The sequence below is a fragment of the Streptomyces sp. NPDC057694 genome (assembly GCF_042799415.1).
Lineage (GTDB): Bacteria > Actinomycetota > Actinomycetes > Streptomycetales > Streptomycetaceae > Streptomyces.
Window position 1 is genome coordinate 1 of the sequence record NZ_JBHVIX010000037.1, and the last position, 56,249, is coordinate 56,249.

51 protein-coding genes (1 of these 51 running past the window's edge) are annotated in these 56,249 nt (G+C 72.1%); 26 read left to right on the top strand and 25 right to left on the bottom strand.

What is annotated here, in order from left to right:
• Nucleotides 1-378: 378 nt before the first annotated feature.
• Complete coding sequence (locus ACFVDP_RS40880) at nt 379-1,017, bottom strand: DNA-3-methyladenine glycosylase (RefSeq protein WP_383501928.1); 639 nt, start codon at nt 1,015-1,017, stop codon at nt 379-381.
• A 131-nt stretch (nt 1,018-1,148) separates the two neighbouring features.
• Here ACFVDP_RS40880 and ACFVDP_RS40885 point away from each other — a divergent pair, with 131 nt between their 5' ends.
• The 3 genes from ACFVDP_RS40885 to ACFVDP_RS40895 all read left to right on the top strand — a co-directional run bounded on the left by ACFVDP_RS40885 (nt 1,149) and on the right by ACFVDP_RS40895 (nt 3,219).
• Nucleotides 1,149-1,931, top strand: a complete 783-nt coding sequence (locus ACFVDP_RS40885) for a sporulation protein (protein ID WP_383501931.1) — start codon at nt 1,149-1,151, stop codon at nt 1,929-1,931.
• Between the two features lie 83 nt (nt 1,932-2,014).
• Entirely contained in the window at nt 2,015-2,557 is a 543-nt protein-coding gene (locus ACFVDP_RS40890; protein ID WP_383501935.1) for a YbhB/YbcL family Raf kinase inhibitor-like protein, read from the top strand.
• 155 nt (nt 2,558-2,712) lie between these two features.
• Complete coding sequence (locus ACFVDP_RS40895; protein ID WP_383501938.1) at nt 2,713-3,219, top strand: HNH endonuclease; 507 nt, start codon at nt 2,713-2,715, stop codon at nt 3,217-3,219.
• 119 nt (nt 3,220-3,338) lie between these two features.
• Here ACFVDP_RS40895 and ACFVDP_RS40900 read toward each other — a convergent pair whose 3' ends face one another.
• The 3 genes from ACFVDP_RS40900 to ACFVDP_RS40910 all read right to left on the bottom strand — a co-directional run bounded on the left by ACFVDP_RS40900 (nt 3,339) and on the right by ACFVDP_RS40910 (nt 5,717).
• Entirely contained in the window at nt 3,339-4,277 is a 939-nt protein-coding gene (locus ACFVDP_RS40900; protein WP_383501941.1) for an SPFH domain-containing protein, read from the bottom strand.
• A 137-nt stretch (nt 4,278-4,414) separates the two neighbouring features.
• Nucleotides 4,415-4,849: an NfeD family protein gene (locus ACFVDP_RS40905; protein ID WP_383501944.1), complete on the bottom strand. Its 435-nt coding sequence runs from the start codon at nt 4,847-4,849 to the stop codon at nt 4,415-4,417.
• Between the two features lie 70 nt (nt 4,850-4,919).
• Nucleotides 4,920-5,717 carry an ABC transporter ATP-binding protein gene (locus ACFVDP_RS40910; RefSeq protein ID WP_383501947.1) on the bottom strand — a complete coding sequence of 266 codons (798 nt, stop codon included), beginning with the start codon at nt 5,715-5,717 and terminating at the stop codon, nt 4,920-4,922.
• A 175-nt stretch (nt 5,718-5,892) separates the two neighbouring features.
• On the opposite strand from ACFVDP_RS40910, the gene ACFVDP_RS40915 reads away from it, so the two are divergent.
• Nucleotides 5,893-6,675 carry a hypothetical protein gene (locus tag ACFVDP_RS40915; RefSeq protein WP_383501950.1) on the top strand — a complete coding sequence of 261 codons (783 nt, stop codon included), beginning with the start codon at nt 5,893-5,895 and terminating at the stop codon, nt 6,673-6,675.
• Nucleotides 6,676-6,758: 83 nt separating this feature from the next.
• Here the strand turns inward: ACFVDP_RS40915 and ACFVDP_RS40920 are convergent, their stop codons facing one another.
• Together ACFVDP_RS40920 and ACFVDP_RS40925 are read right to left on the bottom strand one after the other, a co-directional pair.
• Nucleotides 6,759-8,315, bottom strand: coding sequence for a hypothetical protein (locus tag ACFVDP_RS40920; RefSeq protein ID WP_383501953.1), 1,557 nt, complete (start codon nt 8,313-8,315; stop codon nt 6,759-6,761).
• Between the two features lie 163 nt (nt 8,316-8,478).
• Nucleotides 8,479-9,864, bottom strand: a complete 1,386-nt coding sequence (locus ACFVDP_RS40925; RefSeq protein WP_383501956.1) for a transcriptional regulator — start codon at nt 9,862-9,864, stop codon at nt 8,479-8,481.
• A 303-nt stretch (nt 9,865-10,167) separates the two neighbouring features.
• Between ACFVDP_RS40925 and ACFVDP_RS40930 the strand changes: the two genes are divergently transcribed.
• The 3 genes from ACFVDP_RS40930 to ACFVDP_RS40940 are packed head-to-tail and all read left to right on the top strand — an operon-like array spanning nt 10,168 to nt 13,295.
• The gene (locus tag ACFVDP_RS40930; protein WP_383501959.1) at nt 10,168-10,872 is read left to right on the top strand and encodes a bifunctional DNA primase/polymerase; all 705 of its coding nucleotides are present in this window, start codon (nt 10,168-10,170) and stop codon (nt 10,870-10,872) included.
• A 48-nt stretch (nt 10,873-10,920) separates the two neighbouring features.
• Complete coding sequence (locus ACFVDP_RS40935) at nt 10,921-11,709, top strand: ABC transporter ATP-binding protein (RefSeq protein ID WP_383501962.1); 789 nt, start codon at nt 10,921-10,923, stop codon at nt 11,707-11,709.
• Nucleotides 11,706-13,295 (top strand): transporter, encoded by a 1,590-nt coding sequence (locus ACFVDP_RS40940; RefSeq protein WP_383501965.1) that lies wholly within the window; start codon nt 11,706-11,708, stop codon nt 13,293-13,295. Before ACFVDP_RS40935 ends, ACFVDP_RS40940 begins: the two co-directional genes overlap by 4 nt.
• Nucleotides 13,296-13,631: 336 nt before the next feature.
• Here the strand turns inward: ACFVDP_RS40940 and ACFVDP_RS40945 are convergent, their stop codons facing one another.
• Nucleotides 13,632-14,153, bottom strand: coding sequence for a DinB family protein (locus ACFVDP_RS40945; RefSeq protein WP_383502106.1), 522 nt, complete (start codon nt 14,151-14,153; stop codon nt 13,632-13,634).
• 152 nt (nt 14,154-14,305) lie between these two features.
• Between ACFVDP_RS40945 and ACFVDP_RS40950 the strand changes: the two genes are divergently transcribed.
• A complete protein-coding gene (locus ACFVDP_RS40950) occupies nt 14,306-15,664 on the top strand; it encodes a PAS domain-containing protein (RefSeq protein WP_383501968.1) in 1,359 nt (452 codons plus the stop codon).
• Nucleotides 15,665-16,020: 356 nt separating this feature from the next.
• Here ACFVDP_RS40950 and ACFVDP_RS40955 read toward each other — a convergent pair whose 3' ends face one another.
• Nucleotides 16,021-16,788, bottom strand: coding sequence for an SIS domain-containing protein (locus ACFVDP_RS40955; protein ID WP_383501971.1), 768 nt, complete (start codon nt 16,786-16,788; stop codon nt 16,021-16,023).
• A 238-nt stretch (nt 16,789-17,026) separates the two neighbouring features.
• On the opposite strand from ACFVDP_RS40955, the gene ACFVDP_RS40960 reads away from it, so the two are divergent.
• Entirely contained in the window at nt 17,027-17,719 is a 693-nt protein-coding gene (locus ACFVDP_RS40960; RefSeq protein ID WP_383501974.1) for a metal-dependent transcriptional regulator, read from the top strand.
• 591 nt (nt 17,720-18,310) lie between these two features.
• The gene (locus ACFVDP_RS40965; RefSeq protein ID WP_383501977.1) at nt 18,311-19,174 is read left to right on the top strand and encodes an alpha/beta fold hydrolase; all 864 of its coding nucleotides are present in this window, start codon (nt 18,311-18,313) and stop codon (nt 19,172-19,174) included.
• Nucleotides 19,175-19,723: 549 nt separating this feature from the next.
• Here the strand turns inward: ACFVDP_RS40965 and pdxH are convergent.
• Complete coding sequence (pdxH, locus tag ACFVDP_RS40970) at nt 19,724-20,422, bottom strand: pyridoxamine 5'-phosphate oxidase (RefSeq protein WP_383501980.1); 699 nt, start codon at nt 20,420-20,422, stop codon at nt 19,724-19,726.
• A gap of 144 nt (nt 20,423-20,566) precedes the next feature.
• On the opposite strand from pdxH, the gene ACFVDP_RS40975 reads away from it, so the two are divergent.
• The gene (locus ACFVDP_RS40975; protein ID WP_383501983.1) at nt 20,567-21,679 is read left to right on the top strand and encodes a citrate synthase 2; all 1,113 of its coding nucleotides are present in this window, start codon (nt 20,567-20,569) and stop codon (nt 21,677-21,679) included.
• Nucleotides 21,680-22,140: 461 nt separating this feature from the next.
• Here ACFVDP_RS40975 and ACFVDP_RS40980 read toward each other — a convergent pair whose 3' ends face one another.
• From ACFVDP_RS40980 to ACFVDP_RS41015, 8 genes are all read right to left on the bottom strand, one after another.
• Nucleotides 22,141-22,737: a TetR/AcrR family transcriptional regulator gene (locus tag ACFVDP_RS40980; protein WP_383501986.1), complete on the bottom strand. Its 597-nt coding sequence runs from the start codon at nt 22,735-22,737 to the stop codon at nt 22,141-22,143.
• Complete coding sequence (locus tag ACFVDP_RS40985) at nt 22,725-23,468, bottom strand: enoyl-CoA hydratase family protein (RefSeq protein WP_383501989.1); 744 nt, start codon at nt 23,466-23,468, stop codon at nt 22,725-22,727. Before ACFVDP_RS40985 ends, ACFVDP_RS40980 begins: the two co-directional genes overlap by 13 nt.
• Nucleotides 23,469-23,498: 30 nt before the next feature.
• Nucleotides 23,499-24,665, bottom strand: coding sequence for an acyl-CoA dehydrogenase family protein (locus ACFVDP_RS40990; protein WP_383501992.1), 1,167 nt, complete (start codon nt 24,663-24,665; stop codon nt 23,499-23,501).
• A complete protein-coding gene (locus ACFVDP_RS40995) occupies nt 24,662-26,617 on the bottom strand; it encodes an acetyl/propionyl/methylcrotonyl-CoA carboxylase subunit alpha (protein WP_383501994.1) in 1,956 nt (651 codons plus the stop codon). The genes ACFVDP_RS40990 and ACFVDP_RS40995 overlap by 4 nt, the downstream gene beginning before the upstream one ends.
• An 8-nt stretch (nt 26,618-26,625) precedes the next feature.
• Complete coding sequence (locus ACFVDP_RS41000) at nt 26,626-28,233, bottom strand: acyl-CoA carboxylase subunit beta (protein ID WP_383501997.1); 1,608 nt, start codon at nt 28,231-28,233, stop codon at nt 26,626-26,628.
• Complete coding sequence (locus ACFVDP_RS41005) at nt 28,230-29,939, bottom strand: acyclic terpene utilization AtuA family protein (RefSeq protein ID WP_383502000.1); 1,710 nt, start codon at nt 29,937-29,939, stop codon at nt 28,230-28,232. Before ACFVDP_RS41005 ends, ACFVDP_RS41000 begins: the two co-directional genes overlap by 4 nt.
• A complete protein-coding gene (locus tag ACFVDP_RS41010; RefSeq protein ID WP_383502003.1) occupies nt 29,936-30,733 on the bottom strand; it encodes a TIGR03084 family metal-binding protein in 798 nt (265 codons plus the stop codon). The genes ACFVDP_RS41005 and ACFVDP_RS41010 overlap by 4 nt, the downstream gene beginning before the upstream one ends.
• 217 nt (nt 30,734-30,950) lie before the next feature.
• Complete coding sequence (locus ACFVDP_RS41015) at nt 30,951-31,325, bottom strand: winged helix-turn-helix transcriptional regulator (RefSeq protein ID WP_383502109.1); 375 nt, start codon at nt 31,323-31,325, stop codon at nt 30,951-30,953.
• 188 nt (nt 31,326-31,513) lie between these two features.
• Here ACFVDP_RS41015 and ACFVDP_RS41020 point away from each other — a divergent pair, with 188 nt between their 5' ends.
• Nucleotides 31,514-32,368, top strand: a complete 855-nt coding sequence (locus ACFVDP_RS41020) for an NAD(P)H-binding protein (protein ID WP_383502005.1) — start codon at nt 31,514-31,516, stop codon at nt 32,366-32,368.
• Between the two features lie 74 nt (nt 32,369-32,442).
• Here ACFVDP_RS41020 and ACFVDP_RS41025 read toward each other — a convergent pair whose 3' ends face one another.
• Nucleotides 32,443-33,135 carry a VOC family protein gene (locus ACFVDP_RS41025; protein WP_383502008.1) on the bottom strand — a complete coding sequence of 231 codons (693 nt, stop codon included), beginning with the start codon at nt 33,133-33,135 and terminating at the stop codon, nt 32,443-32,445.
• A gap of 40 nt (nt 33,136-33,175) precedes the next feature.
• Nucleotides 33,176-34,159, bottom strand: coding sequence for a DMT family transporter (locus ACFVDP_RS41030; RefSeq protein WP_383502010.1), 984 nt, complete (start codon nt 34,157-34,159; stop codon nt 33,176-33,178).
• Between the two features lie 129 nt (nt 34,160-34,288).
• Between ACFVDP_RS41030 and ACFVDP_RS41035 the strand changes: the two genes are divergently transcribed.
• Nucleotides 34,289-35,170: a LysR family transcriptional regulator gene (locus tag ACFVDP_RS41035; protein ID WP_383502013.1), complete on the top strand. Its 882-nt coding sequence runs from the start codon at nt 34,289-34,291 to the stop codon at nt 35,168-35,170.
• A 496-nt stretch (nt 35,171-35,666) separates the two neighbouring features.
• Here the strand turns inward: ACFVDP_RS41035 and ACFVDP_RS41040 are convergent, their stop codons facing one another.
• Nucleotides 35,667-38,483 (bottom strand): FAD-binding and (Fe-S)-binding domain-containing protein, encoded by a 2,817-nt coding sequence (locus ACFVDP_RS41040; RefSeq protein ID WP_383502016.1) that lies wholly within the window; start codon nt 38,481-38,483, stop codon nt 35,667-35,669.
• A gap of 210 nt (nt 38,484-38,693) precedes the next feature.
• Here ACFVDP_RS41040 and ACFVDP_RS41045 point away from each other — a divergent pair, with 210 nt between their 5' ends.
• The 7 genes from ACFVDP_RS41045 to serC all read left to right on the top strand — a co-directional run bounded on the left by ACFVDP_RS41045 (nt 38,694) and on the right by serC (nt 45,430).
• Nucleotides 38,694-40,238, top strand: coding sequence for an ATP-binding protein (locus tag ACFVDP_RS41045; protein WP_383502019.1), 1,545 nt, complete (start codon nt 38,694-38,696; stop codon nt 40,236-40,238).
• Nucleotides 40,235-40,672: a roadblock/LC7 domain-containing protein gene (locus ACFVDP_RS41050; protein ID WP_383502022.1), complete on the top strand. Its 438-nt coding sequence runs from the start codon at nt 40,235-40,237 to the stop codon at nt 40,670-40,672. The genes ACFVDP_RS41045 and ACFVDP_RS41050 overlap by 4 nt, the downstream gene beginning before the upstream one ends.
• Nucleotides 40,669-41,028, top strand: a complete 360-nt coding sequence (locus tag ACFVDP_RS41055; protein WP_383502025.1) for a DUF742 domain-containing protein — start codon at nt 40,669-40,671, stop codon at nt 41,026-41,028. Before ACFVDP_RS41050 ends, ACFVDP_RS41055 begins: the two co-directional genes overlap by 4 nt.
• Nucleotides 41,009-41,659 (top strand): ATP/GTP-binding protein, encoded by a 651-nt coding sequence (locus tag ACFVDP_RS41060; RefSeq protein WP_383502028.1) that lies wholly within the window; start codon nt 41,009-41,011, stop codon nt 41,657-41,659. Before ACFVDP_RS41055 ends, ACFVDP_RS41060 begins: the two co-directional genes overlap by 20 nt.
• Nucleotides 41,656-42,909, top strand: a complete 1,254-nt coding sequence (locus ACFVDP_RS41065; RefSeq protein WP_383502031.1) for a cytochrome P450 — start codon at nt 41,656-41,658, stop codon at nt 42,907-42,909. Before ACFVDP_RS41060 ends, ACFVDP_RS41065 begins: the two co-directional genes overlap by 4 nt.
• Before the next feature lie 52 nt (nt 42,910-42,961).
• Complete coding sequence (locus tag ACFVDP_RS41070; RefSeq protein WP_383502034.1) at nt 42,962-44,203, top strand: cytochrome P450; 1,242 nt, start codon at nt 42,962-42,964, stop codon at nt 44,201-44,203.
• Nucleotides 44,204-44,311: 108 nt separating this feature from the next.
• Nucleotides 44,312-45,430: a phosphoserine transaminase gene (gene serC, locus ACFVDP_RS41075; RefSeq protein WP_383502037.1), complete on the top strand. Its 1,119-nt coding sequence runs from the start codon at nt 44,312-44,314 to the stop codon at nt 45,428-45,430.
• A gap of 310 nt (nt 45,431-45,740) precedes the next feature.
• On the opposite strand, the gene ACFVDP_RS41080 is transcribed toward serC, so the two are convergent.
• Entirely contained in the window at nt 45,741-46,745 is a 1,005-nt protein-coding gene (locus tag ACFVDP_RS41080; protein WP_383502040.1) for a WD40 repeat domain-containing protein, read from the bottom strand.
• Between the two features lie 68 nt (nt 46,746-46,813).
• Between ACFVDP_RS41080 and ACFVDP_RS41085 the strand changes: the two genes are divergently transcribed.
• Entirely contained in the window at nt 46,814-47,494 is a 681-nt protein-coding gene (locus tag ACFVDP_RS41085) for an SGNH/GDSL hydrolase family protein (protein WP_383502043.1), read from the top strand.
• A gap of 6 nt (nt 47,495-47,500) precedes the next feature.
• On the opposite strand, the gene ACFVDP_RS41090 is transcribed toward ACFVDP_RS41085, so the two are convergent.
• Nucleotides 47,501-48,397: an MBL fold metallo-hydrolase gene (locus ACFVDP_RS41090; RefSeq protein ID WP_383502046.1), complete on the bottom strand. Its 897-nt coding sequence runs from the start codon at nt 48,395-48,397 to the stop codon at nt 47,501-47,503.
• A 106-nt stretch (nt 48,398-48,503) separates the two neighbouring features.
• Between ACFVDP_RS41090 and ACFVDP_RS41095 the strand changes: the two genes are divergently transcribed.
• Both ACFVDP_RS41095 and ACFVDP_RS41100 read left to right on the top strand, forming a co-directional pair.
• Complete coding sequence (locus tag ACFVDP_RS41095) at nt 48,504-49,472, top strand: AraC family transcriptional regulator (protein WP_383502049.1); 969 nt, start codon at nt 48,504-48,506, stop codon at nt 49,470-49,472.
• A complete protein-coding gene (locus ACFVDP_RS41100; protein ID WP_383502052.1) occupies nt 49,469-50,458 on the top strand; it encodes an aldo/keto reductase in 990 nt (329 codons plus the stop codon). The genes ACFVDP_RS41095 and ACFVDP_RS41100 overlap by 4 nt, the downstream gene beginning before the upstream one ends.
• A gap of 569 nt (nt 50,459-51,027) precedes the next feature.
• Here the strand turns inward: ACFVDP_RS41100 and ACFVDP_RS41105 are convergent.
• Together ACFVDP_RS41105 and ACFVDP_RS41110 are read right to left on the bottom strand one after the other, a co-directional pair.
• A complete protein-coding gene (locus ACFVDP_RS41105) occupies nt 51,028-52,374 on the bottom strand; it encodes an MFS transporter (RefSeq protein ID WP_383502055.1) in 1,347 nt (448 codons plus the stop codon).
• 87 nt (nt 52,375-52,461) lie between these two features.
• Nucleotides 52,462-52,896, bottom strand: coding sequence for a MarR family winged helix-turn-helix transcriptional regulator (locus ACFVDP_RS41110; RefSeq protein WP_383502058.1), 435 nt, complete (start codon nt 52,894-52,896; stop codon nt 52,462-52,464).
• A gap of 167 nt (nt 52,897-53,063) precedes the next feature.
• Here ACFVDP_RS41110 and ACFVDP_RS41115 point away from each other — a divergent pair, with 167 nt between their 5' ends.
• Nucleotides 53,064-53,246, top strand: coding sequence for a ribbon-helix-helix protein, CopG family (locus ACFVDP_RS41115; RefSeq protein ID WP_078506238.1), 183 nt, complete (start codon nt 53,064-53,066; stop codon nt 53,244-53,246).
• Between the two features lie 29 nt (nt 53,247-53,275).
• Here the strand turns inward: ACFVDP_RS41115 and ACFVDP_RS41120 are convergent, their stop codons facing one another.
• Nucleotides 53,276-54,721, bottom strand: coding sequence for an NCS2 family permease (locus ACFVDP_RS41120; protein ID WP_383502061.1), 1,446 nt, complete (start codon nt 54,719-54,721; stop codon nt 53,276-53,278).
• A gap of 236 nt (nt 54,722-54,957) precedes the next feature.
• Here ACFVDP_RS41120 and ACFVDP_RS41125 point away from each other — a divergent pair, with 236 nt between their 5' ends.
• Complete coding sequence (locus ACFVDP_RS41125) at nt 54,958-55,215, top strand: DUF2530 domain-containing protein (RefSeq protein ID WP_383502063.1); 258 nt, start codon at nt 54,958-54,960, stop codon at nt 55,213-55,215.
• A 300-nt stretch (nt 55,216-55,515) separates the two neighbouring features.
• Nucleotides 55,516-56,249 carry the start of an HAD-IC family P-type ATPase gene (locus tag ACFVDP_RS41130; RefSeq protein ID WP_383502066.1) on the top strand. It continues 1,684 nt past the right edge of the window, so 734 of the gene's 2,418 nt are visible here — the first part of the coding sequence; the start codon lies at nt 55,516-55,518; the stop codon falls past the right edge of the window.

The following is a 56,249-nucleotide window of genomic DNA, read 5'->3' on the forward strand; positions in this document are numbered from 1 at the left end:
TGATTTTTGGCACGCTGTTGAGTTCTCAAGGAACGGACGCTTCCTTTGTACTCACCCTCTCGGGCTTTCCTCCGGGCGCTTCCCTTCGGTATTTCTTGTTTCCAACCTTACCAGATCCGTTTTCCGTTCCGTTTCCGGTCCGAATTTGTTTCCAGTGGCCGTTGGAGGGCCTTTGCCTTTCGGCGTGTTCACTACGTTAGCGGATTTCCTCGGTGACTCATAATCGAGATCCGCGGGCTCGAATTTCGGTATGCAGGCACGCCGAAAAGACCCCGCCGAGGGAAGTCGTAGTAGTGGTTTGGCCGCTCTCGGACGCTGGCTGAACGCTGCATCCGGGTCAAGCGGCTCGGGCTACGTTACGGATCCCGCAAGGGCGCGTCAAGTTCGTCGGCGCGGGGTATGCGGGCGATAAGGGCTCACCGTCGGGTCGTTGGGGATCCAGAAGCGCCACGGGTGGACTCCGCCGGGGCCCGAGACTCCGGTGCGCGGGCCGTTCGACACCTGGTCGGCGGGGGTGGCGGTGCCGTGCAGCATCCTCAGGGGCGAGTGGGAGCCGGCGCAGGCGTCGGTGCCGTCGAGGGAACGGTCCACGCCCAGGGCTGTGGCCAGGCGGGCCGGGCCCTTGGCCAGCTCCTTGTCGTTGCGGGCCGAGAGTCGTCGCTTGCGGGCGAACTCGGCGCCCCGCGTGATCTCGCCGGCGCGGAGCAGGACGGCGCTCGCTCTGCCTTCCTCTCCGCATACGAGGTTCATGCAGTGCCACATGCCGTAGGTGAAGTAGACGTACACATGGCCGGGCTGACCGAACATCACGCTGTTGCGGGCCGTGCGGCCTCTGTAGGCGTGGGAGCCCGGGTCGTTCGCGCCGTCGTACGCCTCGACCTCCGTGATGCGGAGTTCGATCGGGCCGTCGGAGGTACGGCGTACCAGGATGCGTCCCAGGAGATCGGGAGCGACGTCCAGGACAGGGCGATCGAAGAACTCACGGGGCAGGGGCGTACGGTCAGGGGCCGCGATCATGCCGCCCGAGGGTAATCGAGCGGGCGGCGTAGGGGCCTGCGGAACCGGACGCGGTTGTACCGCGTTCGTAGTCAGCAGTATTAAGCAGTGTCGTCGTCTAGCGCGCGTTCGCGTACGGAGGGAAGCGGGACATGGGGTTCAAGCGACTGTTGGCGAGTCTTGGTGCGGGCGGGGCGTCTGTGGAGACCGAGCTCATCGAGCCCAATGTCGTACCCGGCGGTGTGGTTCAGGGTGAGGTGCGGATCCAGGGCGGGTCCGTGGACCAGGAGATCGAGGGTCTCGCCGTCGGGCTGCAGGCGCGGGTCGAGGTCGAGAGTGCGGACCAGGAGACCAAGCAGAACATCGAGTTCACCAAGACGCGGCTCGGCGGCGCCTTCAGCCTCCAGGCCAACGCGGTGCACGCGGTGCCGTTCGGGCTCGAGATTCCGTGGGAGACGCCGGTCACCACCATCGACGGACAGCAGCTGCGCGGCATGAACATCGGGGTGACCACCGAACTGGCGATCGCGCGGGCCATCGACTCGGGTGACCTGGACCCGATCAACGTGCACCCGCTGCCGTCGCAGCAGGCCATCCTCGACGCCTTCATCGGGCTCGGGTTCCGCTTCAAGAGTGCGGACATGGAGCGCGGGCACATCCGGGGCACGCGGCAGAAGCTGCCGTTCTACCAGGAAATCGAGTTCTACCCGCCGCAGCAGTACCGGGGGCTCAACCAGGTCGAGCTGAGCTTCGTCGCCGACGACCGGGAGATGGACGTCATCCTGGAGATGGACAAGAAGCCGGGGCTGTTCAGCGAGGGCAGCGACACCTTCCGGTCGTTCGTCGTCGGGCACCACGACTTCCAGGGCACCGACTGGTCGGCGTACCTCCACCAGTGGCTCTCCGAGGTCGGCAGCAAGCGGAACTGGTTCTAGGGTTTGGGGACGGGCCCGGATTCCGGCTTCCGGAATCCGGGCCCGTCCGACTCTGCAGGCTTGTCCAACATGGAGGTGTCGTTGTGACCGAGCAGCCCGGGCGTGCTCCGCTGCCTCACGACTTTCATCCGCAGGTTCCGTCGTTCAGCGTGGTGAGCGAGGACTTCGAAGCGGGTGGAGTGCTCGACGATGCTCAGGTCCAGGCGGCCGGGAACACCTCGCCGCAGCTGCGGTGGGAGGGTTTCCCCGCCGGGACCAAGAGCTTCGCCGTGTCGTGCTTCGACCCGGACGCGCCGACCGGCAGCGGGTTCTGGCACTGGTCCGTCTTCGACATCCCGGTCTCGGTGACCGAGCTGCCGACCGGTGCGGGCACCGGCAAGTTCGAGGGACTTCCCGAGGGCAGCGTGCAGGTGCGCAACGACTACGGGACCAAGGACTTCGGCGGTGCGGCGCCGCCGGCCGGGGACGCCGCCCACCGATACGTGTTCACGGTGTACGCCGTGGACCAGGAGAAGCTGGGGCCCGACTCCGACGCCTCGCCCGCCGTCGTCGGGTTCAACCTGCGGTTCCACACGCTCGCGCGTGCCCAGGTGATCGCCGAGTACGCGGCTCCCGCGGAAGGTTAGCGAGAGTCGGCGTTCACGGAACGTTTGCCCGCCTCTGGTCTTGGAATTGATCAGAGGCGGGCATTTTTTTATTGCGTTGTCCATCTCGGCGTGCACGGCCAGAGTTGACGCACGGACGCCGAGGGGTGATCCGGTGCGCACGGGAGGTGGGCAGGATGCGGGACACACTGGTGCTGAACGCGAGCTTCGAGCCGCTCTCGACGGTGTCGCTCAACCGAGCGGTGGTTCTGGTACTGACGGACAAGGCCGTCGTCGAGCAGGCCCATCCCGAACTGCGCATGCGGGGTGCCGCGATCGAGATACCCGTACCGCGGGTGATCAGACTGTGCCGGTACGTGCGGGTGCCGTTCCGAAGACGCGCGCCATGGTCCAGGCGGGGCGTGCTCGTGCGGGACCAGCACCGGTGCGCGTACTGCGGCAGGCGGGCGACGACCGTGGACCACGTGGTGCCGCGCTCGCGGGGTGGCGCGGACTCGTGGCTCAATACGGTCGCTTCCTGCGCCGAGGACAATCACCGGAAAGCGGACCGGACGCCCGAGCAGGCCGGAATGCCGCTGCTTCGGGAGCCTTTCGAGCCGACACCGGCCGACGCGATGTTGCTGTCGCTGGGGGCGGGTGTCGAGGCTCTGCCGGACTGGTTGGGGCAGGGCGCTGCCGCGTAGGCACTCCGTGCAGGGGGGCGGGTCCATCGGCCTTGAGGCCGGTGGGCCCGCCCCTTTTTGTGTCGCTGCGGGTCCGCGGTGGCTGAGCGCGCAGTTCCCCGCGCCGCTGACGTAGCGTTTTAGTCGATCGGAGGCTGTTCCCTGCGCTCCTTGCCTACGGCAGGGGCAGGGCTCGGGCCGCCCATCGGGCCGAAGTTGCCGATCGCGCCCGACAGGCCCTTGAGGGCGTCGCCGATCTCGCTGGGGACGATCCAGAGCTTGTTGGCGTCGCCCTCGGCGATCTTCGGGAGCATCTGGAGGTACTGGTACGAGAGCAGCTTCTGGTCCGGGTCTCCGGCGTGGATGGCCTCGAAGACCGTACGGACCGCCTGGGCCTCACCCTCGGCGCGCAGGGCCGCGGCCTTCGCCTCACCCTCGGCGCGCAGGATCGCCGACTGCTTCTCACCCTCGGCCGTGAGGATCTGGGACTGCCGGATGCCTTCGGCGGTGAGGATCGCGGCGCGCTTGTCACGGTCGGCGCGCATCTGCTTCTCCATCGAGTCCTGGATGGAGGTCGGCGGCTCGATGGCCTTGAGCTCGACGCGGTTGACGCGGATGCCCCACTTGCCGGTCGCCTCGTCGAGGACGCCGCGCAGGGCCGCGTTGATCTCCTCGCGGGAGGTGAGGGTCCGCTCCAGGTCCATGCCACCGATGATGTTGCGGAGCGTGGTGACCGTGAGCTGTTCGATGGCCTGGATGTAGCTGGCCACTTCGTAGGTCGCGGCCCGGGCGTCCGTCACCTGGTAGTAGATGACCGTGTCGATGTTGACCACCAGGTTGTCCTGGGTGATCACCGGCTGGGGCGGGAACGGCACGACCTGCTCGCGCAGGTCGATGCGGTTGCGGATGGAGTCGATGAAGGGGACGACGATGTTCAGGCCCGCGTTCAGCGTGCGGGTGTAGCGGCCGAAGCGCTCCACGATGGCCGCGCTGGCCTGCGGAATGACTTGGATGGTCTTGATCAGGGCGATGAAGACCAACACCACCAGAATGATCAGGACGATGATGATCGCTGACATCGCGTCTCCTGTGCCCTTCGTGCCGACTTCGTCCGGCGGCGTCCCGTCGGAAGATCTTGGGATCTTGCTCGTCGAGTCTGTCAGAACAGCCCTGGTGTCGTGGCTGGTTCCGGCCACATCGCGGTGTGCCCATGGGTTCACATGACGATCGCCGTGGCCCCTTCGATCTCGACGACGTCGACCTGGCGGCCGGGTTCGAACTCGGCGTCGCTGTCGAGCGCGCGGGCGGACCAGATCTCACCGGCGAGCTTGATGCGTCCGCCGTCGCCGCCGTCGACGCGCTCGACGACGACGGCCTGTTTGCCCTTCAAGGCGTCCACGCCACTGGCGAGTTCGGGTTGCTGGGCGCGGTGACGTGCGGCGACGGGACGTACGACGGCGATGAGCGCGCACGAGACGACGGCGAAGACCACGACCTGAAGAACGGCACCGCCGCCCAGGCCCGCCGTGACGGCGCCGGCGACGGCGCCCACGGACAGCATGCCGAATTCGGGCATGGCGGTAATTACAAGCGGGATTCCGAGTGCGGCCGCTGCGATCAGCCACCACACCCATGCGTCGATGTCTGCCACATGGTCATGGTAGATCCGCTGATGGCCGTGCGGACAGGGGACGTCCGGCCCGCACGGCGCAGGGGTGCGGTCAGCCGAGGGGAAGGCCGGTGGCGGTCCAGCGGTCGTTCTTCTGCTCGACGACCAGCGGGAGGCCGAAGCACTTGGAGAGATTGCGGGAGGTGAGCTCCAGCTCCAGCGGACCGGCGGCGAGGACCTTGCCCTGACGGATCATGAGGACGTGGGTGAAGCCGGGGGCGATCTCCTCGACATGGTGCGTGACCATGATCATCGAGGGGGCGATCGGGTCGCGCGCGAGACGGCCCAGGCGGCGCACCAGGTCCTCGCGGCCGCCGAGGTCGAGGCCCGCGGCGGGCTCGTCCAGGAGCAGCAGCTCGGGGTCGGTCATCAGGGCGCGGGCGATCAGGGTGCGCTTGCGCTCGCCCTCGGAGAGGGTACCGAACTTGCGGTCCAGGTAGTCGCTCATGCCGAGGCGGTCGAGGAAGGCGCGGGCGCGCTGCTCGTCGACGTCCTCGTACTCCTCCTGCCAGCCGGCGGTCATGCCGTACGCGGCCGTCAGCACGGTCTGCAGGACCGTCTGGCGCTTGGGGAGCTTCTCGGCGAGGCCCATGCCGGCGACGCCGATGCGCGGGCGCAGCTCGAAGACGTCCGTGCCGGGCTTGCCGAGGGTCTCACCGAGGACGGTGGCGGTGCCCTTGCTGGGGTAGAGGTAGCTCGACGCGACGTTCAGGAGCGTGGTCTTGCCCGCGCCGTTCGGCCCGAGGATGACCCAGCGCTCCCCCTCCTTCACCGACCAGGAGACCTGGTCCACCAGAGCCCGGCCCTCGCGGACCACGGATACGTCCTCCAGCTCCAGTACATCGCTCATGAGCGCGTTGTCTCCCATTGCAGTCTCGGCTGTCTCGTGCGTCCGTGGACGGTTCGGCTGATTCGCCACTGGACGCAGCCCCCAGATAAACCTACGCCACTGGTGCGACAGTCCTTTCCCGCGGCTGCGGTTTTCGCGTCATGGAGGGCTTCCCGGGGCTTCTAAGGTGGTGCGCATGTTGTCGGAACCACGATCTGGGCGCCTCGCGTCCTGGGGAAATGCCCTGTTGGGCGGATTTGTCGCACCTGATGACGCGGCGCTCGCCATTGTGGGCGAGGACGCCGTGCACCGGGTGGAGGGGATTCCCGGGGAGGCCGGTCCCGTCGGGCTGACGCTCGCCCTGGGCCGGTTGCGGGCACTGGGGGCGACCGGGCTGCGGGTCGCACTGCCCGCGCCGGGTCATCCGCTGGGGCTGAGCGGGCCGCCCGAGTTCAACGCGCGGGCGCTGGAGGCCGAGGAGGCCGTCGTCTGTCAGGGGGCCGCGCTGGGGCTCGTACCGGAGGTGTACGAGGCCGGGCCCGACGGTGATGTGCATGTCGAGGTGATGTGGCACTGCCTGCCCGTGCGGGAGGCTCCGCCGGCCGATGTGCCGTCCCTGGGCGAGGCCGAGCGGGAGCTGGCGGAGGCTCTTCGGGAGGCGACCGAGGTGCTCACGCGGCTTGACGTGGCCGGGTCGGGTCCGGTGGCCGAGGCCGCCGTGGACGCGTACCGGGCCCGGGCCGAGCAGGGGCGGGAGGTGCTCGCTCCGGGGTATCCGCCGCGGGCCGTGCGCGTGCTGGAGCTGGCTCAGCGGGTGGGGCTGCTGGTCTCGGTGGCGCACGGGACCGGGCACGGCGGGGCCGTGAGCGCCTCGGAGATGGGGGCGCGGGCGGTGGCGCTGCGGCCGGTCGAGCGGACGGCTCGGCGGGCTCAGGTGGCCGCGTACAACGCGTTCGTGGAGGAGCGGGAGCGGGGCTGAGCGGCCCGGGCTCACCGGAAGCGGGCGAGGGGGCCCCCGCACCCCCCCCCCACCGGCCCCCCCCCCCCCCGCCCCTCTCGGCGTCACAGCTGGACGGCCGACCGCTCGGTCAGCCCGTACTTGGACGCGATCCCGTTCCACAGCTTCGAAGCCGCGGCCTTCTGCGTGGAGGCCGTGCCGCTGGACGCGTCCCCGGCCCGGCGCTGCGGCGTCGCCTTGGCGCGGCCCTTGTGGCAGAGCTTCTTGTTGCCCGCGATCTGGTCGGCCCACGCCGCGTAGTGGCTGTCCGCCGACGCGGACGCCTTCCAGGCCTGGGTCAGCGCGGCGGTCAGCGCGGCGTTGTCGGGCAGCTTGTCCACGGACAGGGTGCCGAGTTTGGTCACCAGGTCGTTGCGCTGCTGCGCGGCGCCCCGCAGGTCCTTCGCGGCGGTGGGCAGTTCCTTGCAGGAGCCGATGTTGGCGACGGACCGGATGACGGCGGCCCGGCTGTTGTTGGACTCGGCGAGCAGCTTGTCGAGGGCGACGGCCTGCTCCTTGGCCGGGTCGGCGGCCGCCGAAGCGGAGCCGCTGGGCGCGGACGAGGAGTCCGAGACCGTCGTGGTCGTGTCGGACTTCTTGTCGTCGTCGCCGCCGCTGAGCATGGCGCCCGCGCCGATCCCGAGGACGAGGATGCCGACGCCGACCGCGGCGATCAGCGGAACCTTCGACCCCGTGCCGGTGCGGGTCTTGCCGCGCGAGGCCGGCGGGGGCGTGTAGCCCTGCGACTCCACCAGCGGCGAGTACCCGCCCTGCTGCTGCGCCTGCGGAGCCTGCGGCGCCTGCTGGGCGTGCGGGTCGAACCGCGGCATCTGCTGGGTGGAGGCGGCGACGCCCTCGGGCTCCGTACGGAACAGCGCGTCGAACTCGGCCGGCGGCTGCCGGTCGCCGGGCGCGCCGGGGCGGACGCCGTAGGGCGCGGCCTGCGGGTCGCCGGGCACCGGCGGGATGTACTGGGTCGCCTCGCTGTCGGCGCCGGGCATGGCACCCGGCATCGGCTGCTGCGGGTAGTTCTGCGCGGGCATCTGCTGCTGAGGCATCTGCTGCTGCGGGGCGTGGCCGAGGAACTGCGTGGCGTCGGCGGGCGCCTCGGGCGGCAGCGGGGACGCGGCGGCCTGCGGCGGTATGTACTGCGTCGCGTCGGCGGCACCCTGCGGCGGTATGTACTGCGTGGCGTCACCGGCGCCCTGCGGCGCTATGTACTGCGTGGCGTCATTGTCGTACCCGCCGTGCTGCGTGACCGGCGGCATCGGCCCGGCCGGGCTGTACTGCTGCGGCAGCGCCTGCGCGTGGGTCTGTGGCGGCAGTGCGCCGGCGGGCGGCTGCGGCGGCGCGACCGGCTGCTGCGCGGCGGGCTGCCCCCACTCGTACGTCGGCATCGGCTGGGCCGCCTGGGCCTGCTGGGACTCGGGGCCCCACGGCTGCCCCCAGGGGCTGGCGCCGGTGGGCCCACCGGGCCCGCCGGGCGCGCTCTGGTCGCCGTACGTGCCCGGCAACAGGGGCTCACCGCCGTCGGCAGGCAGCACGACACCTTCGCGTGCCTGCCGGGCCTGCGGAAGGTGCGGACTCTCGTCCTGCCCGCTCTGTCCGCTCTGCTGCGTCACCGGGACTCCTACTACGGATGGGGGACCATAACTGATTGCGGAATCGTCGGCTCACGCTACCGGGTCCTCGCACGCCCGTGCTACGCACCTCAAATCCCGGGAGCCTCCCCCGTGACCGGAGTAACAAAACCAGCCGTGCCGGCGCTGTTAAAGCACCGGCCCCCTACGCGGCGGCCTGGAGCTCCACGCGCGCCCCGAACTCCCGCACCACGGCCTCCTCACGGAACGGTTCGAGCCGTTCTTTGAAGTCGTCCAGATACTCGGCACCGCGGTTCGAGCGCAGGGTGCCGAGCAGTTCCACGGCCCGAAGTCCCGTGTGGCAGGCCTGTTCCACCTCGCGCTGCTGCACCTGGGCCGTCGCGAGCAGCACGAGTCCGATGGCGCGGCGCCTGGCCCGCGACTGCGGATGACCGTCCAGCGACTCCTGCGCGCACCGCGCCGCGTCCCGCGCCTGCCCCAGATCCCGGTGGCAGTGGGCGAGTTCGTCGGCGAGGTAGGCAGGATCGAAGTGGGCGATCCAGGCCGGGTCGTCGCCGGAGCGGGCGTCGGCCTGGTCCATCGCGGCCAGCGCCCTGCCGCCCGCGTTCTGCGCCGACCGCGCGTCCCCGAGCAGCGCGTGGCCGCGCGCTTCGGCGGCGTGGAACATCGCCTCCGCGCGCGGCGTCACGCGTCCGCGCGTCCCCTCCTGAGCCGCGCGGGCGAGCTGGGCGATCTCGCGCGGGTTGCCGAGCTGCGCCGCCAAGTGGCTCATGGACGCGGCCAGTACGTACCCGCCGTAACCGCGGTCCCCCGCCGCCTGGGCAAGCCTGAGTGCCTGGATGTAGTAGCGCTGGGCGAGCCCCGGCTGGCCGGTGTCGACGGCCATGTACCCGGCCAGCTCCGTCAACCGGGCGACGGCCGCGAACAGTTCACGCCCCACGACCTCCCGGTACGAGCCCGCGAGCAGCCCGCTGACCACACTGTTCAAGTAGTGCACCACCACAGGGCGCACATGCCCGCTGCCGTACTGGTGGTCGAGGTCGGTCAGCGCCTGTGTCATCGCCTTCACCGCCGCCACGTCGGACGGGCCGACCCGCGGCCCGGCCGTCCGCGCCACCTGCGAGTCCGGCACCGAGATGAGCCAGTCGCGGCTCGGCTCGACCAGCGCCGAGGAGGCGACGGACGATCCCGAAAGAAAGTCCCGGCGGCCCACGTCGCTGCGCCACAGCTCGCACACCTGCTCAATGGCGCCGAGCACGGTCGGCGAGAACTGGAGCCCGACGCCGGACGCCAGGTTCTTGCCGTTGGCCATCCCGATCTCGTCGATCGTGACGGTCCGGCCGAGTTTGCGCCCCAGCGCCTCCGCGATGATGCCCGGCGCCCGCCCGCGCGGCTGCTGCCCGCGCAGCCAGCGGGCCACGGATGTCTTGTCGTAGCGCAGATCGAGTCCGTGCTCGGCTCCGCACATGTTGACCCGGCGCGCGAGGCCCGCGTTGGAGCATCCCGCCTCCTGGATGAGTGCCTGCAGCCGTTCGTTGGGCTGTCGCGCTACGAGTGGCCGTGCGGCCATGGCGTACCCCCTGCTGTCCCCAGGATCCTGGTCACTAGGTCGTCAGATCGTCACTGGCATCGGTGGATCAATGCCCGGCGGACAAACGGAAGATGCATCACAAACGGGTACGGAATGCATAACCCTCTCAGGCGTTCTCCCCCTCGCCCTTCGCTTACTGGTCCCTGGCTACCCGGCCCCCGCTGCCGTTGCCCATGCGCGCCCCCACCCATGCACCCATGCGCCCCACGTGCGGGGACGATGCTCCCTCCTCCTCCTTACGTGCGCCCGTAACCCGAGGGAAGGGCGGGAGTTGAGAACGACGTGGAAGAGACCATCGCAGGCACCTCGGACGTCACCTCACCCGTCAGCCCCGGCAGCGCAGTGGGCGCCTCCGGCCAGATCCCCCAGCAGCGCGGCGAATCCCTGCTCGACACGGCCGTGCGGTATGCGGAGGAGCGGCACTGGGACGTGTTCCCCGGCACCTGGCTGGAGTTCGACGACGGCGTCCAGCGCTGCTCGTGCGACGACCCCCGGTGCGCGCGCCCCGGCGCGCACCCCTCGCGCCCCGACTGGGCGACCCAGGCGACCGGCAGCGCCACCGTCGCCCGCCGCCTGTGGTCGAAGCACCCGAAGGCCTCGATCCTCCTTCCCACGGGCCGTACGTTCGACGCGATCGACGTCCCCGAGACCGCCGGGTTCCTCGCCCTGGCCCGCATGGAGCGCATGGAACTCACCCTCGGCCCGGTCACCTGCACCCCCGACCGCCGTATGCAGTTCTTCGTCCTGCCCGGCGCCACCCTGAAGGTCCCGGACCTCGTACGGAAGCTGGGCTGGCCGCCCGCCTCCCTCGACCTGGTCGCCCTCGGCGAGGGCGCCTTCGTCGCCGCTCCCCCGACCCGCTTCGGCAGCCAGGGCGCCGCACAGTGGGCCTGCCGCCCGACCGCGGCCAACCGCTGGCTCCCCGACGCCGAGGAACTGATCTCTCCCCTGGCGTACGCGTGCGGGCGCGAGAGCGGGCGCAACTAGCGCGCGGCGCCTGCCGGGGCCGGGACCCGTCACACGTAGGGTGCGCTCATGACCGAGGCAGCGGCGGCCGTACGCGTACATGACCTCTGGAAGTCCTTCGGGCAGCAGACAGCAGTGGCCGGGATCGAACTCTCGCTCCCGGCAGGCCGGTTCATCGGCCTGGTCGGGCCGAACGGCGCGGGCAAGACCACGACCCTGTCCATGGCCACCGGACTTCTGCGCCCCGACCGGGGCACCGTCCAGGTCGCGGGCCACGACGTCTGGGCCGATCCCGCGGCGGTGAAGGCCCGGATCGGCGTCCTCCCGGAGGGCCTGCGGCTCTTCGAGCGGCTCTCCGGGCGCGAACTGCTCGGCTACACCGGGCGTTTGCGGGGGCTGCCCGGGGCGGAGGTCGACAAGCGGGCCGGCCAGTTGCTCGACGTACTCGATCTGGCCTCCTCGCAGCACAAACTCGTCGTCGACTACTCCACCGGGATGCGCAAGAAAATCGGTCTCGCGGCAGCCCTCCTCCACAATCCCGAAGTCCTCTTCCTGGACGAACCGTTCGAGGGCGTGGACCCGGTGTCCGCCCAGACGATCCGCGGCGTCCTCGAACGGTTCACCCGGTCCGGGGCCACCGTCGTCTTCTCCTCGCACGTCATGGAGCTGGTCGAGTCGCTGTGCGACTGGGTCGCGGTGATGGCGGCCGGCCGCATCCGGGCGCAGGGACCGCTGGCCGACGTACGCGGAACGGCCGGATCCCTCCAGGAGGCGTTCCTGGAGCTGGTCGGAGCGCAGGGCCGGGCCGACAGCGGCACACTGGACTGGCTCGGCAACCAGCCCGGGACCCCGGCATGACCGGCGCCGCGCCCCTCACCGGGACCCTGGTCCGGCTGAAGCTCGCCCTGCTGCGCAACGGACTGCGCCAGTCCGGCGGGCGGCGGGCCGCCTATCTCGGCTCGGCCGCCGCCGTGCTGCTGCTCACCGCGCTGGTGCTGCTCGGCCTGATCCTGCTGCACGGGCACGCGCACGCGGCGACCGTCGGCGTCCTGCTCACCATCCTGCTCGCCCTCGGCTGGGCCGTGCTGCCGCTGTTCTTCCCCAGCGGCGACGAGACCCTCGACCCGACCCGCCTCGTGATGCTGCCGCTGCGCACGGACCCGCTCGTGCGCGGGCTCCTCGTCGCCTCGCTCGTCGGCATCGGGCCGCTGTTCACGCTCTGCGTGCTGGGCGGCGCCGGATACGCGGCCGCGCGCGGACCGGCGAGCGCGGTGGCCGCCGTGGTCGGCGTCCCCCTCGCCCTCCTCACCTGCGTCGCGCTGGCCCGCACCGTGGCCGCCGCCAACACCCGGCTGCTCACCAGCCGCAAGGGCCGCGACCTCGCCGTGCTCAGCGGGCTCGTCATCGCGATCGGCGCGCAGCTCGTCAACTTCGGCGTCCGCAAGCTCGGTTCCGAGGGCGGCGTCGGCGCGCTGGACCCGACCGGGCAGGTGCTGCGCTGGGTGCCGCCCGCGTCGGCGATCGGCGCGGTCGACTCGGCGGGCCGGGGCTCCTACGGCACGGCGCTCGCCCAACTCGCGCTCTGCGGGGCCGCGCTGGCCGGACTGCTGCTGCTCTGGCGCAGGGCCCTGGACCGGCTGATGACGGCGCCCGACGGGTCCACCCTCCAGGCCGCCGAACCCACCCGCCGCCCGCGCCGCACCGGCCCGCGGCTGCTGCCCGGCGGCCGCACCGGCACCGTCATGGAGCGCAGCCTGCGCTATGTCTGGCGCGACCCGAAGACGAAGGCCGCCTGGGTGACGTCCCTCGCCATCGGCCTGATCGTGCCGGTCTTCAACGCGCTCCAGGGCACCGGCTCCGTCTACTTCGCGTGCTTCGCCGCCGGCATGCTCGGCATCCAGATGTACAACCAGTTCGGCCAGGACACCTCGGCGTTCTGGATGGTGGCGATGACCATCGCGTCCGCCCGGGACGCCTACGCGGAGCTGCGCGCCCGCACGCTGGCGCTGCTGCTGATCACGCTCCCGTACGCGGCTGTCGTCACGGTGCTCACCACGGCGCTGCTCGGCGCCTGGCACGCCCTGCCGGAGACGCTCGGGCTGTCCTTCGCCCTGCTCGGCGCGATGCTCGCCACGGGGGCCTGGACGTCGGCGCGCTTCCCGTACTCGATCCCGCAGGAGGGCTACAAGAACGTCGCCCCCGGCCAGGCGGGACTGGCGTGGATCGCCATCTTCGGCGGGATGGTCGCGGCGGCGCTGCTGTGCGCCCCCGTGATCGCGCTCACGATCGCCCTGCACGCGACGGGCGCGGACGAATGGGCCTGGACGCTGCTGCCGGCCGGCGCGGCGTACGGCGCCGCGCTCACCTATCTGGGACTGCGCCTCGCGGCCCCGCGCACGGCGGACCGGCTGCCGGAGATCCTGGCGGCGGTGAGCAAGGGCTGAGCGCTGCGTCCCTGGGCACGGGCCCGGAACGCAGACAACCCGCGAGCTGTGGTTCCCCCGTCGAGGACGGGGGAAGCCGGCCGGACGTACCGGCAGCTCGCGGGTCGGGTGACTGCTTGGGAATAGGGCCGGCTGCACGCACACTTCACGTGCGGGTCCGGCGCCGAATTCGAGATGCGACGTCGGGCCGCTAGCCCGCAGTCACCTCACGCGTCCGGTATTCATACATCTGCCGAACCACCTCCCTTCCTGTGTACCCACCACTTTAGGAAGGTCGCCGGGAGGGCTCAACCGAATTTCCGAGACGTCGGCGGAGCCCGCGCCGGAGCCGGGCGGTCAGGCTCCGGTCACCCCGTCCACCGCCTCCCGGAGCAGATCCGCGTGACCGTTGTGGCGGGCGTACTCCTCGATCATGTGGGTCAGGATCCAGCGCAGGGAGACCGTCCTCTCGCCCACGTACGCGGCTTCCTGCTCGGTGAGGGTGCCCGTCGTGTCGAGGTCGGCGTCGGCGGTGAGGGCGCGGGCCCGGTCGATCTCCGTACGCCACTGGGCCAGGGCGTCGGCGAGGGTGTGGTCGGGGACGAGGGTGAAGGTGTCCCGGTCCTCGTGGACCCGGGGAACGGTGCGGCCTGCGAAGACGCGCTGGAACCAGTTGCGTTCGACCTCGGCGAGGTGCTGGAGCAGACCGAGGAGGGTGAGGGTGGAGGTCGGGACGGCGGCGATCCTTGCCTGAGCGTCCGTCAGGTCGGCGCATTTGAGCGCCAAGGTCGCACGATGGAACTCCAACCAGGCATGCAGGTTGGCGCGTTCGCCGGCGAGCGGCGGCGGGATCGGGCGGCCGTCAGGGGTTGTGCGCAGCTCGGTCATGAGTTGCATGCTGGACCCGTGCGTTCATCTGATTCCAGCCGCCGCTCGATTTCCCCGAAGTTGACAGAACTCCGTGTGTGCTGCGTCACGTTCGAGTTGAATGATCTGAGCAGGACGCCGACACAGCCTGCGGGGGGTGCCAGGTGAGTGCTTCACGGCGTAGTGGAACCACCGATGAACTGGGGCCCGACGAGCCCGACGGGGCCGATCTGCTGGCCGCGCTGCTCGACGGGATGGATGCCGCGCTCTGCGCGTTCGACGCCGACGGGGTGGTGACCCACTGGAACCGGGAGGCCGAGCGGATTCTCGGCTGGTCGGCGGCGGAGGCCGTCGGGCGGCAGGGGTTCGCGGGGTGGGCCGTGCGGTCCGCCGACGCCGAGGAGGTCCAGGAGCGGCTGCTGGCCGCCATGCACGGGGCGGGGCGGCAGGTCCATGAATTCGCCCTGGTCACCAAGGACGGCGGCCGGGTCCTCGTGCGGACCCAGTCCGCTGCCGTGCGCGGGGCCGACGGGAAGCCCGCGGGGGTGTACTGCGCCTTCAGCGAGGTGCACGCGCAGATCGATCTGGAGCGGTCCATCGCCCTGAGCGAGGCGCTGTTCGAGGACGCCGCGTGGGGCGTGGTGCTCGTCGACGCCGATCTGCGGCCCGCCGTGGTCAACGCGCATGCCGCGCGGGCGCTCGGTTCCGGGCGCACCGCCGTGCTCGGGCGGCCGCTGGGCGAGCTGATCTCGCAGGGCGTGGAGGAGCTGGAGGGCGCGCTCGCGCACGTGCTGTCGGAGGGGGCGCCGCCGTCGCCGACGGAGGTGTGGGTGACGGTACGGGCACCCGCCGACCAGCACGACAAACACGGAAAACAGGAGCGGCGGTGCTGGCGGAGCGGGTTCGTGCGGCTCGCGTCCCCGCTCGCGGAGGAGCCGGTGCCGCTCGGCGTCGGCTGGCTGTTCCAGGACGTGACCGAGTCCAAGCAGACCGAGCAGGAGGCCGCGCAGCTGCGGTTCCGGGCGCATCAGCTGCACCGGGCGGCGCGGGCCGCCGCCGAGTGCGAGGATCCCGCCGAGGCGGCGACGGTGCACCTGGACTTCGCGCTCGCCGGGTTCGCCGATCATGCCGTGATCGATCTGCTGGTGAGCGAGGAGCCCGTACGCCTCGTGCGGGCCGCCGCGACGCCTTCGGGGGCGCCCGGGCCGGGCCTGCTGGTGACGCGCGGGGCGCTGCCTGTGCGGTACGCGGAGGGGCATCCGGCGGTGCAGTGCGTGGAGCGGGCCGGTTCCGTGCGGGCCGCTGCCGCGAGCACCGACGACGAGGTGGCCTGGGCCGCGGCCCGGCAGTGGCCGGAGGGGAGCCGGCACGCGTTGTGCGCTGTGCTGCGCAGTCGGGGGCGGACGCTGGGGGTGGTGACGTTTTTGCGGGGTGGGAGCCGTGTGCGGTTTGAGCGTGGGGACGCGATGTATGCGGAGAGTGTGGCCGCGCTGATCGCGGGCGCGGTGGATCTGACGGGCTGAGGGCCGTCGGGGGGCGCGTGTTCGTCTGCGGGTGCGTGGGGGCTGGTGTGCGCAGTTCCCCGCGCCCCTTTTCGGGTTGTCGTTCGCCTGCGGGCCGGTGGCCGCTTCTCGCGCAGTTCCCCGCGCCCCTGAGGCAGGCGCTTCGCGCCGCCTCCCCTCGGAGGCTGCGCTTCGCGCCGCCTCCCCTCGGAGGCTGCGCTTCGCGCGCCTCCACCCTGGGGCAGGAGCGCACCTCCGCCTTGGGTGGGGGCGCGCCTTGATGGAGGTAGCGCACGAAGTGCGCATCTCCAGGGGCGCGGGGAACTGCGCGAGAAGCGGCCACCGGCCCGCGGACGAACACGGGTCCGGGGTGCGCTCTAGTGCTGGTAGAAGATTCGGTCCCGGTACTCGTCGAAGACCTTGGCGTTCCAGGCGTGGCCCCCGTCCACGTTCCCCGAGCGCAGCAGCGGAGGCTGGACACCGCGGTCGGCGAGGGTGGCGGCGCAGGTGGCCAGGGTGGCCTGCATCAGGGCGCTGGTGGTGACGGTGGAGGCCGAGGCGAAGGGGGCGTCCACGCCCTCGTAGGTGAGCTCGGCGTCGCCCACGGCGATCTTGGAGTCGAGGATCACGTCACAGTGGTCGCGCAGGTACGTGCCGGAGGTGTGCCGGGACCGGGGCGCGTCGGGGCCGGTCGCGTAGGACAGGGACGTGACGCCGATGACCTTCAGGCCGAGCGCGCGGGCGTTCATGGCCATCTCGACAGGGAGGGCGTTGCGGCCCGAGAGGGAGATGATCACCAGGGCGTCGCCGGCCTTGGCGGGGCTGGCGTCCAGGACCGCGGCCGCGAGCCCGTCCACCCGCTCCAGGGCGGAGCCGAGGGTCGCCGGCATGACGTCGACGCCGACCGCGCCGGGCACGGCGAGGAGGTTCATCAGGGCGAGGCTTCCGGCCCGGTAGACGACGTCCTGCGCGGCGAGCGAGGAGTGGCCCGCGCCGAACGCGAAGAGGCGGCCGCCCGCGGTGACGGTGTCGGCGAGCAGGGTGCCGGCCGCGCCGATGTTCTCCGCCTCCTCGTCCCGGACCCGCTCCAGGAGGGCGATCGAGACGTCGAGGTACTGCGCTGCCAGTGTGCTGCTGTCGCTCATCGGCGTAGCCCCTTGGGTCTGACGGTGCTGCTCCATGTCGCGGATCACCGTGCGGTCTGGACCAGTGCTCTGTCAATACACCCCCGGAGCGTGCCGGACCCCTTGTTTCCCCGGGGTTCTCCTGGCGCGGCACGGTTGTCAGCGGTATGCGTCAGAATTGACGTCAGGGCCAGCGCAATCGCTGTGCGGCCAGCCAGCGGGGCTGCCGCGTAGCTACACAGCTATACGAGGGGCACGTATGTCCGGACTGATCGACACCACGGAGATGTACCTCCGCACCATCCTCGAGCTTGAGGAGGAAGGTGTGGTCCCCATGCGCGCCCGGATCGCCGAGCGGCTCGACCAGAGCGGCCCGACGGTCAGCCAGACCGTGGCCCGGATGGAGCGGGACGGCCTGGTCGCCGTCGCCGCCGACCGGCATCTGGAGCTGACCGACGAGGGGCGGCGCCTGGCGACGCGCGTCATGCGCAAGCACCGGCTCGCCGAGTGTCTGCTGGTCGACGTGATCGGCCTGGAGTGGGAGCAGGTGCACGCGGAGGCCTGCCGCTGGGAGCACGTGATGAGTGAGGCGGTGGAGCGGCGCGTCCTCGAGCTGCTGCGCCACCCGACGGAGTCGCCGTACGGGAACCCGATTCCGGGCCTGGAGGAGCTGGGCGAGAAGGACGGCGCGGACCCGTTCCTCGACGAGGGCATGGTCTCGCTCGCCGATCTCGACGCGAGCGGGGACGGCATGACCGTCGTCGTGCGCCGCATCGGCGAGCCGATCCAGACGGACGCGCAGCTGATGTACACGCTGCGCCGGGCGGGTGTGCAGCCCGGTTCCGTGGTCAGTGTGACGCAGTCGCCCGGCGGGGTCCTGGTGGGCAGCAGCGGTGAGGCGGCGGAGCTGGAGTCGGAGATCGCGTCGCACGTCTTCGTGGCCAAGCGCTGATCCGCGTACCGCGCGTGAAGTGTGTGCCGCGGTGGCGCCCGTGCGCCGCGTGGGGCTGACGGCGCCCGCGCGGCGACGCTCCGGGGACTGACGTCAACTTCAGTGACACCAGGGTGAGTTGACGGATGTTCGCGCACGCTGCGGGTTCGTACAGAAAGCAAGATTCACTGTGCGGAATCGCAGCGCTCCGACGCTCTGCGTGCAAGGCTGTCGCGTGAGGCATATGACCGGAGGAGGCCTGGGATGGACCGGCCGTTCGGGGCGCGACGGGCTCGCGGGAAGCGGGAGCAGCCCGGCCCGACGGATGTTCATGCCCGTCACGCAGAGGGCCCCGGCGCCTTACGGCGCCGGGGCCTGTCCTCCCCTGTCCTGACCCGGAGCCCCGAGCTCCCAGGGTCATTCCCTTCGGACCGTTTTCCCCGAGCGGTCCGCCCCCCGAGGAAGAGATCCCCTCGGTGGCGCCGGTCATTCCTTGAGGGTTGTCACTCGAACGAGGGGTGTTACCGGGGAGCACCACGTTATCGAAAAAAGGTTCGATAACGTGCACGGGTACGCGAGTGCAGGCGCGACCACAAGGGGGTGCCAGGGCCTATGGCACGGCGCATCGACGTGACCGGAGCGGGCGGGGTCCGCCTGGCGGCCTGGGAGTACGCCGACCCTCCCAAGGCGGCCGAGGCCGGACGCGGCCCGGGGGTGCTGTTACTGCACGGTCTGATGGGCCGGGCGTCCCATTGGGCCGGTACGGCGCGCTGGCTGGCCGAGCGCCATCGGGCGGTCGCGCTCGACCAGCGCGGGCACGGACAGAGCGACAAACCGACGCAGGGCCCGTTCGACCGCGAGGCGTATGTGCTGGACGCGGAGGCGGCGCTGGTGCAGCTCGGGCTTGAGCCCGCGGTGCTGATCGGGCATTCGATGGGGGCGCTGACGGCCTGGCAACTGGCCGCGCGGCGCCCCGATCTCGTCCGCGGCCTGGTGATCTGCGACATGCGGGCCTCCGCGCTGGGCGCCGCCTCCCAGCGGGAGTGGGAGGACTGGTTCAAGGCGTGGCCGCTGCCGTTCGCGACGCTCGCGGACGTCCGCAAGTGGTTCGGGGAGGACGATCCCTGGGTGGAGCGGCCGAATCCGGCGCGCGGGGAGTTCTACGCCGAGGTGATGACGGAGTCGGACGACGGGTGGCGGCCCGTCTTCTCGCGCCGCCAGATGCTGACCGCGCGCTCCACGTGGGTGTACGACGCGCACTGGGAGGAGCTGGCGGCCGTGCGGTGTCCCGCGCTGGTCGTGCGGGGGCTTGACGGGCAGTTGGGGCGGGCGGAGGCGCAGGAGATGGTGCGGGTGCTGCCGCGGGGGGAGTATGCCGAGGTGGCTGATGCCGGGCATCTCGTCCACTACGACCAGCCTGCGGCGTGGCGGGCTGCCATCGAGCCGTTTCTGGACGGGGTCCTGGCGGGGCGCTAGGGGGGTACGTGGTTCCCGTGCGGGTGCGCCGTGGGTGGTCGCGCCGTTCCCCGCGCCCCTTATCGGGTTGTCGGACGGGTGCCGGCCGGTGGCCGCTTCTCGCGCCGTTCCCCGCGCCCCTTATCCGGTTGTCGGACGGGTGCCGGCCGGTGGCCGCTTCTCGCGCCGTTCCCCGCGCCCCTTATCCGGTCGTCGGACGGGTGCCGGCCGGTGGCCGCTTCTCGCGCCGTTCCCCGCGCCCCTGAGGCAGGCGCTTCGCGCCGCCTCTCCTCGGAGGCTGCGCTTCGCGCGCCTCCACCTGAGGCAGGGGCCACGCCTCCGCCTGGGTGGGTGGCGCGCCTTGATGGAGACAGCGCACGAAGTGCGCATCTCCAGGGGCGCGGGGAACTGCGCGAGAAGCGGCCACCGGGCCGCACCCGAAGAACTGCTCAGGGGCGCGGGGAACTGCGCGACCAGCCACGACGAGAGCCGCACTCGGCCGACGGCCCAGGGGCGCGGGGAACTGCGCGGGAAGCGGCCACCGGGCCGGGCGCGACCGACGTACGCCCGTTACGGGCTGAGGCGTTCGACCCGCCAGGCCGGCCCGGTCAGGGCGTAGCGGAGGCGGTCGTGGAGGCGGTTTTGTCGGCCCTGCCAGAATTCGATCGACTCCGGGTGCACCCGGAAGCCGCCCCAGTGGTCGGGCACCGGGACCGTGGTCCCGGGCGGATAGCGCCGGGTCAGTTCGGCGTACCCGGTGTCCAGGTCGGCCCGTGAGGCCAGCACGGAGGACTGCGCACTGGCCCACGCCCCGAGCTGCGACCCGTGCGGCCGGGAATGGAAGTACGCCTCGGTCTCCGACCGCGACGTCCGCACCGCCGTCCCCGTCACCAGGACCTGCCGGCTCATCGGATGCCAGGGGAAGAGCAGCGCGACGTGCCCGTTGACGGCGAGCTCGCGGGCCTTGCGGGAGCCGTAGTTGGTGTAGAAGACGAAGCCGTCGTCGTCGTAGGACTTCAGGAGCACGGTGCGTGAGCTGGGGCGGCCCTCGGCGTCGGCGGTGGAGACCACCATCGCGTTCGGCTCGGCCAGCGGGGAGCCGGGGGCGGCCGCCTGCTTGAACCAGCGTGTGAACTGCTGCATGGGGTGCGGGGCGAGGTCGGACTCGTACAGACCGCCGTCCTGGGGGCTGTACTGCTCCCGCATGGTGGCGGGGTCGGGTGTGTCGTTCACGGCGTCATCCTGCCGGACGGCCGGGCGCGACCGCATACGGAGTGAAACATGGCACTGAGTGCCGCGAGCCCTCGCCAAGTGTGGCACCGAGGTCTATCTTCCAAGTGCCGAAACGGTTGAGCAGCCTGACCCACGGGGCATCACCGGGAGACCTGTCCACGCACTAAGAGGAGCCGCCTCATGTCCGACTTCGACCCGTCCTTCGTACCCGGCCTCGAAGGCGTCGTGGCGTTCGAGACGGAGATCGCCGAACCGGACAAGGAGGGCGGCGCTCTGCGGTACAGGGGCGTCGACATCGAGGATCTGGTCGGCCATGTGTCGTTCGGGAACGTGTGGGGGCTGCTGGTCGACGGGGCCTTCGATCCCGGTCTGCCGCCCGCCGAGCCGTTCCCGATCCCGGTCCATTCCGGTGACATCCGCGTCGACGTGCAGTCCGCGCTGGCCATGCTGGCGCCCGTATGGGGTCTGAAGCCGCTGCTCGACATCGACGAGCGGCGGGCCCGTGACGATCTGGCGCGCGCCGCTGTCATGGCGTTGTCGTACGTCGCCCAGTCGGCCCGCGGGCAGGGTGTGGCGATGGTGCCGCAGAGCGAGATCGACAAGGCGCAGTCGGTCGTCGAGCGGTTCATGATCCGCTGGCGCGGGGAGCCGGACCCCAAGCACGTCGCGGCCGTCGACGCGTACTGGACGTCGGCCGCCGAGCACGGGATGAACGCGTCGACGTTCACGGCGCGGGTCATCGCGTCCACCGGGGCCGATGTCGCGGCCGCGCTGTCGGGGGCCGTCGGGGCCATGTCCGGGCCGCTGCACGGAGGTGCGCCGTCGCGGGTGCTCGGCATGATCGAGGAGATCGAGCGGACCGGGGACGCCGAGGCGTACGTCAAGCGGGCGCTGGACAAGGGTGAGCGGCTGATGGGGTTCGGGCACCGGGTCTACCGGGCCGAGGATCCGCGTGCGCGGGTGCTTCGCAGGACTGCGCGGGAGTTGGGGGCGCCGCGGTTCGAGGTCGCCGAGGCGTTGGAGAAGGCGGCGCTGGCCGAGTTGCACGCGCGTCGTCCCGACCGCGTGCTCGCTACGAACGTGGAGTTCTGGGCGGCCATCGTGCTCGACTTCGCCGAGGTGCCGGCGCACATGTTCACGTCGATGTTCACCTGTGCGCGGACGGCGGGGTGGTCGGCGCACATTCTTGAGCAGAAGCGCACTGGGCGCCTGGTCCGGCCGTCGGCCCGCTACGTCGGCCCGGCGTCCCGGTCGCCCCGGGACATCACGGGGTATGCCGATATCGCCGATTAGCTCGGTCGGTTGCGGTCCGGTTGGCGGCTGCGGGTGCGTGGGGGCTGGTGTGCGCAGTTCCCCGCGCCCCTTTTCGGGTTGTCGTTCAGCTGCGGGCCGGTGGCCGCTTCTCGCGCAGTTCCCCGCGCCCCTGAGGCAGGCGCTTCGCGCCGCCTCCCCTCGGAGGCTGCGCTACGCGCGCCTCCACACGGGGCAGCGGGGCGCGCCTCCCATCGGGGCCAGGGGCGCCCCTCCACCCGGGGCAAGGGACGCGCCACCACCCGAGACAGGGGCCGCACCTCCACCTTGGGTGAGTGGCGCGCCTTGATGGAGAAAGCGCACGAAGTGCGCATCTCCAGGGGCGCGGGGAACTGCGCGACCAGCCACGACGAGACCCGCACCCGACAACAAGGGCGAGCGCAGCTCGCTTTCAGGGGCGCGGGGAACTGCGCGACCAGCCTCCACCGGGCCGCAGACGGTACTCAGCCCGCCCCCCGCGGCAGCGCCAGCGCGTGGTCGACCAGTGTCGTCCACTCCGTGACGACCCGGGAGCGGCGGGCGGCGTCGTCTGTCAGGAGGTTGGCGAGGCCCAGGCCGCGGGCCATGTCGAGGAGGCCCTGGACCACCTCCCGCACTCCGGGCACGGCCTCGTCGGCATCGAGGAGTTCCACCGCGATGCGGTGGGTCTCGCGGCCGACCCGGGCTTCGAGGTCGACGACGCGGCCCCCGAGCTGCGGCTCGTTCGACGCGGCGACCCACAGATGCAGCGCGGCCCGGAACAGCGGCCCGGTGTAGAGGTCGACCAGGGCGGCGACGGCCTCGGCCCGCCCCTGCGGACGCAGCCCGCGCAGGGCGGTGGAGCGTTCCTCGGCGACGTACTCGACGGCCGCCGTGAACAGGTCCTCGCGGGTCGGGAAGTGGTGCTGGGCGGCGCCCCTGGACACCCCGGCGTGCTCGGCGACGACGGAGACGGTGGAGCCGGACCAGCCGCGCTCGGCCAGGCACGCCACCGCGGACTCCAGGAGCTTGCGCCGCGTCGCGCGCGAACGGTCCTGTTTGGGCGGGGTCACAACACCCATGCGGGGTCCCGTCGTTCGAGGAAGGCTGTCATCCCTTCCCGGGCCTGGTCGGAGGAGAACAGCCGCGCCGACAGCGCCGTCAGCGCCTCCGCGTCCCGGTCGAGGGCTTGAAGGACCTTAACCGTGAGCAGCTTCTTCGTCTCGGCCAGGGCGTCCGGCGCGGACCGGCGCAGCCCGTCGAGGACCGGTTCGAGCGCGCTGTCCACGGAGTCGGCCGCAGCGGTCACCAGGCCGATCCGGGCCGCCTCCGCCGCGTCGAACCGCTCCCCCGTCAGGTAGTAGCGGGCCACCGCCCGCGGGTCGACGCGGGGCAGCAGCGGCATCGAGATGACGGCGGGCGCCACCCCGATGCGTACCTCGGTGAAGGCGAAGGAGGCGCGGGCGGAGGCCGCCGCGATGTCGCAGGCGCCCACCACCCCCAGGCCGCCCGCCCGTACGTGCCCGTCGACCCGCGCCAGCACCGGCTTGTCCAGCGCCACGACGGTCCGCAACAGGCCCACCAGCGCGTCCGGGTCCGGCGGGTCGCGCAGATCGGCGCCCGAGCAGAACGTGTTACCGGTATGGCTGAGCACGACGGCGCGGGTGTCGCCGTCCGACCCGGCCCCCCGCAACCGCTCGGTCAGCTCCCCGACCAGCGCCGACGACAGGGCGTTGCGATTGTCGGGCGAGTCCAGGGTCAGGGTCGTGACGCCGCGCTCGTGCGCGTACTGGACCAGATTTCCGGCAGGCATGGGCTCCCCCTCGGTGGGACTCGGCAGCGATCAGTACGACTTCGGCAGGCCCAGCGTCTGGTGGGACACGTAGTTGAGGATCATTTCGCGGCTGACCGGCGCGATCCGTGCCACCCGCGATCCGGTGATGAGCGAGGCGAGGCCGAACTCGCGGGTCAGGCCGTTGCCGCCGAGGGTGTGCACGGACTGGTCGACGGCGCGCACGCAGGCCTCGGCGGCGGCGTACTTGGCCATGTTGGCGGCCTCACCGGCGCCGATGTCGTCGCCCGCGTCGTACAGGGTGGCCGCCTTCTGCATCATCAGGCGGGCCAGTTCCAGCTCGATGTGGACCTGGGCGAGGGGGTGGGCGATGGCCTGGTGGGCGCCGATGGGGGACTTCCAGACGGTGCGGTCGCGGGCGTACTCGACGGCGCGGCCGAGCGCGTAGCGGCCCATGCCGATCGCGAAGGCGGCCGTCATGATCCGCTCGGGGTTGAGCCCGGCGAACAGCTGGAGCAGGCCCGCGTCCTCGTCGCCGACGAGGGCGTCGGCGGGCAGCCGGACGTCGTCGAGGGTCAGCTCCCACTGCTTCTCGGGCGCCTGGAGTTCCATGTCGATCTGTTGGCGGCCGAAGCCCTCCGTGTCGCGCGGCACGATGAAGAGGCACGGTTTGAGGCTGCCGGTACGGGCGTCGGAGGTGCGGCCCACGATGAGGGTGGCGTCGGCGATGTCGACGCCGGAGATGAACACCTTGCGGCCGGTGAGGACCCACGAGCCGTCGTCGTCGCGGCGGGCCGTGGTCGTGATCCGGTGCGAGTTGGAGCCGGCGTCGGGCTCGGTGATGCCGAACGCCATGGTGCGGCTGCCGTCGGCGAGTCCGGGCAGCCAGGCGCGCTTCTGCTCCTCGGTGCCGAACCGGGAGATGACCGTGCCGCAGATCGCGGGCGACACCACCATCATCAGGAGGGGGGACCCGGCCGCTCCCAACTCTTCCAGGACTATGGAGAGTTCGCCGATGCCGCCGCCTCCGCCGCCGTACTCCTCGGGGAGGTTCACGCCGAGGTAGCCGAGTTTGGCGGCTTCGGCCCACAGTTCCTCGGGGTGGCCGCCGGCGCTGGTGATCCGGGTCATGTACGCGCGGCCGAACCGCTTGCCGAGGGCGGCGACGGCGGCGCGCAGGGCGCGGTGCTCTTCGGTTTCGAGGACGGGAGCGTTCACGACTGTTCCTCCTGGACGACGGCGAGCAGGGCGCCGACCTCGACCTGGTGGCCGACGAGGGCGTGCAGGGCGGTGAGCGTTCCGGAGGCGGGAGAGGAGATGCGGTGCTCCATCTTCATGGCCTCCAGCCAGATCAGGGGCTGCCCGGCGGTGACGGCCGAGCCCTCGCCGAGCCCTTCGGCGACGCGGACGACGGTGCCGGGCATGGGCGCGAGGAGGGAGCCGGGGGCGCGCTGCTCGCTGGGGTCGGTGAAGCGGGGCAGGGCGATGAGGGCGGCGCCGTTCACGTACACCCGGCCGTCGTCGTACACCCGGCCGTCGGCGTACGCGGCGACGTCGAACGTCCTGCGGATGCCGCCGATGTCGAGGACGACGCGGTCGGGTGCCGCGTGCAGGACACGGACGTCGGCGGTGTCGTGGAGGGTGACTTCCACGGTGTTCGCGTTCGGCTCCGGGTCCGTGCCGCCGCGGGCGGACGAGACGCCGGTGGCTTCCAGGCCGTGCCGGGTGTGCCGGTAGCGCACCTCGTAGGCGGTGTCGTGCGGGACGCTGCGGTAGCTCCTGCTGTGCGGCTGCGACGGCACGTTGCGGAAGCCGCCGAAGCGCGAGGTCCCGGCGGACGCCGCGGCCAGGGCGGCGGCGAGCGGTGCGTACGGGTCCTCGGCGGGCGCGGTGAGGGCGTCGAGGTGCCGCTCGTAGAACCCGGTGTCCATGCGGGCGGCCGTGAACTCGGGGTGGCGCAGTGAGCGGACGAGCAGGTCGCGGTTGGTGACGGGACCGTGCACGGCGGCCCGTTCCAGGGCGCCGGCGAGCGCGCGGACGGCCGCGGCGCGGGTCGGCGCGTGGGCGACGACCTTGGCGAGCATGGCGTCGTAGTGGACGCCGATGGTGTCGCCGTCGGTGTATCCGGTGTCGAGGCGGACGTGTCCGGGGACGGCGAGCCGGTGCAGGGTGCCGGTCTGCGGGGCGAATCCGGTGGCCGGGTCCTCGGCGTACAGGCGGGCCTCGACGGCGTGCCCACGCGGGTCGGGGGGCTCGGGGTCGAGCGCCTCCCCCTCGGCGATGCGCAGCTGGAGCGCGACGAGGTCGAGGCCGAACACGGCCTCGGTGACGGGGTGTTCGACCTGGAGGCGGGTGTTCATCTCCAGGAAGTGCGCGACGCCGTCCGCGACGAGGAACTCGACGGTCCCGGCGCCGACGTACGACACCGAGCGCACCGCCCGCCCCGCCAACTCGGCCAACTCAGCGGCAAGTTCCGGTCCGATACCCGGCGCCGGGGCCTCCTCGATCACCTTCTGGTGGCGGCGCTGGAGCGAGCAGTCGCGGGTGCCGAGCACCCATACGGTGCCGTGGGTGTCGGCGAGGACCTGCACCTCGACATGGCGTCCGCCCTCGACATACGGCTCGACGAAGACTTCTCCGTCCCCGAAGGCGGACAGCGCCTCGGCGCGGGCGGCCTTCAACTCGGTTTCCAGGTCGTCGAGTTCCCGTACGACACGCATGCCGCGCCCGCCGCCGCCCGCGGCCGCCTTCACGAGGACCGGCAGGTCGGTGGCGGTGACCTCGCCGAGCGGGGCGATGCCCATCAGCTCCTTGGCGCGCGTCTTGGACGCCATCGCCTCGATCGCCCCGGGCGGCGGGCCGATCCAGACGAGGCCCGCGTCGGTGACGGCGCGTGCGAAGGCGGGGTTCTCGGACAGGAACCCGTATCCGGGGTGCACGGCGTCGGCGCCCGCGTCGAGGGCGGCCTTCACGACGAGGTCGGCGCGCAGATAGGTCTCGGCGGGCGTGGCGCCGGGGAGCCGTACGGCGAGGTCCGCCTCGCGCACGTGCAGGGCGTCCGCGTCCGGGTCGGAGTGCACGGCGACGGTGCGGATGCCCAGCTCACGGCAGGTACGGAAGACGCGGCAGGCTATTTCGCCGCGGTTGGCCACAAGGACGTTCGTGATCACTTTCGGCCTCACATCCGGAAGACGCCGAAGCCGCCGCGGGCGCCTTCGTACGGTGCGGTGTGGATCGCGGACAGGCAGATGCCGAGGACGGTGCGGGTGTCGCGCGGGTCGATGACCCCGTCGTCGTAGAGCCGTCCGGACAGGAACATCGGCAGCGACTCGGTCTCGATCTGCTGCTCGACCATGGCGCGGAGACCGGCGTCGGCCTCTTCGTCGTACGGGAGTCCCTTGGCGGCGGCGGACTGCCGGGCCACGATCGACAGGACGCCCGCGAGCTGCTGCGGTCCCATGACGGCTGACTTGGCGCTGGGCCAGGCGAACAGGAAGCGGGGGTCGTAGGCCCGCCCGCACATGCCGTAGTGCCCGGCGCCGTACGAGGCGCCCATCAGCACGGACAGGTGCGGGACCCGGGAGTTGGAGACCGCGTTGATCATCATCGAGCCGTGCTTGATGATGCCGCCCTGCTCGTACTCCTTGCCGACCATGTAGCCGGTGGTGTTGTGCAGGAAGAGCAGCGGGATGTCGCGCTGGTTGGCCAACTGGATGAACTGCGCGGCCTTTTGTGACTCCTCGCTGAACAGCACGCCCTGCGCGTTGGCGAGGATGCCGACCGGGTAGCCGTGCAGTTCGGCCCAGCCGGTGACGAGCGACGCCCCGTACAGGGGCTTGAACTCGTCGAAGTCCGATCCGTCGACGATCCGGGCGATGACCTCGCGCGGGTCGAAGGGCACCTTGAGGTCGTCGGGGACGATCCCGAGCAGTTCCTCCGGGTCGTACTTGGGCGGCTCCACAGGCTGTGGACCCACCGGATCGGGATACGCCTTGCGGTGGTTGAGGCGGGCGACGACGCGGCGGGCCTGCCGGATGGCGTCCTGTTCGTCGTGCGCGAAGTGGTCGGCGAGCCCGGAGGTGCGGGCGTGCATCTCGGCGCCGCCGAGCGATTCGTCGTCGCTCTCCTCGCCGGTGGCCATCTTCACCAGCGGCGGACCGCCGAGGAACACCTTCGCCCGGTCCTTGACCATGATGACGTGGTCGGACATGCCGGGGATGTACGCGCCGCCCGCCGTGGAGTTGCCGAAGACGACGGCGACGGTCGGGATCCCGGCGGCGGACAGCCGCGTGATGTCGCGGAAGATGCCGCCGCCCGGGATGAAGATCTCCTTCTGCGAGGGCAGATCGGCGCCGCCGGACTCGACGAGGGAGATGCACGGCAGGCGGTTGGCGTACGCGATCTCGTTGGCCCGCAGCGCCTTCTTCAGCGACCAGGGGTTGCTGGCGCCGCCGCGCACCGTCGGGTCGTTGGCGGTGATCAGGCACTCCACGCCCTCGACGACGCCGATGCCGGTGACGAGGGAGGCGCCCACCGTGTAGTCGCTGCCCCAGGCGGCCAGCGGCGACAGTTCGAGGAACGGCGTGTCGGGGTCGAGCAGCAGCTCGATGCGTTCGCGGGCGAGCAGCTTGCCGCGCTTGCGGTGCCGTTGGACGTATTTCTCGCCGCCCCCGTTCAGCGCCTTGGCCTGCTCGGTGTCGAGCGCGGAGATCTTGTCGAGGAGGGCGGTGCGCCGGTCGGCGTAGTCGTCGGACCGGGTGTCCAGGGCACTGGCCAGGGCGGTCACAGAAGGGCCTCCGGTAGGTCGAGGTGGCGGGAGCGCAGCCATTCGCCGAGGCCCTTGGCCTGCGGGTCGAAGCGGGCCTGCGCGGCGACGCCCTCGCCGAGGATCCCCTCGACGGTGAAGTTCAGGGCGCGCAGGTGCGGCAGGACGTGCCGGGTGACGGTCAACTCGGCTGTCTCCGGGAGGAGTTCCCGCAGCCGCTCGACGGTGAGGGTGTGCGCGAGCCACCGCCACCCGTCGTCGGACGAGGCCCATACGCCGATGTTGGCGTCGCCGCCCTTGTCGCCGCTGCGGGCCCCGGCGACGAGCCCGAGGGGCGCGCGGCGGGTGGGGCCCGGCGGCAGCGGCGCGGGCAGGTCGGGCGCGGGGACGGGGGCGAGCGGACGGGTGGGCCCGTCGGGTACCGGCACGGGGCGCCGCTCGCCGTCGGGCAGCACGGCGACGTGCGGGACGTCGGCGCGCGGCACGTACGCGGCCTCGAAGACGCCGTACGGCGAGCCCTTGCCGGGCGGCGCCGTGACGTGGAACCCGGGGTACGAGCCGAGGGCCAGCTCGACGGCGGCCCCGCTCAGCGCCCGCCCCACGGCCTCCTGCCGCTGGTCGCGGACGACGAGCCGCAGCAGCGCACTGGCGGTCTCCTCGGTGCCGGCGTCCGTCCGGTCGGTGCGGGCCAGCTCCCAGCGCACGTCGGCCGGTGCCGGTTTCGCGGCGGCGAGCGCGTCGCCCATCTGGCGTCGGACGAGGTCGGCCTTGGCGTCGATGTCGAGCCCCGTCAGCACGAACACGACTTCGTTGCGGAATCCGCCGAGCCGGTTGAGCCCGACCTTGAGGGTGGGCGGCGGCGCCTCGCCGCGCACGCCGTGGACGCGGACGCGGTCGGGCCCGTCGGCGGCGAGGCGGACGGTGTCGAGCCGGACGGTGACGTCGGGCCCGGCGTACCGGGCGCCCCCGGTCTCGTACAGGAGCTGGGCGGTGACGGTGCCGGGGTCGACGAGGCCGCCGCTGCCGGGGTGTTTGGTGATGACGGCGGAGCCGTCCTCGTGGATCTCGGCGAGCGGGAAGCCGGGCCGCACGAACGTGCCGGGGTCGTGCGCGGTGAAGTGGGCGTAGTTGCCGCCGGTGGCCTGGGTGCCGCACTCCAGGACGTGCCCGGCGACGACGGCTCCCGCGAGCCGGTCGTGGTCCTCCGGCGCCCAGCCGAAGTGCCAGGCGGCGGGCCCGCTGACCAGGGCGGCGTCGGTGACGCGCCCGGTGACGACGAGGTCGGCGCCCGCCGCCAGGCAGGCGGTGATGCCGGCGCCGCCGAGGTAGGCGTTGGCGGTGAGCGCGCCCGGGAAACGGCCGGTGGCCAGGAGGTCGTCGCCCTCGACGTGCGCGACGGCCACGGATATGCCGAGCCGTTCGGCCAACTCCCGCACGGCGTCGGCGAGTCCGGCCGGGTTGAGCCCTCCGGCATTGGCGACGATCTTCACGCCGCGCTCGACGGCGAGTCCGAGGCATTCCTCCAACTGCCGCAGAAAGGTACGGGCGTAGCCGCGTCCGGGGTCCTTCAGGCGGTCGCGGCCGAGGATGAGCATGGTCAGCTCGGCGAGATAGTCCCCGGTGAGGACGTCGAGCGGGCCGCCGTCCAGCATCTCCCGCACGGCGTCGAACCGGTCGCCGTAGAACCCTGAGGCATTGCCTATCCGCAGGGGGCGTATCGCACTCATGCGCCGGCCTTCTTCGGCGCGCGGCCCTGCCCCGGCGGCCCGGCGAAGGCCTGCGCGATGTCGAGCCAGCGGTCGGCGTCGGGGCCCTCCGCGCGGACGTCGAGGTCGTCGCGGTGGGCGCGCTGGGTGACGAGGAGGCAGAAGTCGAGCGCGCCGCCGGTGACCCGCTGCTCCGCGTCCTCCGGTCCGAGCGTCCACGATTCCCCACTGGGCAGGCGCAGTTCGACCCGGAATTCGGCACCCGGCGGCTGAAGTCCGCGCACCCCGAAGGCGAAGTCCCTGGCCCGTACGCCGATCCGGGCGATGTGCCGCAGCCGGTCGGTCGGCTCCCGAACGACGCCGAGCGCGTCGGCGACGTCCTGCCCGTGGGCCCAGGTCTCCATGAGGCGCCCGGTGGCCATGGACGCGGCGGACATGGGCGGCCCGTACCAGGGGAACTTCCGCTTCTCGGCGGCGACGGCCCGCAGCGCCGCGTCCAGCCGGGCCCGCCCGTCCCGCCACCCGGCCAGCAGCTCGCCCGGCGGCCGGGCGGCGCCCTCCTCGGCGCCGTCGTCCACGAACGACTCGGGCGCCGCGAGGGCCTTCTCGACCTCTCCGGCGAACGCGTCCGGGTCGGTCATCGCGAGCAGCGCGGCGCGGTCGGTCCAGGCGAGATGAGCGATCTGGTGGGCGACGGTCCAGCGGGCGGCCGGGGTGGGCAGGGCCCACCGCTCCGGCTCCAGCTTCTCGACCAGCGACTCAAGTGCGCGACTCTCGTCCTGCAAGTCGTCGAACACGGAAGGCAGTTCGGACACGATGCGCTCCCCTTCGGGCACGGCAGTGTGCGGCGGCGTGCCCTGGAGCATGGCAGCGGTCCGGGAAACAATCAAGCGTGCTTGCATGGAAATTACCGGGTCGGGTCCGCGCGCGGTGCCGTTCGGGGTGGCGCAGTGGGCGCCGTGGCGGGGGGCGCGGGGCGCTGCCGCGCGGGTGCGGTGAGGTGCCGGGCCAACCGCGTGAGCGGCTGAGCGGTCAGTGCGCCGGATCGGCGTCGAAGTCGCGCCGCGCCCGCTCCACCCGGTCCAGATGGACGGCGCCCCACTCGGCGAGGCCGGCGAACAGCGGGGCGAGGCTGCCGCCGAGTTCGGTGATCTCGTACTCGACGCGCGGCGGCACTTCGCGGTGGTACGTACGGAGCACGAGCCCGTCGCGCTCCATCTGGCGCAGCCGCTGCGTGAGCACCTTCGGGCTGACCGTGCCGATACGCCGCTGGAGTTCGACGAAGCGCTGCCGGCCATAGGTGTGCAGGGACCACAGGATCGGGGTGGTCCACCGGCTGAACACCAGGTCCACGACGGGCGAGACGGGGCAGGCGACCTCGGCGGGAAGCCCCGGTCCGGGCGGCAGCGGCCTGCTGCGGACGGCACCCTCGCCCCGGCTCCGAACCTCGTCCTCGGACACCCGTGTCCCCCCAGGTCAGCCACTTTCCCCTAGGTACCTACTGTACCCGCGGTGCTAGCTTCGGCGCGTCGGGGCAAGGCGCCTGCCGCGACGGTCTTCTCACTCATCTCACCTTTCTGGTAACGGAGTTGAACATGCTCGCGATCACGGTCACCGGCGCCACCGGCAACGTGGGACAGCCCCTGCTGCGAGCGCTGGCCGCGTCCGGCCGGGCCCGGGTGACGGCGGTGTCCCGCCGGGAACCCCCGGCCCCGCTGCCGGAGGGAACCGGCCACCGCGCCGCCGACCTGACCCGCCCGGACACGCTGGGCCCCGCGTTCGACGGCGCCGAGGCGCTGTTCCTGCACGACTCGGGCGCCGGCGCGCACCGGATCGGCCCGCACGACATCGTCGACGCGGCGAAGGCTGGCGGTGTCCGCCGGATCGTCCTGCTCTCCTCGCAGGGCGTGGAGACCCGCCCCGGCTCCGCCTCGCACGGCGGGGTGGCGCGGGCGCTGGAGGACGCCGTGCGCGGCTCGGGCCTGGACTGGACGGTGCTGCGGCCCGGCGGTTTCGCCTCCAACTCCTACGCGTGGGCCGAGTCGGTGCGGCTGCACCGCACGGTGGCGGCGCCGTTCGGCGACGTGGGCCTGCCGGTGATCGACCCGGCGGACATCGCCGAGGTGGCGGCGGCCGCGCTCCTCTCCGAGGCGCACATCGGCCGCACGTACGTCCTGACGGGCCCGGTCCCGACCACACCGCGGGAACGGGCTGCGGCCATCGGGGCCGCACTCGGGGAGCCGGTCCGCTTCGTCGAACAGACCCGGGCCGAGGCCCGCGCCGAGATGCTGGCGTTCATGCCGGAACCGGTGGTGGAGACGACCCTGGACATCCTGGGCGCCCCGACCGCGGCCGAGCGGCAGGTCGGCCCGGACGTGGAGCGGGTGCTCGGGCGGCCGGGCCGTACGTTCGCGCAGTGGGCGGACCGCAACGCGCAGGCCTTTCGCTGACACGGCGGTCTTCCGCTGACGCGGCGGCCTTCCGCTGACACGGCGGCCCTTTCCCTGATGTGTCGCTCCGAGACCTACTCCCGCCCCTCCGCCGTGCACACGCACACGCGGTTGCCCTCGGGGTCGGCGAGGACGGTGCAGGAGGCGTCGTAGCGGACGACGAGTTCGCCGCCTGCCGCGAGGGCCGCGCGGATGCGGGGTTCGGCCTCTTCGGGGGCGAGCCACACGTCGGGGTGCCAGCGCTGGCGGGGTGTCTCGTGGGCGTCCGTGCGCTGGAACCACACGTTGGGGACGCGCTGGGCGGGGTCCATGACGTCGCCGTGGACGACGTGGTCGGGGGATCCGGTGAGCAGCGCGGACCAGAAGGCGCCGACGCGGTCGAAGTCGGTGGCGTCGAGGCCGAGTTCGAGCTGGGTGATGTCGCCGGGGGTGGCGGGCAGGGCGTGCGCGGCGGCCAGGTCGCTCACGGTGCGGGCGAGGTCCAGGTCGGCCGGGGTCACCCAGCGGCCCCCGTCCGCGCCGACCGTGCACAGCGCCACCTCGGCGAACCCGGCGCCGAGCCTGATCTCCGGCTCCCTCCCGGCGGCCCTCGCGGCCTCGGCGACGGCGGTCACGAAGGCGGCGCCCTGCTCGATGCCGGGGACGCGGTACCGGGCGACGACCGGCTGCGCCATGCGCCGCCAGTCCCCCAGCCCGTCGGCGATGGCGGCCAGGATCTCCGGGGTACCGAGCTTGTTCGGCTCGTCCAGCTTGTTGGGCTTGGTCATGGGGCGATCCTGCCGGACCGCCCGCCTCGGCGGGGGCGGCTCAGCGCTTCTTCTTGCGCCCCACCTGGGTCCGTACCGCCCCCATGCTCGCCGCGATGACGAAGGCGATCGCCGCCGCCTCCACCCACGACAGGGCCTGGCTCAGGACGAGGAAGCCGGCGAGGGCCGCGATGGCCGGTTCCAGGCTCATCATCACGGCGAAGGTGGACGCGGGCAGGCGGCGCAGGGCGATCAGTTCCAGGGTGTAGGGCAGGACCGAGGACATCAGCGCGACGGCCGAGCCGAGGGCGATCGTCGTCGGGTCGAAGAGCTTCGGGCCCGCCGCCACCAGGCCCAGCGGGAGGCAGAGCACCGCCGCCACGGCCATCGCGAGGGCGAGCCCGTCGGCCTGCGGGAAGCGGCGGCCCGTCCGGGCGCTGAAGACGATGTACGTCGCCCACATGACGCCCGCCGCGACGGCGAAGGCGACACCGACCGGGTCGAGACCGCCGAGGCCGTCGCCCGCGCCGCCCAGCATGAAGACGCCGACCAGCGCGCAGCCCGCCCACAGCAGGTTGATCGCGCGGCGCGAGGCGATGACCGAGAGGGCCAGCGGGCCGAGCACCTCGAAGGTGACCGCGAGGCCGAGCGGGATGCGGGCCGCGGCCTGGTAGAAGAGCAGGTTCATGCCGCCCATGGCGATGCCGAACGCGATCACCGTGCCCCAGTCGGCGCGCGAGTGGCCGCGCAGCCGGGGGCGGCAGACGATCAGGAGGACCGCCGCGGCCACCACCAGGCGCAGGGTGACCACGCCGACCGCGCCCGCGCGCGGCATCAGGGTCACCGCGACCGCGCCGCCGAACTGCACCGAGACACAGCCGGCCAGGACCAGACCGACCGGGCCCAGCGCGCCCCAGCGGGTCGCCGGGGCCGCCCCGGCGCTCTCCGGCTGGACGAGCGCGGCTTCCGGCGCGGGCGCCTGGGGCTGGTCGGTGCGCGAGCCGTTCACGGGCCTCGTTCCTCTTCTCTCGTGCAGCTCCACCATCGTGCAGTGCAATATTTTCGACTTGACTGTTTACGGTACTGCACTGCGCGCCGAGCGTGAACCTCCACGCTAGAACCGCCCGGCCTGCCGCGTGAAATGACTTCTGCGCTCCCGTTATGCTCCGCAGACATGACCCGGGATCCGAGCCTGTCCCTTGAGCTGCGCCACCTGCGCTGTTTCCTCGCCGTCGCCGACGAGGCCCATGTCACCCGCGCCGCCGCCCGCCTCGGCATCACCCAGCCCGCCGTCTCGCGCACCCTCGCCGCGCTGGAGGCGGCGCTGGGTGTCCGGCTCGTCGACCGCTCCACGCATCACCTGGAGCTGACCGCCGAGGGGCGGGCGTTCCGTGCGCGGGCGGAGGTCGCCGTCGCCGCGTTCGAGGACGCGGTCGCCGTCACCCGTGCCCCGGGGCGGCCGCTGCGGCTCGGGCACGCCTGGTCGGCCGCCGGTGCCTACACCACTCCACTGCTGCGGCGCTGGAACCAGGAGCACCCCGACGTGCCACTGGAGTTGCTGCGCATCGACGACCGTACGGCCGGGCTGACCCGGGACGGCGGGAGCCGGGTCGACGTGGCCCTGTTGCGCGGGCCGGTCGACGCGCCGGATCTGGTGACCACGCTGCTGCACCGGGAGGCGCGGGTGGCGGCGCTGCCCTCCGACAGTCCGCTCGCGCGCCGCTCCGCGCTGGTGCTGGCCGATCTCCGCGATCAGGTCATCGCGCTGAACACGGTGTCCGGGACCACCACGCTCGGGCTCTGGGCGCCGGGCGCCCGGCCCACTCGGACGCTCACCGTCGCCAACACGGACGACTGGCTCGCCGCGATCGCCGCCGACCGGGGGGTGGGCGTCACGTCGACCGCGACGGTCGCCCTGCATCCTCATCCCGGGGTCGCGTACGTCCCTCTGACAGACGCGCCGGCCCTCCAGGTGGTACTGGCCCGCCGCCGGGGTCCGGGCCATCCGTCGATCCCGGACCTGATCGCCCTCGCCCTGAAGGTGACGGGAAGCTGACGCCGCGGATCACCTGACGCCCGGTGGGGGCCGGTCGCGCAGTTCCCCGCGCCCCTGAAAGGTTGACCGTCACCTGACGGCAGGTGGCCGCTTCTCGCGCAGTTCCCCGCGCCCCTGGGTTGTCGTTCGACTGACGGCCGGTGGCCGCTTCTCGCGCAGTTCCCCGCGCCCCTGAGGCAGGCGCTACGCGCCGCCTCCCCCAGAGGCTGCGCTCCGCGCGCCTCCGACCGAAGGCAAGGGGCTCACCTCCCCCCCCTGAGGCAAGGGCGCGCTTCCACCTGGGGGCAGGGGCGCACCCCCCCCTGAGCCAGGGCCGCGCCTCCACCGTGGGTGAGTGGCGCGCCTTGATGGAGAAAGCGCACGAAGTGCGCATCTCCAGGGGCGCGGGGAACTGCGCGAGAAGCGGCCACCGGCCCGCGGGCAAACGACAACCCGATAAGGGGCGCGGGGAACTGCGCGACCAGCCACGACGCAGGCCGCACGCGAACGACAACCCTCACAACCGCTCGGCCAGAACCTCGGCAAGATGCCGCCCCGCCCGCCCCCCGAGCTGCCCCAGCTGTGTCCGGCACGAGAAGCCGTCGGCCAGGACCACATCACCCGCGCCCGCGGAGCGAACGGCCGGCAGCAGCCTCTCCTCGGCGCAGGCCACCGACACCTCGTAATGACCGGCCTCGAACCCGAAGTTCCCGGCAAGGCCACAGCACCCCCCGCTCAACTCCCCTTCCAGCCCGGCCCGTTCCCGCAGACGGCGATCAGCGGCGTCACCCAGCACCGCGTGCTGATGGCAGTGCGTCTGGCCCACGACCGCCCGGTCCACCCGTGGCGGGACCCAGTCCGGAGCCAACCGCTCCAGCGCCTCGGCGAAGGTGAGCACCCGGTCCGCCAGGAGCCGGGCGCGCGGCTCGTCGGGGAGGAGTTCGGGCAGGTCGGAGCGGAGCGCCGCCGCGCAGGACGGTTCCAGGACGACGACGGGCGCCCCCGCGTCGAGCACCGGGCCCATCACCTTCAGCGTCCGCCGCAGCACCGCCCGCGCCCCGTCGAGCTGACCGGTGGAGACATAGGTGAGCCCGCAGCAGACCGGCCCCTTCGCGCGCGGCACCGGCAGCGGCACGATCCCGGCCGCCTCCAGGACCCGTACCGCCGCATGCCCCACCTGGGGGGACAAGTGCTCGGTGAAGGTGTCCGGCCACAGCGCCACCTTCGGCCCGTCGCCGCCCCGCCCACCGCCCCGCCCGCCGGACCGCCACCCCGCGCTGAACGTCGTCCGCGCCACCTTCGGGATCTCCCGCTCCGGCGCGATCCCGCCGAGCCGCTTCCCGAGCGCCCCCAACGGACCGACAGAAGCGAGGGAGTTGACGAGCCCCGCCGTCCGCGTCGCCGCCACAAGGCGCAGCCAGCGCGGCAGCCGGCCCATCGAGTAGTGCGCGGCGGGGCGGCGGCGCCCCTCGTAGTGGTGGTGCAGGAACTCCGCCTTGTACGTGGCCATGTCGACGCCCACCGGACAGTCGCTCTTGCAGCCCTTGCAGGACAGGCACAGGTCGAGCGCGTCCCGTACCTCCGTCGAGCGCCAGCCGTCGGTGACGACCTCCCCGGCGAGCATCTCGTGCAGCAGCCGGGCCCGACCGCGTGTGGAGTGCGTCTCGTCGCCGCCGGCGGCCCGGAAGGACGGGCACATCACCCCGTCCCCCGAACCGGCGTCCTCCACGCGGCACTTGGCGACGCCGACACAGCGACGTACGGCCGCCGAGAAGTCGCCGCCGTCCTGCGGGTAGCCGAAGACGACGTCCACCGGCTCGCGCGGCAGCGGGGCGAAGCGCAGGTTCTCGTCGAGGCGGGCGGGGCGCACCAGCGTCCCGGGGTTGAGGATGTCCGCCGGGTCCCAGACGTCCTTGACCCGGCCGAAGAGACCGACCAGTTCGGGGCCGTACATCTTCGGCAAGAGTTCGGCGCGGGCCTGCCCGTCGCCGTGCTCCCCGGACAGCGAGCCGCCGTGCGCGACGACGAGGGCGGCCAGGTCCTCGGAGAACCGCCGGAACCGGGCCACCCCGGCCTCCGTCAGCAGATCGAAGTCGATACGTACGTGGATGCAGCCGTCGCCGAAATGCCCGTACGGGGTGCCGCGCAGCCCGTGCTCGGTGAGCAGTGACCTGAAGTCCCTCAGATAGGGGCCCAGTTGGGCGGGCGGCACCGCGCAGTCCTCCCAGCCGGGCCATGCCTCGCTGCCGTCGGGCATCCGGGTGGCCGTGCCGGAGGCGTCCTCGCGGATCCGCCACAGTGTCCGCTGCCCGGCCGGGTCGGCGACCACCAGCGCGTCCAGTACGTCGGCGGCCCGCACGATCCGGTCGGCGGCGGCCCGCGCCTCCGCCGCCGTCGCCCCGCCGGTCTCCACGAACAGCCAGGCGCCGCCCCTGGGCAGGCCCGAACCGGCCGGGACGAGGTCGGCGGCCATCCCCTCGACGGTCAGCGGGCCGTGCGGCAGCAGACCCGCCGCCGCCTCGGCCGCCGCGCTCTCGTCCGCGTAACCGAGGACGGCGAGGGCCTTCGCGGGCGGCGCCTCGACGAGCCGCACCGTCGCCTCCGTGACCAGGCCGAGGGTGCCCTCGGTGCCGCAGAAGAAGCGGGCGAGGTCGGTGCCGTGCTCGGGGAGCAGGGCGTCCACCGCGTAACCGGAGATGCGGCGGGGAAGTCCGGCGTACGGGGCGAAGCCGGTGCGGACCGTGGCCAGTTCGCGCTCCACCAGGGCGCGCAGGCCGTCCGGGGCGCCCTGCCAGCCCTGCCCGAGCCGGTGGGCCGCGCCGTCGGAGGTGAGGACGTCGAGCGCCGCGACGCTGTCGGCGGTCGTCCCCCACGCCACGGAGTGCGAGCCGCACGAGTTGTTGCCGATCATGCCGCCGAGCGTGCAGCGGCTGTGCGTCGACGGGTCGGGGCCGAACCGCAGCCCGTGCGGGGCGGCCGCCTCCTGGAGCCGGTCGAGGACGAGTCCGGGCTGGACGACGGCCGTGCGCGCCTCGGGGTCGAGGGCGACGAGGCCGTTCATGTGGCGGGTGAAGTCGACGACGAGGCCGGTGCCGGTCGCCTGGCCCGCGATGGAGGTGCCGCCGCCGCGCCCCACGACCGGCACCCCGTACCGGCGGCACACCTCCAGGGCGGCGGCCACGTCGTCGCGGTCTCTCGGGGTCAGCACGCCGAGCGGCACCCGGCGGTAGTTGGACGCGTCCATCGTGTTGAGGGCCCGCGCGGTGACGGAGAAGTCGACACCGCCGCGCTGGGCCGTCCGCAGGTCCCGTTCCAGGCCGTCCAGATCATCCATGCCGTCCAGGATGCAGCCCCACAGGGGCCCTGAAGCCACAGGCTGACGTCCATTTTTTCACGATCCGGACCAGAACATTCCCAAACCGATCATCAACTCTCCTATAGTGACCGCGAATTGACTGAGAACCGTCCCTCACGGGCACTCAGCGTTCGTATCGACCACCCGCAGCCCCCTCTCCCCCGAAGACCCGACCCGAGGACCCGACCGATGACCGCGCCCATCCGGCCCCCTGTACGCCCGGCCGCGCTCACCCTGCTGGCCGCTCTCCTCGTCACCGGAGCGCTCGGCGCGGGGGCGGTAGCCCTCGCACCCGGCTCGGTGCGCACCCCGCTCGCCTGGGGCGTCGCCGCCGCGGCGCTCGCGATCGGCGCGGCGGCCTGTTACGCCGCGTACGCCCGCGAGACCGTCGCCCTGCTGCGCCGGCGCGCCGACCAGACCCGGCACACCACCGAGCGCGCCGCCGCCGAGCAGGCCCGCATCACCGCCGAGCTCTCCCAGGAGCGGGACGCACGGGCCGCGCAGGCCGCCGAGCTGACCGGCCAGTTGCGCACCGCCCGCGCCGAACGCGCCGCCGCCATCGCCGCCTGCGCCAACGCGGCCGGCCGGATGCAGGCCCTGGCCACCGGCATGCTCGCCGACCTGCGCGAGATGGAACACCGGCACTCCGACGAGGACGTCCTCGCCGACCTGCTCCACCTCGACCACCGCACCGCCCAGGCGGGCCGGCTCGCCGACTCGGTGGCCGTGCTCACCGGCGCGCGCTCCGGCCGCCGCTGGGCGCGGCCGATCGCCATGGAGTCGATCCTGCGCGGCGCGATGGGCCGCATCGGCGGCTACCAGCGGGTGCGGGTGCACGCGAACACCTCGGTCGCCGTCGCGGGTCACGCCGCCGAGGGCGTCATGCACGCGCTGGCCGAACTCCTCGACAACGCCGCGAACTTCTCGCCGCCCACCGCCGAGGTGCACGTCTACGTCGAGGAGGTCCCGGCCGGCGTCATCGTCTCCGTCGAGGACTCGGGCCTGGTGATGGGCCCGGTGCAGCTGCGCCGCGCCGAGCACGCGGTCTCCGGCGAGACGGCGGGCCCGGCGGGCAGCGCGGGCTCGACCGGGCTCGGCGGCCTGTCCGGCACCCGGCTGGGCCTCGCCGTCGTCGGCCGGCTGGCCCGCAAGCACGGCCTGACGGTGTCGTTCCGCCCGTCGGCGCGCGGCGGCACCGGCGTCCTGCTGCTCGTCCCGCAGGAGCTGCTGTCCCGTACCGCCGAGCCGACGCCCGTCCGCGCGGCCGGCAACGGCACCACCTCCGCCGATGTGTCCCCCGCGCACGAGACGGCCGACGCCACGGCCCCCGGCCCCTCGGCCCGCGACCGGGAGACCGTCCCCGAGCGCACCGCCACCGCGGACGCCGCCCGGGGACAGGCCGCCACCGAAGCGACCGCCCCGGAACGGGCCGCCGCCGAGGAGACCGCACCCGAACAGCCGCTCCCCGCGACCCTGTTGTCCGACGGCGCGCTGCCCAAGCGGACCCGCGGCCGCACCCTGGCCTCCGCCCGGCACGGCCGGGACCGCGCCGCCGAGCCCCCTGCCGCCCGGCCCGGGCCCGCCGCGGGCGCCTCGGCCGCCTCGCGCTTCAGCAGCTTCAGCCAGGCGGTGCGCACCACCACGGCGGCACCGGACCCGGCCGCGGCACGCACCGACACCCGTTCCACCACGCACCCCGACACACCCCCGCAGGAAGGCGACACCCCTCAATGACCGGGACCACCACCACCGGCGCCGGCCTGACCTGGCTGCTCGAAGGCCTCCTCACGCGCACCCCGGGCACCCGGAGCGCCCTGGTCCTGTCGCGCGACGGCCTCAAGCTGTGCCACACCCCCGAACTCACCCCGGACAAGGCGGACCAGCTCGCCGCGATCTCCGCCGGGATCCAGGCGCTCGCGCACGGCGCCTCCGCCGAGTTCGGCGACGGGAGCGGCGGTGTGCGCTCGTCGATGACCGAGTTCCACGGCGGCACCCTGTTCATCGTCGAGGCGGGCGAGGGCGCCCATCTCGCGGTGCTCGCCGCCGAGGACGCCGACGCGGGCCTGGTGGGGCACACCATGGTCGAACTCGTCGAGCAGCTCGGCGAGCACCTGCGCGCCCTGCCCCGCAGCCCCGACCTCGCCGCCAGCACGCCCCCGGCGTCATGAGCCGGCCCGGCCGGGACGACGCCCCCGACCGGCTGTACACCCTCACGGGAGGGCGCAGCCGGCCGGCCTCGGACGTCTCCTTCGACCTGGTGTCGCTGGTCGTCGCCGAGTCGGACCCGGCGCCCGGCATGCCCTCCGAGCACGCCGCGATCCTGCGGATGTGCGCCCGGCCGACGGCGGTCGTGGAGGTGGCCGCCGAACTCGGCCTGCCGGTGAGCATCGTGCGCGTCCTGCTCTCCGACCTCCTGGTGCAGGGCCGCATCGGCGCCCGGCACCCGCGCTCCGCCGCGTCTCCCCACCGTCTTCCCGATCCCGACATCCTGGAGCAGGTGCTCGTTGGACTCCGCAATCTCTGAACCGCCGGGCGGCCGCCGGGAGTTGGCGGCCGGTGCCGACAACGGTCTGAAGATCGTCATCGTCGGCGGCTTCGGCGCAGGCAAGACCACCCTGGTCCGTTCCGTGAGCGAGATACGTCCCCTCAACACCGAGGAGACGATGACGCAGGCGGGCCGCGGCGTCGACGAGCTGGCCGACCTGGACGGCGTACGCGGCAAGACGTCGACGACGGTCGCCTTCGACTTCGGCCGCATCACGCTCGACGCCCGCAACGTCCTCTATCTGTTCGGCGCCCCCGGACAGGAGCGCTTCTGGTTCCTGTGGGACCGGCTGTTCTCCGGCACGCTCGGCGCGGTCGTCCTCGTCGACACCCGCCGCCTGGAGGACTCGTTCTACGCGATCGACCGCCTGGAGCACCACGGGACGCCGTTCATCGTCGCCCACAACGACTTCGGCGGCCCGCCGCACACCCTGGAGCAGCTGCGCGAGGCCCTCGACCTCGACCCGGAGGTTCCGCTGGTCCGCTGCGACGCGCGCGACCGGGAAGCCAGCAAGGACGTCCTGATCACGCTCGTGGAGCACCTCAGGACGCTGTACGCCCTTCAGCACAGCCCCACTTCGCCGCCCGTGCCCCAGGAGGCCGCCCCGTGACAAGCCCCGGCTGCCCCGCGTCCGCGCACGGCGGCGCCCCCGTGCCGCTGTCGGGCCCCCGGTTCGCGACCGAACCCGCCACGCTGTACCGGGAGATGCGCCGCGACCACGGTTCGGTCGCGCCCGTCGTGCTCGACGGCGACATCCCGGCCTGGCTGGTCGTCGGCTACCGCGAGCTGCATCAAGTGACCGGCGATCCGGCGCTGTTCAGCCGCGACTCCGACCTGTGGAACCAGTGGGAGAACATCCCGGCCGACTGGCCGCTGCTGCCGATGATCGGCCACAAGCAGCCGTCGATCCTCTACACGGTCGGCGAGCGGCACCGCGAGCGCGCCGCGATGATCAGCCACGCCCTGGAGTCGGTCGACCCGTTCGAACTCAAGGCGCACGCAGAGCAGTTCGCGGACGAGCTGATCGACGGGTTCTGCGGCGCGGGCGAGGTGGACATCATCGCCGACTACGCGATGATGCTGCCGGTCCGCGTCCTGGCCAGGATCTACGGCTTCTCCGACGAGGCCGGCCCCGCCCTGGTCACGGCGATGAACGACATGATCGACGGCCGGGAGCGGGCCCTCGCGGGCCAGCAGCACCTGGGCGGGTCCATGGCCGAGCTGATCGCGGCCAAGCAGGCGCGGCCGGGCGAGGACGTCGCCTCGTACATGCTGGCGGACGCCTCGGGGTTCACGCCCGAGGAGATCGCCCAGGACCTGATGGTGATGATGGCGGCCGGGCACCAGCCCACCGCCGACTGGATCGGCAACTCACTGCGCCTGATGCTGACCGACGACCGGTTCGCCGCGTCGCTGTTCGGCGGGCGGCACAGCATCGCCGAGGCGATGAACGAGGTGCTGTGGGAGGACGCCCCGACGCAGAACGTCGCCGGGCGCTGGGCCACCCGCGACACCCGGCTCGGCGACCGCCACATCCGGGCGGGCGACCTGGTGCTGCTCGGCATCGCGGCGGCCAACGCCGACCCGCAGGTGCGCACCGACGCGTCGGTCCTCACGGGCGGCAACAACGCGCACTTCTCGTTCGGGCACGGCGAACACCGCTGCCCGTTCCCCGCCCAAGAGGTCGCCGAGGTCATCGCGCGCACCGGCATCGAGGTGATCCTCGACCGGCTGCCCGACATCGATCTGGCCGGCCCGGCCGACGCGCTGGCCCGCCGCCCCTCGCCGTGGCTGCGCGGGCTGACCGATCTGCCGGTCCGTTTCACGCCGACGGCCGCCGTGCCGTCGGCGTCCCTGTGACGATCCACCGCTTCTTCCTCTCGTTCGTTCCCGGACTCCTGGAGCTCTCGTCATGACGACATCCGCAGCCACGTGCCCCCACGCGTCCGCCGCCCGTATCCCGCTCGACCCCTTCGTCACCGACCTGGACGGCGAGACCGCCCGGCTGCTCGCCGCGGGCCCGCTGGCCCAGGTCGAACTGCCCGGCGGGGTCCCCGTGTGGGCGGTCACCCACCACGCGGAGGCCCGCCAGCTCCTCACCGACAAGCGCCTCGTGAAGGACATCGAGGTGTGGGGGGCCTGGCAGCGCGGCGAGATCCCCGCCGACTGGCCGCTGATCGGCCTGGCCAACCCGGGCAGATCGATGCTCACCGTGGACGGCGAGGACCACCGCCGGATGCGGGCCCTGGTCGCCCAGGCGCTGACCGTGCGCCGGGTGGAGCGGATGCGCGAGCGCATCGAGGAGCTGACGACGGGCCTGCTCGACAAACTGCCCACCGAGGGCCCGGTCGACCTGAAGGCCGAGTTCGCCTACCCGCTGCCCATGTACGTGATCAGCGACCTGATGGGCATAGACGAGGCGGACCACCCGCGCCTGAAGGTCCTGTTCGACAAGTTCTTCTCCACGCAGACCCCGCCCGAGGAAGTCATCGCGACGCTCGGCGAGCTGGCGGCGATGATGGGCGCGGTCGTCGCGGCCCGCCGCGAGCAGCCGGGCGACGACCTGACCAGCGCCCTGATCCAGGCCTCGGAGAACGGCGACCGGCTGACCGACGCCGAGATCGTCTCCACGCTCCAGCTGATGGTCGCGGCCGGCCACGAGACGACGATCTCGCTCATCGTCAACGCGGTCGTGAACCTCTCCGCCCACCCCGACCAGCTGGCCCTCGTCCTCGACGGCAAGGCCACCTGGGAGCAGGTGGTCGAGGAGACGCTGCGCTACTCGACGCCGACCTCGCACGTGCTGATCCGGTTCGCCGCCGAGGACGTCCGGGTCGGGGAGCAGACGATCGCGCGGGGCGACGCGCTGATCGTCTCCTACGGCGCGATCGGCCGCGACGAGCAGGCGCACGGCCCCACCGCGGACTCCTTCGACATCACCCGCACCTCCCCGACCCGCCACATCTCCTTCGGGCACGGCCCGCACGTCTGCCCCGGCGCCGCGCTGTCCCGCCTGGAGGCCGGGGTGGCGCTCCCGGCGCTGTACGCCCGCTTCCCCGGCCTGCGTCTCGCGGTCGAGCCGGGTGAGCTGCGCAACAAGCCGGTGGTGACGCAGAACGACCTCTTCGAGCTGCCGGTGGTGCTCGGGGACTGATCACCGGGGCCGCCCTCGTAGATCTTCACAAGTCCACGGGCCGGAGGAGTCGTCTCATCGAACGGACGGGTTTCCGTCCGGTTTCGCCGAGGGGATACCCTCCGGCTCGTGGCTGAGATCCAGATTCCCGCTGACATCAAGCCCGCCGACGGACGTTTCGGCGCGGGCCCCTCCAAGGTGCGGACGGAAGCGCTGGACGCGCTGGCCGCCACCGGTACCTCCCTGCTCGGCACCTCGCACCGCCAGGCCCCGGTCAAGAACCTGGTCGGCCGTGTGCGTGAAGGTGTCAAGGACCTCTTCTCCCTCCCCGAGGGCTACGAGGTCATCCTCGGCAACGGCGGTTCGACCGCGTTCTGGGACGTGGCGACGCACGGCCTGATCGAGAACAAGTCGCAGCACCTGAACTTCGGTGAGTTCTCCTCGAAGTTCGCGAAGGCCTCCAAGCTGGCTCCGTGGCTGGCCGAGCCGACCGTCATCGCCTCCGACCCGGGTACGCACCCGGAGGCCGTGGCCGAGGCCGGCGTCGACGTCTACGGTCTGACGCACAACGAGACCTCCACCGGTGTCGCGGCCCCGATCAAGCGCGTGGCCGGCGCCGACGAGGGCTCCCTCGTCCTGGTGGACGCCACCTCCGGCGCGGGCGGCCTGCCGGTCGACATCGCCGAGACGGACGTCTACTACTTCGCCCCGCAGAAGTCCTTCGCCTCCGACGGCGGCCTGTGGATCGGTGTCTTCTCCCCGGCCGCGATCGAGCGCGCCGAGCGCATCCACGCGTCCGGCCGCCACGTCCCGGAGTTCTTCTCGCTGCCCACGGCGATCGACAACTCCCGCAAGAACCAGACGTACAACACCCCGGCCCTCGCCACGCTCTTCCTGCTCGGCGAGCAGCTGGACTGGATCAACGGCCAGGGCGGTCTGGCCTGGTCCACGGCCCGTACGAAGGACAGCTCGACCCGCCTCTACTCGTGGGCCGAGGACTCGAAGTACGCGACGCCGTTCGTCACCGACGCCGCCAAGCGCTCGCAGGTCATCGGCACGATCGACTTCGACGACTCGGTGGACGCCACGGCGGTCGCCAAGGCGCTGCGCGCCAACGGCATCGTCGACACCGAGCCCTACCGCAAGCTGGGCCGCAACCAGCTCCGCGTCGCCATGTTCCCGGCCATCGACCCGACGGACGTCCAGGCCCTGACGGCCTGCATCGACTACGTCATCGGCCAGCTCTAAAGCCCCCTAGGGGCGCGGGGAACTGCGCGAGCAACCACGACGAAAGCCGCAGACGCATCTGCTCATGCACCGAGCAGACGCGACTGCGGCTTTCGTCGTGGCTGAGCGCGCAGTTCCCCGCGCCCCTGGAGATGCGCACTTCGTGCGCGATCTCCACCAAGGCGCGCCACCTGCCCAAGGTGAAGACGCGCCTCCCCCTGCCCCGATGGAGGCGCGCGGAGCGCAGCCTCAAGGGGAGGCGCGCGTCAGCGCATGCCTCAGGGGCGCGGGGAACTGCGCGAGAAGCGGCCACCGGCCCGCACCCGGCGACCTACCCGCGAGAGCGCGGCTTCCGGACCAGCCGCCCGATCCCGATCACAGCGATGAGCACCACGGCGGCCCCGACGGCTCCGGCCTTCCCGGTGAACCCACCCCCGTCACCACCCCCGCCATCGGCACTCCCGCCCGACGCCGAACCCCCGCCCCCGCCGGAGGCATCCGCGCCTTCGACCTCCACCGGCTGCACCGAACTCCCCTTGCCCTCACTGCCGTAGAGCAGCGTCCTGCCGTCGAGCGTGTACGTCACCGACTCGCCCTGCGGCTGGAGCGGCACGTGCAACTGGCCCTGCCTCTTGGGCTTTCCGTCGTTCCAGGAGTACGAGATGCCGCCGAAGTAGCCGCGCACGGCGAGCTGCTTGCCGTCCGGGGAGAAGGCGGCGTCGGTCGCCCACAGGTCGATGTCGCCGATGCGCCGGAAGGTGTTGGTGGCGGCGGAGTCGAGCGTGGACGGGCCCTCGTAGAGGCCGCCGCCGTCCTCGCCCTTCTCGATGATGTACACCCGGCCGGTCTTGGGGTGGACCATCATCGACTCGGCGTTGCGCGGCCCGTCCGCGTACTTGACGACGTACTGGGTGGCCCGCACGGTCTGGTCGACGAGCTTCTTCGGCTCGGGCAGCTTGTAGATCCACACGTGGTCCCACTTGCCGCCGAGGTTGTCGCCGATGTCGCCGACGTAGATGTTCCCGTCGGGGCCGACCGAGATCGCCTCGACGTCGCGCGGCGCCCCGACCCCGGTGAGGGTGATCCGGGCGAGCGTCTTACCGGTGCGGCCGTCGATCGCGAAGATGTACGCGCCGTCGGAGCTGTCGTTGTGGGTCCAGTAGACGCCCGGGTGGGCGCGGGACGCGGCGAGGCCGCTGGACTCAGTGATCCGCGGGTCCTCGATGGTGAAACCGGACGAGCCCACGGACGGTGAACTGCTCGCCGCCGCGGGCACCGTGGCACCTGCGAGAACGAGGACGACCGCGGCCCCGGCCGCACCCAGATACGAACGCATGACCCCAGCTTGCCAGGCGTGGCCGGTGTCACACGCACGCGGCCCGGCCGATCGACGATGATGAGCGGATGCTCAGGTTCATGTTCGTCGGCGACAGCCAGACCATCGGCAGCGCCGGGGAGCACACCTGGCGTCACCGCTTCTGGCACCACCTGCGGTCGGCCTGCGCGGACGGGGGCGTCGCGGTCGTCGGGCCGCGCGAGACCCTCTACGACAAGACCGCCGACGCCCCGACGTCCCTGGCGTACGCGGACCCGGACTTCCCGCGCCGTCATCTGGCCGGCTGGGGCGAGGGCTGGCTGCACATGGCGCCGGTCGTCGCCGACGCGGTGCGCACCTGCGGCGCGGACGTGCTGCTGGTCAACCTGGGCCTGATAGACCTCGGCTTCTACACGGACGCCGAGCAGACCGCGGCGAACATGCGGCGCTTCGTCGCCGAGGCGCGCACCGCGAACCCGGCGGTCCGCGTCGTCCTGCTCCCCGTGATCCCCAACATCCGGGCCGAGTCGGACCTGCCGTTCGCCGCCGAGGTCGCCCGCTTCAACACCCTGCTCGCCAAGGCGGTCGCCGACCTCTCCGAGCCGCGCTCCCCGCTGCTGCTCGCCTCGGTCCCGGAGTCGTACGACATCCACCACGACACGTACGACGGTACGCACCCGAACGCGTCCGGCGAGCACAAGCTGGCCGCCGCCTTCGCGGACGCCCTGCACCAGGCGTGGGGACTCGGCGGCCCGTACCGCCGAACCTGACCCTTCTCAGGCCGCCCAGCGGTGCACAGCGAACCCGGCGCCGTCCCGCCGGATCTCGGCCGCGCCGGGCCCGGGGAAGTGCGCGGGAATCACCAACTCCCCCTCATCGGCGGCCCGCCCGAGCACCCGTACCCGGCTGGCGGCCGACTCGGCAGGGTCCACGCACATGGCGCTGCTGCACGACGGCGCGAGGAACTGGGCCGGGCTGTGCAGCAGATCCCCCACGAAGACCGCCCGGTCGGTGCCCGAGGCGAGGCGCAGCACGGAGGAGCCCGGGGTGTGCCCCGGCGCGGGCTCCAGCGTCAACTGCCCGTCGATCCGGTGGGATTCGCCCTCCCACAGCACCGCCTGCCCGGCCTCCACGACCGGCGCGACGCTGTCCGCGAAGAGGAAGCGGTGATTGTCGCGCACGGTGCGGGCGGCACCCTCGGGGCCGAAGAAGTCGTGGTCGGCACGCGGTACGAGATAGGTGGCGTTCGGGAACGTCGGAACCCAACTCCCGCCCTCCTCCCGGGTGTTCCAGCCGACGTGGTCGGCGTGCACATGGGTGTTGACGACGAGGTCGACGTCCTCGGGCCGCACACCGGCTCGCACGAGCCGGTCGGGGAAGTCGGTGTCGAGGCCGGAGAAGTGCGGGGTGCCGGGCCGTTCGCGGCCGTTGCCGACGCCCGGGTCGACGACGATCGTGCGGCCCTCGCTGCGCAGCACCCAGGCCTGTACGGCGGCGAGCACCGCGCCGCTGTCCGGGTCCTGGAAGCGGGGCGCGAGCCACTCCTCCCCGGCCCGCCAGGCGCCCTCGATGCCGGGGAAGAGGTCGCCGGGCGCGCCGAAGGGCCCGCGTACCTCCACGACCTTGATGACCTCGACGTCGCCGAGCTCGATGCGTTCGATGTCCGTGTCCATGCCGTCGACGCTAGGCGCCGGGAGCGAGCGCCCCAATGCTCATGAGGCTCGTCCGCATACGCGATCCGCTCACCCCGCATGTCACCGATCTGCCTATCCTGGGGTCATGGACGTGGTCAGCGACGCGATAGCCGCCGTACGGACGGGCAGGCCGTCCGTCAACCGGCTGCGGGTGAGCGGCAGTTGGTGCGTACGCCTGGAGCCGTACGAGGGCGCGGGATTCCATGTGGCGCTGACCGGCGGCTGCTGGCTGCTGCCCGACACCGGCCCCGCGCTCACCCTGGCCCCCGGAGACGCGGTCCTGCTGCCGCACGGCGCGGGCCACGTGCTGGCCGACGGCCCCGCCGACGCGGCGACGCTCGCGCGGGCGGTCCCCTTCGACACCGTCGGCGACCGGGCGCCGCGGCCCGGGGCGTCCGCCGTGGAACTCCTCTGCGGCAAGTACCGCCTCGACCGCAGCCACACCCACCCGCTGCTCGCCGAACTCCCCGACGTGATCCACCTGCCGCGCGAGGGCGCCGGCACCGACCGCGCCGACCCGCATCCGGAGCTGCGCTCCGCCATCGCCCTGCTGGCCCGCGAGGCGGGCACCCCGGGCCTCCCCGGCGCCTGCGCGGCCGTGCCGAGCCTGCTCGACCTCCTGCTCGTGTACATGATCCGGGCCTGGACCACGGACCCGGCGACCGGCTCCGGCAGCGCCCGCTGGCCCGCCGCGCTCGCCGACCCGGTCGTCACCGAGGCCCTGCGGCTGCTGCACAGCGACCCGGCCGCGCCGTGGACCGCCGACCTCCTGGCCACCCGCTCGGGCGTCTCCCGCGCCACCCTGGGCCGCCGCTTCACCACCCTGGTGGGCCGGCCCCCGATGGCGTATCTGACGTGGTGGCGCATGACCCGCGCGGCCACCCTCCTGCGCGCGGCGGACGCACCCTTGGAGTCGGTGGCCCGCCAGGTCGGCTACGGCACGCCCTACGCCCTCTCGCACGCCTTCCGCCGCGAGTTCGGGGTGACGCCGGGACGGTACCGGGCGGGGCACTTGCCTAGAGCGCACTCCACGTCCTTGGCTAAGCAGTCATGAAGTACACGCAGCTCGGACGCACGGGACTCAAGGTCAGCCGGCTCGTCCTCGGCACCATGAACTTCGGACCGCAGACGAACGAGGCCGACAGCCACGCCATCATGGACGCGGCGCTGGCCAGTGGAATCAACTACTTCGACACCGCCAACGTGTACGGCTGGGGCGACAACAAGGGCCGTACCGAGGAAATCATCGGCACCTGGTTCGCGAGCGGCGGCGGCCGCCGCGACAAGACCGTCCTCGCCACCAAGGTCTACGGGAACATGGCGGGCGACGGCCAGCCGTGGCCCAACCACGACCGGCTCTCCGCGGTGAACATCCGCCGGGCCGTCGACGCCAGCCTCAAGCGGCTCCAGACCGACTACATCGACATCTACCAGTTCCACCACATCGACCGCCGGACCCCCTTCGAGGAGATCTGGCAGGCCATCGACGTACTGGTCCGGCAGGGCAAGATCCTGTACGCGGGCTCGTCCAATTTCCCCGGCTACAAGATCGCCCAGGCCAACGAGACGGCCGCCCGCCACGGCCGCGTCGGCCTGGTCAGCGAGCAGTGCCTGTACAACCTGGCCGAGCGGCGCGCCGAGATGGAGGTCATCCCGGCCGCGCAGGAGTACGGCCTCGGCGTCATCCCCTGGTCCCCGCTCAACGGCGGGCTGCTCGGCGGCGTCCTCAAGAAGGAGTCCGAGGGCAAGCGCCGCAAGGACGGCCGGTCGGCCTCCGCGCTGGAGAACACCAAGGTGCGCGACCAGGTCCAGGCTTACGAGGATCTGCTCGGCAAGCACGGCATCGAGCCCGGTGAGGCGGCCCTGGCGTGGCTGCTGACCCGGCCCGGGGTGACCGGACCGATCGTCGGCCCGCGCACGAAGGAGCAGCTGGACTCGGCGCTGCGGGCGGTCGAGCTGGAGCTGGGTGAGGACGTCCTGGCGTCCCTGGACGAGATCTTCCCGGGGCCGGGCCCGTCGCCGGAGGCCTTCGCCTGGTAGCCGGAGCCCACGGGTGCGGCGGCCGCCGGGGACGAGGTCAGTTTCCGACGGCCGCCGCCACGGCCACCACGACGAACATCAGCACAAGCACACCGGCCATGATCCGGTTCCGCGTCTTCGGGTCCACACATCGAGCGTAACCCGCACCGGCGAGCGCCCCGGCGCCGAGGCCCATCGCGCAGTTCCCCGCGCCCCTTATCGGGTTGTCGGTCGTGCGCGGGCCGGTGGCCGCTTCTCGCGCAGTTCCCCGCGCCCCTGAGGCAGGCGCTTCGCGCCGCCTCCCCTTGAGGCTGCGCTGCGCGCGCCTCTCATGAAGGGCGGGTGGCGTGCCCCGCCTGAGGGGCGGGTGGCGCGCCTCTCCTAACGGGCAGGTGGCGCGCCTCTCCTGACGGGCAGGTGGCGCGCCTTTGATGAGATGCCGCACGAAGTGCGCATCTCAGGGGCGCGGGGAACTGCGCGAGAAGCGGCCACCGGCCCGCGCGTGACGAACTGCCCAGGGGCGCGGGGAACTGCGCGACCAGCCCCCACCGGGCTGCCGACGAACGACAACCCGACAGGGGCGCCGGCGCCTAAGCCACCACCGCCACCGGCACGGACTCGCGCGGCACGAACTGCACATGCCGCTCCCCGCGCCGCAGATCCACCTTGAGCCGGAGATTGGCGGCCCGGGCGAGCATCAGCCCCACAAGCCCCGCGGCCCCGGCGCAGACCAGCCCGCCCAGCATGAAGCTGACCCGCACCCCGTACTCGTCCGCGAGCCACCCGAAGAGCGGCCCGCCCAACGGCGTACCACCGGTGAACACCATGAAGAACAGGGACATCACCCGCCCCCGCATCTCCGGATCGGTCGCCATCTGCACCGAGGAGTTCGCGGTGACGTTCGTGGTGATGCCGAGCACCCCGAGGATCATGATCAGCGGAGCGAACAGCCACACCCCGGGCGCGAACGCGGCCAGGATCTCCAGCACCCCGAACCCGATCGCGGCCCCGACGAGAACCCGCAGCCGAGCGGACCGCCGCCGCGCCGCGAGCAGCGCCCCGGCCAGCGAACCGATCGCCATCAGCGTGTTGAACATGCCGTACTGCCCGACCCCGCCGTGGAACACGTCGTCGGCGAACGCGCTCAGCCAGATCGGGAAGTTGAACCCGAAGGTGCCCACGAACCCGACGAGCACGATCGGCCAGATCAGCTCGGGGTGCTTGGAGACGTAGTTCAGGCCCTCCTTGAGCTGCCCCTTGCCGCGCGGCGTCCGCTTGATCTCGTGCAGCTCGCTCGTGCGCATCAGGAGGAGGCCGGTGAGCGGCGCCAGGAAGGACAGGCCGTTGGCGAGGAACGCCCAGCCGGGTCCGACGGCCGCGGTCAGCGCGGACGCGACGGCGGGGCCGATGAGCCGGGCGGACTGGAAGTTCGCCGAGTTCAGCGAGACGGCGTTACGGACCTGGTCGGGTCCCACCAGCTCGGACACGAAGGACTGCCGCGACGGGTTGTCGACGACCGTCACGAGCCCGGTGAAGAAGGCGGCGGCGTAGACGTGCCAGACCTGTACGTGGCCGGACAGGGTCAGTACGGCCAGGAACAGGCCCGACAGGCTCATCGCGCCCTGGGTGCAGAACAGCAGGTTGCGCCGCTTGAACCGGTCGGCGATCACTCCGCCGTACAGCCCGAAGAGCAGCATCGGCAGGAACTGCATGGCCGTGGTGACACCCACGGCGGCGGACGACCCGGTCAGGGAGAGCACCAGCCAGTCCTGGGTGATGCGGGCCATCCAGGTGCCGGTGTTGGAAATGACGGCCCCGGTCGCGAACAGCCGGTAGTTGCGCACGCGCAGGCTGGCGAACATCGAGGGCTTACCCCCGGAAGCGGGGAGAGTAGGAGTAGGTGCGGGGGCGGAGTCTGCTCCGGATCCCGTACTCAAAGTGGGTTCGCCTCCTCGGCGGCCGGCTCAGCGAGCGTGGCGGTGGCAGGTGCTTGTGGGGGGGCGTTCAGGTGTCGTCTCGGTCGGTCACAGATGCGCGAGCTTCTCCAGGACGGGCGCGGCCTCGCGGAGCTTGGCCCACTCGTCCTCGTCGAGACCGTCGACCAGGTTCGCCAGCCACGCGTTCCGCTTGCGGCGGGACTCCAGGAGCATGGTCTCGGCCTGCTCGGTGGACGTGACGACCTTCTGCCGGCGGTCCTCGGGATGAGGCTCGAGCCGGACCAGTCCCTTGGCCTCCAGGAGCGCGACGATGCGGGTCATCGACGGCGGCTGCACATGCTCCTTGCGGGCCAGTTCACTCGGGGTGGCGGAGCCGCATCCGGCGAGGGTGCCGAGCACCGACATCTCGGTGGGGCTCAGCGATTCGTCGACCCGCTGATGCTTGAGTCGGCGTGACAGGCGCATCACTGCGGAGCGCAGGGAGTTCACGGCGGCTTCGTCGCCATGGGAGAGGTCCGGCATGTTCGTTAGCGTAACTCATTACTGTGTCTAACTACCACCGGGGCGCACCCCACGGACCGTGATCCGCACCACGCGCCACGGCGACCGGAAACCTCACGTCACTCAAACGAGTGAGCCGCATCCGAAAAGCGACACGCCCGGGCGCGGCACCCCGCGACGCTGTTCGCATGGGATCGACAGTGCTCAGCCTGCGGATAGACGGTGAGCTGCTCGACCGGCTCAAGGGGCATGCCGCGAAAAGAGGAATGAGCGTCCAGGACTATGTGGTCCGGACGCTCATTCGAGACGACTTCGACGAACGCTTCAAGACGTCGGTCGAGGAGACGGAGAGGTTCTACGGGGCGGCCTGAGCCGCCCCGCAGTACGGGCTCGGGTCGGATCAGGTCAGACCGAGAGCCGGCATCAGGTAGTAGAAGGCGAAGACGGCCGACACGGCGTACATCGCGACCGGCACCTCCTTGGCCCGGCCCGCGACCACGCGCAGCACGGTGAAGGCGATGAAGCCCATGCCGATGCCGTTGGTGATCGAGTACGTGAACGGCATCATCAGCATCGTGATGAAGGCCGGGATGGCGACCGTCCAGTCGTCCCAGTCGATCGCGCGGATGCCGCCCGACAGGATCAGGAAGCCGACCGCGAGCAGCGCGGGGGTGGCCGCCTGCGACGGGACCATCGTGGCGATCGGCGTGAGGAACAGCGCGATGGCGAAGAGCGCGCCGGTGACGACGTTGGCGAGACCCGTACGGGCGCCCTCGCCGACACCGGCCGTGGACTCCACGAAGCAGGTGGTGGCGGAGGAGGACGAGGCGCCACCGGCGGCGACCGCGATGCCGTCGATGAAGAGCACCTTGTTCATGCCGGGCATCTGACCGTTCTCGTCGGTCAGGTGCGCCTCGTCGCTGATGCCCATGATCGTGCCCATGGCGTCGAAGAAGCACGACAGCAGCACGGTGAAGACGAAGAGGACGCCGGTGAGGATGCCGACCTTCTCGAAACCGCCGAACAGACTGACCTTGCCGACGAGCCCGAAGTCGGGGGTGGCGACCGGGTTGCCCGGCCACTTCGGCGTGGTCAGACCCCAGGACGGGATCTTGGCGACGGCGTTGACGATCACCGCGGCGACGGTCATCACGACGATCGAGATGAGGATCGCGCCCGGCACCTTGCGCACAAGCAGCGCGAGGGTCAGCAGCACGCCGAGGACGAAGACGAGCACCGGCCACCCGTTCAGGTGACCGTCGCCGCCGAGCTGGAGCGGCACGGTGGTGTGCGCGGCGTCCGGGATACGGCTCACGAAGCCGGAGTCCACGAGACCGATCAGCATGATGAAGAGGCCGATACCGATCGCGATGCCCTTGCGCAGGCTGAGCGGCACCGCGTTCATGACGCGCTCGCGCAGACCGGTGGCGACCAGGATCATCACCACGAAGCCCGCGAGGACGACCATGCCCATCGCGTCCGGCCACGACATGCGCGGGGCGAGCTGCAGCGCGACCACGGTGTTCACACCGAGGCCCGCCGCGAGCGCGATCGGCACATTGCCGATGACACCCATGAGCAGCGTGGTGAAGGCGGCGGTGAGCGCGGTCGCGGTGACCAGCTGGCCGTTGTCGAGCTGGTGCCCGTACATGTCCTTCGCGCTGCCCAGAATGATCGGGTTCAGCACGATGATGTAGGCCATCGCGAAGAACGTGGCGAGGCCACCACGGATCTCACGGGGGACCGTCGAGCCGCGCTCGGAGATCTTGAAGTAGCGGTCGAGCCCGTTCTTGGGCTCCGGCGGCTGCTCGTTGACATCGACCGGGGCGGTGGCCGAAGTGGACATGGATGACCTCAGCGATTTTCAGCGGTGCCCAGTGGGCAGGATGTGATCAAGTCTGGTCTACGCGTGACCACCAGCGGGGATCCCCGACGCTCCCATTGGTGTTTCGTACGAACAGAAGTAGCCATTCTCAGGCGGTTTCAGTATGAACATATGAGCCGGAAATCGCTATCTCCGCGCGTAGACCCATGGTGGGTACGGGCTGCGAGTGATTTCGGGGCTGTCGTTAAGCTGTCCTCATGGCGAAGTGGACACCCAAGCACGAGGCGCCGGAGCCCCTGGAGGGCCCGGTCGTCGCCACCATCACCGGCGGCACGATCCTGTGGTTCGTCCTCTTCCTCGTACAGCTGCCGTTCTACGGCTGGTTCGACGACCACGGGCACACGTGGTGGATCTGGACCTGTTTGGCCGGCGCCGGCCTGGGCCTGATCGGCATCTGGTACGTCCGAGGCCGCGACGCCGCCATCAAACGAGCCGCCGCCACCGTCTCCGACTGACGGCCGGTGATGGATGCAGCCCCGCGCCCCTGGGTTGTCGACCACCTGACGGCCGGTGGCCGCTTCTCGCGCAGTTCCCCGCGCCCCTGAGGCAGGCGCTTCGCGCCGCCTCCCCTTGATGGAGATAGCGCACGAAGTGCGCATCTCCAGGGGCGCGGGGAACTGCGCGACCAGCCACGACGCGACCCGCACCCGATCACGCGCCCCGTACACCCCCGGGACGACCCCGACTCCTCCCCAGGTCGGATCTCCGTCACGCCCGAGGGGTGAACCCCCCGATCCCCCCGTACCGTCGGAGACATGACGCACATCGACGCCGGCGCGGAGCTCGACCCCGTGCACCCGATGCCCCTGCCGTCGAGGGCGAAGGGCCTGACCAGCGCCGAGGTCGAAGAGCGCAGAAGCCGCGGCGAGGTCAACGACGTCCCGCTGCGCAGCTCCCGCTCGCTCACCGAGATCGTCCGGGCCAACGTCTTCACCCGGTTCAACGCGATCATCGGCGTGCTCTGGCTGATCATGCTGGCCGTCGCCCCGTTCCAGGACAGCCTCTTCGGCTACGTCATCCTGGCCAACACCGGCATCGGCATCATCCAGGAGTGGCGGGCCAAACAGACCCTCGACTCCCTCGCGGTGATCGGCGAGGCCAAGCCCACGGTCCGCCGGGACGGCACCGCGACCACCGTCTCCACGTCCGAGATCGTGCTGGGCGACCTCATCGAGATCGGCCCCGGCGACAAGATCGTCGTGGACGGCACCTGCGCCGAGGCCGACGGCCTGGAGATCGACGAGTCGCTGCTGACCGGCGAGGCCGACCCCGTCGTGAAGCAGCCGGGCGACCCGGTGATGTCGGGCTCGTTCGTGGTCGCCGGCGGCGGCGCGTTCACCGCGACGAAGGTCGGCCGCGAGGCGTACGCGGCGCAGCTGGCCGAGGAGGCGAGCCGGTTCACGCTCGTCCAGTCCGAGCTGCGCAGCGGCATCTCCACCATCCTCAAGTACGTCCAGTGGATGATGATCCCGACCGCGATCGGGCTGGT

Excerpts from the sequence above, each read along its gene's own strand:
- ACFVDP_RS40880 (WP_383501928.1), bottom strand. The coding sequence starts at position 1,017 with ATGATCGCGGCCCCTGACCGTACGCCCCTGCCCCGTGAGTTCTTCGAT.
- ACFVDP_RS40885 (WP_383501931.1), top strand. The coding sequence starts at position 1,149 with ATGGGGTTCAAGCGACTGTTGGCGAGTCTTGGTGCGGGCGGGGCGTCT.
- ACFVDP_RS40895 (WP_383501938.1), top strand. The coding sequence starts at position 2,713 with ATGCGGGACACACTGGTGCTGAACGCGAGCTTCGAGCCGCTCTCGACG.
- ACFVDP_RS40900 (WP_383501941.1), bottom strand. The coding sequence starts at position 4,277 with ATGTCAGCGATCATCATCGTCCTGATCATTCTGGTGGTGTTGGTCTTC.
- ACFVDP_RS40910 (WP_383501947.1), bottom strand. The coding sequence starts at position 5,717 with ATGAGCGATGTACTGGAGCTGGAGGACGTATCCGTGGTCCGCGAGGGC.
- ACFVDP_RS40915 (WP_383501950.1), top strand. The coding sequence starts at position 5,893 with ATGTTGTCGGAACCACGATCTGGGCGCCTCGCGTCCTGGGGAAATGCC.
- ACFVDP_RS40925 (WP_383501956.1), bottom strand. The coding sequence starts at position 9,864 with ATGGCCGCACGGCCACTCGTAGCGCGACAGCCCAACGAACGGCTGCAG.
- ACFVDP_RS40935 (WP_383501962.1), top strand. The coding sequence starts at position 10,921 with ATGACCGAGGCAGCGGCGGCCGTACGCGTACATGACCTCTGGAAGTCC.
- ACFVDP_RS40940 (WP_383501965.1), top strand. The coding sequence starts at position 11,706 with ATGACCGGCGCCGCGCCCCTCACCGGGACCCTGGTCCGGCTGAAGCTC.
- ACFVDP_RS40955 (WP_383501971.1), bottom strand. The coding sequence starts at position 16,788 with ATGAGCGACAGCAGCACACTGGCAGCGCAGTACCTCGACGTCTCGATC.
- ACFVDP_RS40960 (WP_383501974.1), top strand. The coding sequence starts at position 17,027 with ATGTCCGGACTGATCGACACCACGGAGATGTACCTCCGCACCATCCTC.
- ACFVDP_RS40965 (WP_383501977.1), top strand. The coding sequence starts at position 18,311 with ATGGCACGGCGCATCGACGTGACCGGAGCGGGCGGGGTCCGCCTGGCG.
- pdxH (WP_383501980.1), bottom strand. The coding sequence starts at position 20,422 with ATGCGGTCGCGCCCGGCCGTCCGGCAGGATGACGCCGTGAACGACACA.
- ACFVDP_RS40975 (WP_383501983.1), top strand. The coding sequence starts at position 20,567 with ATGTCCGACTTCGACCCGTCCTTCGTACCCGGCCTCGAAGGCGTCGTG.
- ACFVDP_RS40980 (WP_383501986.1), bottom strand. The coding sequence starts at position 22,737 with ATGGGTGTTGTGACCCCGCCCAAACAGGACCGTTCGCGCGCGACGCGG.
- ACFVDP_RS40985 (WP_383501989.1), bottom strand. The coding sequence starts at position 23,468 with ATGCCTGCCGGAAATCTGGTCCAGTACGCGCACGAGCGCGGCGTCACG.
- ACFVDP_RS41005 (WP_383502000.1), bottom strand. The coding sequence starts at position 29,939 with ATGAGTGCGATACGCCCCCTGCGGATAGGCAATGCCTCAGGGTTCTAC.
- ACFVDP_RS41020 (WP_383502005.1), top strand. The coding sequence starts at position 31,514 with ATGCTCGCGATCACGGTCACCGGCGCCACCGGCAACGTGGGACAGCCC.
- ACFVDP_RS41025 (WP_383502008.1), bottom strand. The coding sequence starts at position 33,135 with ATGACCAAGCCCAACAAGCTGGACGAGCCGAACAAGCTCGGTACCCCG.
- ACFVDP_RS41030 (WP_383502010.1), bottom strand. The coding sequence starts at position 34,159 with ATGGTGGAGCTGCACGAGAGAAGAGGAACGAGGCCCGTGAACGGCTCG.
- ACFVDP_RS41035 (WP_383502013.1), top strand. The coding sequence starts at position 34,289 with ATGACCCGGGATCCGAGCCTGTCCCTTGAGCTGCGCCACCTGCGCTGT.
- ACFVDP_RS41040 (WP_383502016.1), bottom strand. The coding sequence starts at position 38,483 with ATGGATGATCTGGACGGCCTGGAACGGGACCTGCGGACGGCCCAGCGC.
- ACFVDP_RS41045 (WP_383502019.1), top strand. The coding sequence starts at position 38,694 with ATGACCGCGCCCATCCGGCCCCCTGTACGCCCGGCCGCGCTCACCCTG.
- ACFVDP_RS41050 (WP_383502022.1), top strand. The coding sequence starts at position 40,235 with ATGACCGGGACCACCACCACCGGCGCCGGCCTGACCTGGCTGCTCGAA.
- ACFVDP_RS41055 (WP_383502025.1), top strand. The coding sequence starts at position 40,669 with ATGAGCCGGCCCGGCCGGGACGACGCCCCCGACCGGCTGTACACCCTC.
- ACFVDP_RS41070 (WP_383502034.1), top strand. The coding sequence starts at position 42,962 with ATGACGACATCCGCAGCCACGTGCCCCCACGCGTCCGCCGCCCGTATC.
- ACFVDP_RS41080 (WP_383502040.1), bottom strand. The coding sequence starts at position 46,745 with ATGCGTTCGTATCTGGGTGCGGCCGGGGCCGCGGTCGTCCTCGTTCTC.
- ACFVDP_RS41085 (WP_383502043.1), top strand. The coding sequence starts at position 46,814 with ATGCTCAGGTTCATGTTCGTCGGCGACAGCCAGACCATCGGCAGCGCC.
- ACFVDP_RS41090 (WP_383502046.1), bottom strand. The coding sequence starts at position 48,397 with ATGGACACGGACATCGAACGCATCGAGCTCGGCGACGTCGAGGTCATC.
- ACFVDP_RS41095 (WP_383502049.1), top strand. The coding sequence starts at position 48,504 with ATGGACGTGGTCAGCGACGCGATAGCCGCCGTACGGACGGGCAGGCCG.
- ACFVDP_RS41100 (WP_383502052.1), top strand. The coding sequence starts at position 49,469 with ATGAAGTACACGCAGCTCGGACGCACGGGACTCAAGGTCAGCCGGCTC.
- ACFVDP_RS41110 (WP_383502058.1), bottom strand. The coding sequence starts at position 52,896 with ATGCCGGACCTCTCCCATGGCGACGAAGCCGCCGTGAACTCCCTGCGC.
- ACFVDP_RS41115 (WP_078506238.1), top strand. The coding sequence starts at position 53,064 with ATGGGATCGACAGTGCTCAGCCTGCGGATAGACGGTGAGCTGCTCGAC.
- ACFVDP_RS41120 (WP_383502061.1), bottom strand. The coding sequence starts at position 54,721 with ATGTCCACTTCGGCCACCGCCCCGGTCGATGTCAACGAGCAGCCGCCG.
- ACFVDP_RS41125 (WP_383502063.1), top strand. The coding sequence starts at position 54,958 with ATGGCGAAGTGGACACCCAAGCACGAGGCGCCGGAGCCCCTGGAGGGC.